Here is a 57,671-nt window from a genome sequence, read left to right as displayed (position 1 = left end):
ACGCTGCTCGGCCTGGTGCTGCAGATCGAGAATGCCCTGAGGTGGCCGAGCCTGTCCCTGCTGCTGTTCGGAGCGGCGCTCATCCTGCTGTTGCGGGCGGTCCAGTCACACGCCCGCGCTCGTGGCTATTCGGTGACACCGAGCGAAGCTCTCGCCTGGTATCCGGACGCCGCAGATCTGCAGCGGCGTCGTGTCGTCCAGTGGGAGTTGCGACGTCACCAGGCCGCGTGGCGGTTTTGGATCGGCCGGGCCCGCCGCCACTACAACCTGGGGGTGCTGTTTCTGCTGAGTGGCGCGGCAGTCCTCCTGGTGCCGGCCGATCCACAGCACCTGACCGGTACGCGGTGGGCCGCTATCGCCGTACTCGGGTGGGGTTGCGTGGTGGAGACCGTTGCGATCCTGATCGCCTGGCGTCGTCCTCGTTGGTGGGCACGGTGGTGGGCCGCGGATGCGGATCGCCGCCGCCCGGTGCGCTGGCTCAACCAGATGGTCCGCTGGATCGCCCCGCCGGATCCCCCGGTCCCTCCGCAGGAGCCGGACCTTACCGAGCATCCGCGTCCCGGGCCGGCGGATCCGCCTGGCGGCGGTCGGGCCGCTGACGGAGATCCGACACCACAGCTGGCTGGCTGACCCGACCCGGCGATATCCGGTGGATCACCGCCGATTGCGCCGAGGCGGCGCCACAGCAGGTCATCCGGGTGCCACCGCGTTACCTACCTCGCTCGGTTCCTCCCTGCCAGATGCCGGTGAACCGGCAGGTGTCAAGGTGTCTGGCCTCCGGCGGGACCTGACAGATGGGACACCGACTGGGCTGTTCCGGTGGCCAGTCACGGGTGGGTTCCTCTTCGGTCACCGTGCCAGTGTGGAGGTACACCGTTCACCCGACAACCTCCCTTTCAGCGATGGGATGAGGCCATGGTTGGCACCGCCCGGCAGACGTCGGTACGACGGTTGGACCTGTGCGCTGTCGATGTGCTTGATCCGCTGCACTGGCGATGGGTGCTGGTCGACCCGGGCACCGGCCGGCAGCTCGCCGAACACGCCGTCACGCTCGACCGGCGGCGCTGGGAGGTTGCTGCCCTAACCGACCTGCACGCCTACCTGAGCTGGCGCGCGGAACCGGACCGGCGGGTGGCAAGTGCAGCCGAGGTTGTGACGCGACTCGGCGGGTTCATCGCGCTGGAGGTCCTTGGGCCGGCGATCATGGCGGAGCTCGGCGGACACGCCCCGGTGCGCCTGCGGATCAGGGTGGCTGAGGCGACGTTTCTGACCGCGCTCCCCTTGGAACTGGCTCACCTGGACGGCATCCCACTGGCGAGGAGCGAAAGGGTGCAGGTGTCCTTCACGGTCACCGCCGACAGCACCCCCGCGAAGACGCCAACGGCTACCGGTCTCCGGCTTCTGGCGGTGTTCAGCCTGCCGACCGGGACGACCGCGTTGCGGTTGCGCTCGGAGCGGCAGCAGCTGACCAGCCTGATCCGCCGGCTGAACCGCACGGTCGATGTGGAGATCGTTCAGTGGGGCGTGACCCGCGAGGTGCTCGCCGACCGGATGGAACGCGACGGTGGCCCCGACGTGCTGCACCTGTCCGGTCACGGTCGGCAGAGCAGGTTGCTGCTGGAAGGTCCGGGCGGAACACCGGACGAGATCGACGCCACGTCCCTGGTGGACTTACTCCGCCCGGGCAGTGGCCGGCTGCGGCTGGTGTTCGTCTCGGCGTGCGAGTCAGCGGCCGCGCCACCGCGCTGGGTGGATCTCGACGAGCCCGCAACTCAGGTGACGGAAATCGCCGCCGCGCCGGCCAGTCTGGGGGTGCGGCTGGCACGTGAGCTGGGTTGCACAGTCATGGCCATGCGCTACCCGGTGACCGACGATGTCGCCGGCGACTTGGCCATCACCTTCTACACCGGCCTTATCAACGACGGATTGGATGTCGGAACGGCAGCGGCACAGGCGATCCGAGAGGTCGCCGCGGCGGGCGTGTCTGCGGCCCGGCCGGCGCTGTCGCTGGCAGCGCCGGTGCTGATCGGTTCGGACGAGGTCACCGTGGTCAGAGCGGACCTGCCGACCGCGCGGGCGAGTGCAGAGCCGTTCGCCGCCGACCCGCTGACGGGGTCCACCTCACCGTCGAGGCCATCGTCGGCTGGTTCCACGCCCGCGGCGCCGGACCGGTTCGTCGGGCGGGAGCAGGTGATGACGGTCGCGGGGGCCGGGCTGCGACCGGACGGCGGCATTCCGGTCATCGTCCTGACCGGGATGGCGGCGGTGGGCAAGACGGCCTGCGTGGTGGAACTCGCGCACCGGCATCGGGCCGATCTCGACCGGGTGGTGTTCTGGTCCGCTCCCGAGCGGGACGTCGACCAGCAGGACACGGTGGCTGCCTTCGTCGAAGCCGTCGATTGTGGTGTCGGCAACGCCATCGCCGCCCCGCTCGTTGCGGCCGACGATCGAAACGGGTGGGTAACGGTTGCCGCCGAACTGCTCGACCGGTGCGACCGGCACCGGACCCTGCTCGTGCTGGACAATGCCGAGTCTCTCCTGGATGCGGACGGGCGCTGGCGTGATCGACGTTGGTCGGACCTACTCACCATGCTCGCCGCCCGCCCGGGACCGACCCGGCTGCTGGTTACCAGCCGGATCCCGCCGGCCGCACCCGCCGGTGCCGGGGTACGCCAGATAACCGTCGAACCGCTGTCCGACACCGAGGCGGGGGCCCTGGTCCGGCAACTGCCCAACCTTCGGCGGCTGCTACACATCGACGACCCTGCCAGCTCAGCCGCTCCAGACGCCGCGGCGGCGACAGACGATCTGACGTACCGGCTGGACCGGTCGCTGGTGACTGCCGCGCTGGCCGCCGCGCAGGGTCATCCAAGGCTGCTGGAGCTGGCCGACGCCGCGGCGGTCGAGCCGGGGGAGCTGGCCCGCCTGCTCCAGGTGACCAGCCAGCCGGCCGGCGGCGCGCAGTGGCTCGGCGAGACGTTGACGGGCTGGACCCGTGAAACGACGTGGCGGCTCGATCCGGCGGCGTTGCTGATGGTGCAGATGCTCGCGGCCATCGAGCCGGCACACCGTCTCCCCGGCACCCTCCGCGTGGCCTGGGGCGATCTGTGGGGGGCAGCCGGTCGGCCGGGCGAGGCCCCACCGAGCGACGCGATGTTGTCGGTGCTCGTCGCTGCCGCGTTGACGCAGCGGCGGACCCTCGCCGGCACGTCGGTGCCGCCCGGTGCCGACCTGGCGGGCGGCACCGACGTGATCCGGTACGAGCTGCACCCGACCGTCGCCGCAACGGTGCGGGCCGACACGTCGGCGCAGGTCGCCAGCGCGGTGGACCTCGTTCTCGCCAACGCCTGGCAGCAGGTCGCCCGGGCGCAGGAAGAGCGCGGCGACCGGGAAAGCACCTCGGTGGTGGTCGGCGCGTTTCTCGCGGCGGTGCCGTACCTGCTCCGGCAGTCAAGCTTCGCGCGCGCGGCCGGATGCCTCGGCGCGGCGCTGGTCCGCGACACCAGTCCGCGGACCGCGCGGATCGCCCTCTCCTACGCCGCTGCCCTGGATCCCGCCATACCCGGAGCCGACCTGGTCGTCGCTATGGCGCTGCAACCCCTGGACCCGGTCGAGGCGGAACGGCTGTTGCGGCAGGCATTGTCCGCACCTGATGAGGAGGTGGCAGCGGTCGCCGCCGGCGCCTTGACCAACCAGTTGCACCAGCAGGGACGCCTCACCGAAGCGTTGGAGCTGGCCGAGCGACATGAGCAGTTGGTTGAGCGCGCGGGCCCATGGAGACGGGCCGGAGCCCGGGTGACGCGGCTGCACGTGATGCACGAGAGCGGCCAGGCCGGGCACGCACTGACCGAGGTGACCAAACTCCTCGACGAGCTGCGGACCATGTCGACCGAGCCGACCGCCCCCGACGGGCCGCCGGAAGGCGAGGTGGCGTGGCTCGTTCGGCAAGCGGCCCGCAGCCTCGCGGTGAGCGCCGCTCTCACCCTGGAGCTGTGGCAGGTCGCGCTCGACCACAACCAGCTTCTGCTCGACAGCGTTCAACGACGCGGTGCGGCCGAGGCGGAGGTCGCGTTCTTCTGGTTCAACGACGCTCACGCACTGATCCAACTTGGTCGCTTCGACGAGGCACAGAAGGTGCTGACGTACTGCCAGCGGGTCTTCGACGAGCATGGCGCCGAGCTGAACCTGTCCCGGGCGATCGGCGCCCGGGCCCTGCTCGCCGCGAAGCAGGGCAACCTGACCGAGGCGGTGGCCCTGGAACAGACCGCGCTGCGGCTGGGCTACCGGCATCCGCTCGCCGCCGACCTGGCCGCTGGACACCAGATGCTCGGCAACCATCTCGGGAAACTCGGCACCGATCCGGCCGGACAGCTCGGCCACCACCTGGCCGCCGCGCTGTTGACCCGGATCACCGGGTCGGCCCTGGTGACCGCGTTCCTGCACCCGGTCGCCGCCGATCTGCACACGTACGGGCAGAGCCGGCTACCGGCGGACCTCGGGGCGCTGGCGGCCCGGGTCGAACGCGTCGACGGCGTGCGCTTCCTACAGGTGGTACACGCGCTGCTCGCCGCCGATCCGGCGGAACGGGACCGCGTCTTTCGCTGGGCCGAGGCGTCGGAGCAGTGTCGTAGCCGGGCCGAGGAACATTTTGACGGGCTTCTCGGTGACGTCCGGCGCGCCGCCGAGGAGCAGGGCTTCGACCTGACCGGCAACCTGCTGCGCTGGGAGGGCCTGATGCCGATGATCGCCATGGCGGCGACGGGAGATGCGCGGGCGAACCGGCAGCTCACCGCGATCCTGCAGCCGATAAAGCAGGGAACCGACGCTGGCGGGCTAGCCACGGCGATCCGTCAGGTGGTCGGCGGCGAGCGCGACGATGCTGCCCTGTTCGCCGAGCTTCATCCGGCCGATGCCGCCGTCGTCCGCCGAGTGCTGGAGACGATTCGGTGGCGGGACAATGTGCGGGCCCGCCCGGATGAGGATCGGTTGGCCCTTACCGAGGCGGACTACCGCGCCGCGGTGGACGCTGACGATCACGTACGGGCGGGTCTGCGGGCGGCGGAGCTCAGCGGCCTGCTGCGCGTCCGGAAGCAATTCACCGAGGCGCTGCCGTACGCCGATCAGGCCATCGCGCATCGCCGGCGGGCCGGATTCGGGTTGTGGAGCCAGCGATTCGATCTCGGGCGGCGGTTGCAGCTCCTCAACGACCTGTGTCGTTGGGAGGAGGTCCTCGCGGAGCTGGCACCGCTACGCAGCGAGTTGCGGGGCGAGCCGAACCTGCCCAGCCGCACCGACCCGGTGAACCCGTCGACGGTGCGAGACCAGCTGCTGACTCTTGGCTTGCTTGCCGCAGTCTCACTGCGGGACTGGGAGTTGGCAGTCGAATTCCACGACGATCTCGCGGCGAACATGCAGTTGCGCGGCGCGAGCCGGGTCGAGCTCGCCCTGCACAAGCTTGACCGGGTCACGCTGCTGAGCCCTCTTCGACGCATCGCCGAGATCGGAGAGATGTACGACGAGGTACGAGCGGTGCTCTCGGACAACCTGGACGCGGAGACTCGGGCGCGGTTCGACGTGGCATTGGATCGGGCCGCGACAACGCTGGCACCGGAGGCGCCGTGGCGTCGGCAGGCGCTGGCCGACGCGTACGAAGGGATGGACAGCCTTCCACTGATCGCTGTCGAGCACTACTACTTCGCGAGTGGTGACGGACCAGCCAGGACGCCGACCGCCAAGGCGTCGCATCTGCTCGCTTCGGCGGTCGTCTGCAGCCTGGACGGTCAGGAAGCCTCCGCCGCCTTGACAGTCCGGCACGTGGCACCGCACCTGTACCAGCCGGACGGCACCCGGGCCATTCCCACCCTGGACAGCATCGTCGCCGTCGTGGAGGAGGTGCCCGGCGTACGGTTCAGGGAACTCGTCACCCAGGTAATCGGCACTCCGAGCCGGGCCGCGGCGGCGGTCGCCGATGCGGTGCGAGCCGCGTACCGGATCCCGGTAGCCGAGCTGTTCAGCCTGGACCAGGTCGTCGCGGACCACGAGACGGCGATCGCCGCGGTGGCGGCCGCCTACACCGGCAAGCTGCGGGAACGAACGGCATGCGAACCGATCCTGGGCGAATTGGCGACGAAGCCGAACGGGGCGCCACTCGCCACGGCATTACGTCGGGCGGCAGCCGGGAACCTGCTGTCGGTGGACGAGCAGGAGGCGATGCACCCGGTTCACGCGGCGATCATCGGTGCGCTGCGCAGCAGGATCGACAGCATCGGCCGTCAGCGATGACCGGTCGCCCGTCCGCGCACGCTGGCCTTGCCGATCCGTGACGGCGGCCGGCCCGGGCTACCGCCGTGCGGCGTATAGCGCCGTTGAGATAGACGTTCGCGAAAGAGATATACCGATGTCCGCACGATCGACATCGACTGAGGAGCGGCGTCCACCCCACTGATCGCCGCCGCGCCCGATCACCGCGCGCCGGTGGTCCCTCAGCCTGGTCACCACCCCGGGCGGTAGGAAACGCTGCCAGATGATGGCCTCACAGGTCCGAACCTCTCAGGGCTAGGGCCCGTTTGCGTCGCCTTTAACGTGAGTTGACGAATCGGTCCCAGGGTTGAGGCCCTGGCGCTTGTAGTGAAGCCCGATCTTCCCGGCTTGATCGTCGATATCGTGGTCGAATGCCGACCTCACCTCCCGAGAAGGGGGTTATCTGGGAAGAACTCTTCTTCGACCTGGCCTTCGTGTTCGCGCTCACCCAGTTCTCCCACATGCTGCACGAGGACCACAGTTGGGCGGGGATCGGCCGGGTCCTGCTCCTGTTCGTGACCATCTATTGGGCGTGGGCTGGCACCACGATCTATACCGACCAACGCGATGTCGGCAACGCGCTGGATCGGGCTGGCGTTTTCGCCCTCGGGCTCGGCAGTCTGCTGCTGGCTCTGACGGTTCCCGGTGCCTTTGGGGATCGGGGCCTGCTGTTCGTCGGTGTTTACCTGGCGATGCGGGTACTGCTGGCGGCGCTGGCCTTGCGCACCCCAGGTGGCTGGCGGTCCCCGGTCTTTCGCCCCTACGGGTCGGGGCTGGTGGCCGGTCCGCTGCAACTGGCGGGTGGCCTGCTGCACGGTACGACGCGAATAGTGCTCTGGTCGATCGCGGTCCTCGTCGATTTGATCGGTACCACGATCAGTCGACGGACGCTGGATAAGGTCAGGGTCCGGCCACTGCATTACACCCACCGTTACGGACTTCTGATCATCCTCGTGCTCGGCGAGTCGGTGATCCAGGTCGGAATGGTGGCCGTGGACGAGTCGCTGACCCTCGCCCGGGTGGCCGCCATCTGCCTCTCCTACTCGCTGGTCTGCGCACTCTGGTGGGCGTACTTCATCTACGGTGTCCGGGCCTTCCGGCTCGCGGTGGACCGGAGCGAGCAGCAGGCAGATATCCGCCGCTCCGTGATGGTCTACGGGCACCTGCTATTCAGTTTCGCGATCATCACGGTTGCCGTTGGCCTGTCCGAGGTAGTGACGGAACCCCTCGAGCCGCTTCGTGCCGGCGAGGGGACTGTGCTCTTCGGTGGCGCCGCGCTCTTCCTCGGCACCTTCGCCTACACCCACTGGCGAATCCACCGACAAATCGCGCGACGACGGATCGGCGCGAGTGTGCTCTGCCTGGTTCTGATGCCGCTAGCACCCCTGGTGCCGGCCCTGGCCGCCCTGACGACCCTGTTCGCGGTGGTTGCCGGAGTGAGCGTGCTCGAAGGGATGATCATGCACCGTCACCCGCTGATCGGGGAACGCGTGACGGTGGGCGAAATACGTGACGACCCGGGTCACGTGGACGAGGGCCCCGTGGTGCGCGAATGACGCCGTCCGACTGAAGCAGCGCCGCAACCCGCTACGACAAGACCGGGACCTCAGACCACACAACCGTCACCATCGCCGCGCCACTCCGTCGGTGGTGAACCTGCGAAGACAGAGCCCAGGGGCAGCATCAGCAGCTCGGCGAGCAGAGGCAGCAGGATGACGGCGCCGGCCGAGAGTAGCCAACTGCCGAAGTGGACTGATGAGAAGTGTTCGCGAATCCAGGCGCAGTAGAGATGAAGGTCAACGGGGGGTGATCAGTGGTGCGAAATCGGCGCGAGTGAGGGGCTGGTCGGACAGAGAACCGTCTGCGCGCGGCACCCTCAGAGGTCGGCCCTCGCGGGCAAACGTGACGGTGGTGACGTCGTCACGGCTGGTGAGGGTACAAACGATTTGCCCGAAGGCGAGGACCTCGTCGCTGCGGCCGGCGTCGTCGCCGGGTTCGTCGACCCCAACGCGGGCCTGGGTACCGGTCACTGTGACACCGGCGGCGTTGACCGCTCCCGGCAGCGCGCTGGTCAAGTCGGTAGCGCGTTCGGCGGCGGTGGGCCCGGCCAGCAGATGCCGCAGTTGGTCCTCGATCGTTGGTGGCCGCTCGACGCGCCGGACGAAAGAGATGATGCGGTTGTCGCGGACAAAGCAGAGTGTTTCGGCGGCAGGGCCAACTGGTGCGCTGGTGTCGGCGGGCGCGGAACTCTGAAATGGCCCTTGTGGTGCCTGCACTACGCGAGGGGCATCGTCGGTGGGGATGCTGCAGCTTGTCAGCAGTGCGGCAAGCGCCATCACAGCGAGATGACGATGGTTCATGGCAAGCTCTCCGGCAGGGTGACACGGAAGCAGGCGCCTCCGCCGGGCCGGTCACCGACGGTGACGTGTCCGGCGTGTGCTGCGGCGTGCTGCGCGACCAGCGCGAGTCCGAGCCCTGTGCCGTCGCCGATGCCGCGGGTGTGAGCTGCTCGCCCCCGGACGAAACGGTCGAAGATCGCCTCGCGGTCCTCGACGGGCACGCCGGGTCCGTCGTCCTCGACCTCGATGATGCCGGCGCTACCGTCGCGGCCCAGCCGGACGCCTGCGGGAGCGCCTCCGTAGGTCACCGCGTTGTCGAGCAGGTTCGCCAGGACCTGCGCGACCCGGCGCCGCTCGACCAGCCACGTCGCCGGTACGTCGGGTGCGAGATGGACGAGCGTCGTGGGCAGGTCGAGGGCGCGGCAGGCATCGCGGGCCAGCCCTACGACGTCCACGGGGCCCCGGTGGGCGGGCTGGTCACTGCGGGCCAGGTCGATCAGGTCATTGACGAGCCGCTGGAAACGGTCGATCTCGTCGGCGACGAGCCCGGCCGCGATGGCGGTTCGTTCGTCCTGGTGTTCCCGACGGCGGGCCAGGACGCTGGCCGCCGCGGCGAGAGTCTGCAACGGGGAACGCAGTTCGTGGCTGACGTCGGCGGCGAAGCGCCGGTCCCGTTCGATGCGGCGGACCAACTGGTCGACCATCTGGTTGAACGAGGAGGAGAGGCGGGTGAGGTCGGGGTCGGTGGCGGGGTCGAGGCGGGCGGTGAAGTCACCGGCGGCGATCTTCTCGGCTGCGTCGGCCACAGCCGTCAGCGGCCGCAGCCCGTGTCGGGTGGCGTACCAGCCGAGGGCCGCGCCGGAGCCGGCGACCATGATCGCGACGGTGGTCAGCGCGAGCGCCAGGACCTGGAACGTCTGTTCCAGTTCCCGGAGCGAGTTGACCTCGAAGTACGTCGCGGACGAGGACAGGGGCACCCCGACGACCAGGACGGATTGGCCGTCGACGCGTACCCGCTGCACCGCGGGCTCGCCGGCCGCGACGACCCGACGCAGCTCAACCGGGATGGCAGCGGTGGTGCTGGGGTCGGCGGTACGGGCATACCACTCGCCGTCCAGATGCAGCACCGGCCGCCGACTCCCGCCCGTGTCCAGCGAACGAAGCACCTCCACCACATCGGGGGTGTCGGTGTCGAGGCCGGCGCGGACGACCGTAGCGTCGAAGTAGGCCGCGCGCAGGGCGGTGCGTTCCCGCTCGTCGAGCAGGGACCGGCGGGTCAACTCGTAGGAGATCAGGGCCATCGACGCCGAGAGCAGGAGCGCGCCGACGGCAAACGCGGCTGTCACCCGGGTACGCAGTCCGAGGCGTCTCATCGTTGCAGCTTGTAGCCCAGGCCCCGCAGGGTGACCAGGTACCGGGGGTTCGCCGGGTCTGATTCGATCTTCTGCCGCAGACGGCCGACGTGCACGTCGACGAGCCGTTCGTCGCCGCTGTCGTACCCCCATACTCGTTCGAGCAGTTGCTGGCGGGACAGCACCCGACCGGTGTGCTCGGCCAGCTCACAGAGCAGCCGGAACTCGGTACGGGTGACCGGTACGGGTTGGCCGGCTCTGCGCACCTCTCCCCCGTCAGGGCTTATCTCCAGCTCGCCGACCACGAGCACTGGCACCGGCTCCGGCGTGTGCCCCGCGACGCCGCTACGGGCCCGGCGACGCAGGGCGCGCAGCCGAGCGGTCAGTTCCTTGATCGCCACCGGCTTGACGACGTAGTCGTCGGCGCCGGCCTCCAGGGCGGCGACAATGTCGTGGGTGTCGTCGCGGGCGCTGACCACCACGATCGGGACATCGTCGTCACGGCGCAGCTGCCGAATGCATTCGAAGCCGTCGAGACCGGGCAGCATCAGGTCGACCAGCACGTAGTCGGCGGGGTCGCGGCGCTGAGCGCGCAGCCCCTCCTCGGCCGTGGCCGCGCCCACCGCGTCGTAACCCTCGTCCTCCAGTGCGAGCAACAACGCCAATCGGATGCGGTCGTCGTCCTCGATCACCAGTACGGCCGTCATACCCGGCATCATCCCCAGCCGACCGGCTCGGAGGCCAACCGTGGCGGCCGGTTGGCTGATTTGTCACGGAACTGTCACAGATCCGCGTGGTGGCCGCCAAACCCGCCCGGCAGGGTGACAGGCGACCGGATCCGCGAGGGAGAGGGGTGTGCCTGTGACAGGGCCACTGGCAACTACGCCATGCACGCTGCCGCTGGTCGAGGTGCGCGTCACCGAGTTCAACCTCGCCTGCCTGCCGGCGACCGGAGCCGTGTTCGACCGCCTGCTCGCCCTGCATCCCGCACAGGTGGTGGTCGACCTGTCTGGGTGCCGGCACATCGACGCCGCTGCCATCGGCCTCCTGCTCGATGTGCACCGGCGGTTGGCCCGTGCCGACGCGGTCCTCACCGTCCGCGATCCGAACCCGCGCATCCGGCGCATCCTGCACGCCGCCCGCCTGGACCAGATCCTGCCGGTCGTCGACACCGCCCCATCGTCGCTGCCCGGCACCCCGCCGGGCATGCAGGCACCCACCCGCACCCAGCCGACGCTGGTCGCTCATGGTCGCGCCTCGGTAAAAGTCGCTCACTGACGACCGCCCAGCGGGCTTCCCTGCCCACCATCGGGCGCAACGGCTGTCAGCGCAGGAAACGTCGCGCTCGAGAGCCGGGCCTCCGCATCAGCTCTGCACGATCGCCGTGTCCCACCCCATCGGTGGACATGGCCCCAGGAAGGACCAGCAGAATGACCGTTGTCCCGGACGACCACCTGATGACCCTGATCTGCGACACCTGCGGCGACACCGTCACGGCCACCGCGTGTGTGCTCCCCGATGCCGAGGTCGTCTGGACCCTGGTGTCCGAACAGGGATGGAGCGGTTCCCCCTTCGCTACCGGCCCGCACCGCTGCCCACACTGCAGCCTCCTGCCGCTCCCTGGTGGCGGCAACGCGTCGTGCGGCGACCACGGTCCTGGCGGGATCCTCGGCATCGACCACCTCGACGACGTGACCGTTGTCGCCGCCGGCGGTGACGTCGATCTCGACACCGGGGACACCCTGCGCACCGCCCTGCGGCACGCAGCCGACATGGGCGGGCACGTCGTGGTCGACCTGAGCCGAGTACACCTCATCGACTCCACCGGCCTCGGTCACCTCGTCCGCGCCCACCGCGAAGCCCGAGATCGTGGGGCCACACTCTGTCTGGCCGCGCCGTCGCGGTTCATCCGCACCGTCCTGCACACGATGCGCCTGGACGGAGCCTTCCCCATTTTCGACAGCCGCGAAGACGCCCTCGCCCAACTGTCCAACGGGTCGGTGTCGGAACGGCCAACCGCCACCGCCGCCACGCGTTATTGATCGAATCTCGAGAACCGGCCCTCAGTTGTCGTAGCACTCGTACTTGAAGGAGATCCGAGGGAGCCCATGAGCATCGTTGGTCTCGTCACCACGCTCCTCGTCGGCGTCGCTGTCGGCCTGCTCGGCAGGCTCGTCGTCCCAGGACGCCAGGAGACCCCGATCTGGCTGACCGTGTCCGTCGGGGTAGTCGCCGCGCTGGCGGGCAGCATCGTCGCCCGTCTCGCGGGTGTCGATACCAGCACCCTCAACCTCATGACACTGGTCGTCCAGGCCGGCCTCGCCGGCATCGGCGTCGTACTCGTCGTGGCCACCGCCAGGCCCGACCCATCCGATTCCGCCTGAACCGGAGACGACGCAGCACCAGCACCAGAAGGCCGGCCCCAAGCGCGGTCAGGCCGGTTTCCGCTCACGTTCATGAGTCCCATCCGATCGGGTTCCTGACCGGCCTGAGGACGTCACTGGCTCGCCGTCCGCTATCCCGCCCGGCCTCGTCACACTGAAGGAGCTGACCATGTACATGCCATGGCCGTTGCCCGATGAGAACTGGTTCGCCGACACCTCGCGCCAGCCCGAGCCGGACCACGAGGACCGGAGACTGGAGGCGCTGGTCGCACAGCGGTTGAGCATCGACTGGACCACGCGGCGCCAGCAGATCACCGTCGCCGTGCAGAACCGAGTCGTCATCCTCGCCGGCGTGGTGAGTGACGCGAACGCGCGGCAGGTCGCGGCGGACCTCGCCTACGACGTGCCGGGCATCTTCGACATCTGCAACACACTGCGGCTCAGCGGCCCGCGGCGTAGCCACCGGTGACTCCGGCAGGATGACACGCTCCCGTTCTCAGGGGCGGTGACAGGCTGACGGTCGTCGTTTGGCTACCGTAGTAGCCGGTGTGCCGGGAAGACTGGTCGGCGACTTCGTCACCGACCCCACCGGAGGACCACGATGAGCCGCCCACCGGCGAACCACACGCCACTCCTGCTCAGCCGCAGGAGTTGGCCTGAGGTACGCCGGATCGGAGACATTCTCCGGACCGAAACGGTCGGTGGGGTGCTGCTGCTGGTCGCCGCCGTGCTTGCTCTCGCCTGGGCGAACTCTCCCTGGTCCGACGGGTACCGCTCGCTCGCCGACGTCACCGTTGGCCCCGAGACGCTGCATCTGGACCTCTCATTGGCGCAGTGGGCCGCCGATGGCCTGCTAGCGATCTTCTTCTTCGTCGCCGGGCTGGAACTCAAGCGCGAGTTCGTCGCCGGTGATCTACGCGAGCCCCGCCGGGCGATGCTGCCCGTCGCCGCCGCACTCGGCGGAATGACGCTGCCGGCGCTGATCTACGTGGCGTTCAACGTCGGGGCCGGCAACGGGGCGTTGACCGGATGGGCCATCCCGACCGCCACGGACATCGCGTTCGCCCTCGCCGTGCTCGGCGTGATCAACACCAGCCTGCCCTCGGCGATGCGCACGTTCCTGCTCACCCTCGCGGTGGTCGACGACCTGCTGGCCATTGTGATCATCGCGGTCTTCTACACCAGCTCCCTGCACTTCGGGCCGCTGCTGCTCGCGCTGGCCCCGATGGCGCTGTTCGCTCTACTTGTTCAGCGCCGGGTGAGGTCCTGGTGGCTGCTGCTGCCGCTGGCCGCCACGACGTGGGCGCTGGTGCACGCCTCCGGGGTGCACGCCACCGTCGCCGGGGTCGCGCTGGCCTTCACCGTGCCGGTGCTACGCCGCAAGCCGGGACCTGGCCCTGGCCTGGCGGAGCACTTCGAACACCGCATCCGGCCCCTGTCCGCCGGGGTCGCGGTACCGGTGTTCGCGTTCTTCGCCGCCGGAGTCTCGGTAGCCGGGGCGGGCGGCCTCGGCGCAACCCTGACCGACTCGGTCGCCCTGGGCGTGATGGTGGGGTTGGTGGTGGGTAAGGCGGCCGGCGTTCTCGGTGCCACCTGGCTCGTGCAGCGGTTCACCCGGGCCCGGCTCGCGGAAGGGCTCGCCTGGTGGGACATGGTGGGGTTGGCGCTGCTGGCCGGGGTCGGTTTCACCGTGTCGCTGCTGATCGGCGAGCTGGCGTTCGGCGCCGGCACCGAACGCGACGACCACTCCAAGATCGGTGTTCTGCTCGGGTCCCTGCTGTCAGCGCTGCTGGCAACCGTCGTTCTACGCGCTCGTAACCGGCATTACCAGGGAGTCTGCGCCTTGGAGGAGCGTGACAGCGACGCCGACGGGGTGCCAGACGTCTACGAGGAGCAGCCGACCAGGACGACGCCGTCCTGATCTGGCGCTCCTGGGCTATGGCGGCCAGCCGAGCAGTCGAGCGCCGAGTACGGCTGTTTGCAGGGTGAAGCGTTGGGTCGGCTCGCCGGGGTGGTAGCCGGTCAGATCCCGGATGCGGTCGAGTCGATAGGTGATCGCCCGGACGGACAGGTGCATCTGCCGAGCGGTCGCGGTGTGGTTGCCCTGGTTGTCGAAGAGCACGGTCAGGGTCTCCAGGTACGGCTCGGCACCGCCGCGCGCCGTCGTCAGTGGCCCGAGGACCGTGGTCACCAGGTCGATGATGGCGTCGCGGTCACGCAGCAGCACGGGGAACACCAGCAGGTCGGCGGCATTGAGGACGGGCGTGGTGAAGCCGAGCCTGACGGCGTAGTCGAGGGTGTGGCGGGCCTCGTCGAGGGACGTGGCCAGGCCCTGGATCCCGGGTTGGGTGCGACCGACGGCAATCTGCCAGTTGCCCGCACCGAGTTCGGTGAGGAGCAGGTGGGCGAGTTCGGCCGCGATGCCGCGTAGTCCGCCGGCGCTGATGCAGACCACGTCGCCGTCGCGAAGGGTGGTGAGGGTGTTGCCTTCGCCGAACCTGGAGGCCAGCGCGGCGTCGACGCGGTGGGTAATGCGGGGAGTCAGGCCGGCCGCACGGGCGATGAGGACGGTGTGGGTGGCCGACAGGCGGATGCCGTATCGGTGTGCGCGCTCGGCCAGACCGCCCGGGTCGGCGCGGCCGGTGAGCAGGTCGTTGACGAACGCGGCACGTTCGTCGTCGTGGCGATCCAGCTCGGCGCGGTTCTGCCGGTTATACCCGTCCACGGCGTCGGTGAGCAGGACACGGGCGGCGTCCAGGAGCGTCTCGGCGCGGGAATGCACTGCGACGGCGGTGTCCGTCGGCGCGACCGGGGTGGCGCTCCAGTGGGCAGTGGTGGCATCCAGCAGGCCGGTAACAAGCTCGCGCAGCGTCAGCCCCTCATCCGCTGCGCGGGCACCCAGGTTGACCGCTGCCTGACGTCGGGCACTGGCCGGGAGGCACAGCAGATCCTGGCAGTCGCCTGCCAGCCAGTTGTCGTCGCTCATGGGCTGTTCCTTGTCGGCGTGCTGGTGGCCGCCGGTGAACGCCGGCCACCAGCCTCAGGTTTACACACCGATGTCGCGGCGGTCGAACACGAGGACTCCGGCGGTCGTGGTTGCCGCACCGAGGAGCACGAGGGTGAGCAGCTCGGCCGGGTGCCAGCCGGTGTGCAGCGGGTCCGTGCCGATGAAGTAGTGAAACGGTGAGAGCCAGCGCACCCAGTGCCACCCGTCGAGCATGCCGCCGATGGCGTTGGCCATGTAGGTGGCCACGGCAAGGCCGCCGGTGGTCGCGAGGACGGCAGCGCGTTTTCCGGTGGTGGCGCCGACGAGGAAGGCGATGCCGGCGAACGTCCACACCAGGGCGACCAGGCCGGCGGACGCGGCGGCGACGTTGGACAGGGGGATGTCCATGCCGATCCAGGGAACAATGATCATCAGCAGTATCCCCGGGATGGCGGCGATCCCGGTGAGCGCGCTGCCCGCGGCGGCCACCCGTTGCCAGGCGAAAGTGGCTCGCGAGACCGGGTTGGCCAGCATCAGCTCCATGCCACCGTCCTCCTCCGGCCGAGCGATCGTGCGGGCGGTCAGCGTGATGGCGCACATCAGGACCAGCAGTGGGCCGACCAGGCTGAAGATGGTCGCCTGCAGATAGCCGGCGGGCGACAGCATGTCGGCGATGCCGAGGAAGTCCAGCATGCCCTGGGGCAGCGCGTCCTGCTTCAGCTCCGCGGCTCCCTGGAACTGGCTGTAGAACGAGGTGTAGATGGCGGTGAAAGCGGCGACGCCACCGGCCCACCCGATCAATGCCAGGCGGTCGTCACGCCAGGTCTTACGCACCAGCGCGGGAAGCATCGCCGGCTCCTTCCCCGTGGTAGTAGAACGACAGGAACGTCTCTTCGAGGTCGGGTTCGGCAGACAACATGTCCACCACCTCATGTCGTGCCGCCGCCTTGATCAGCGGGTCGATGCGGCCGTCGACGGTGCATTTCAGCACCGGGCCGGACACCACCACGTCACTGACTCCGGGCAGGACACTGAACTCCGCCGGGTCCACCGGGTCATCGAAGTGAATCTCGACGGCGCGGACCGCCCGCTTCCCCAGTGACTCAACCCGCTCGACCGCGGCCAACTGCCCATCGCGGACGATGGCCACCCGGTCGGCCACCTGCTGCACCTCGGCCAGGACATGAGAGGACATGAAGACGGTCTGCCCAGCACCACTGGCGTCGCGGACCATGGCCAGGAACTCCTGCTGCATGAGTGGATCCAGCCCACTTGTCGGCTCATCCAGGACCAGCACCGCCGGCCGGTGCATGAACGCCTGCACCAACCCGACCTTCTGCTTGTTGCCCTTACTCATCGTCCGTACCGAGCGCGAGAGGTCCAGGTCGAGCCGCTCCGCGAACTCGGTCACCTGCGACCAGGCCACGTCGCCGCGTGCTACGGCGAAGAAGCGCAGGAGATCTTCCGCCTTGTCCCGCCCGGGAAACACGAGCTCGCCGGGCAGATAGCCGATCTGACGGTGCAGTGCGGCCTTGTCCTTGCGTGGGTCGAGCCCGAGCACAGTCGCGTGTCCACGAGTGGGGCGCAGAAAGTCCAACAGCAGGCGGATCGTGGTTGTCTTCCCGGCTCCGTTCGGTCCCAGGAATCCCACCACCTCCCCGGCGCGAACCTCCAGGTTGAGCCCTTCGATGCCGCGGCGCTGACCATAGAACTTGGTCAGGTCCTCGGTGAGTAGGGCGACGTCGCTTGTCATGCCGACATCGTCGCGGGCTTTCCTTGCCGGCATCCAGGTCAGCATCCGGCCGACATAACGCTGAGGCGGTTGCCGAACATCGGAAGGTCTTGGCCCGAACGCCAGCCCGGGCGGCGTACGCGCCGCGACCGCCGGGAGTACTCTCACGTCAGGTGCGCCGGGAAGTCTGGTCGGCAGTCATGTCGTGCTGCGGCTCTGGAGGCTCCGATGAGCGTTTCTGCCCTGCGTACCGAAAATCTTTCCAAGCGTTATGGGCGGCTACTTGCCCTCGATGGCCTCAGCCTCGACGTCGCGGCGGGCGAGGTGTTCGGTTTTCTCGGCCCCAACGGCGCCGGGAAGTCAACGACGATCCGGCTGCTGCTCGGCCTTGCCCGACCCACCTCCGGACGGGCGTGGATCTTCGACACCGACGCCGCCGACGTTGCCGCCGCCCACCGCAGGCTCGCCTACGTGCCCGCGGATGTGGCGCTGTGGCCACGGATGACCGGCGCCGAGGTGCTGGACCTGCTCGCCCGCATCGGCCCCGGCACGGACACCGCCTACCGCGACGAGCTCATCCAACGATTCGCGCTGGACGTGTCCAAACCGGCCGGCACCTACTCGACGGGCAACCGGCAGAAGGTTGCTCTGATCGCGGCGTTCGCCACCCGGGCACCGCTGCTGGTGCTGGACGAGCCGACCAGCGGCCTGGACCCGCTCATGGAACTGCAGTTCCGGCAGGCAGTAGGGGTTGCCCGCGACAACGGGCAGACGGTGTTCCTCAGCTCCCACCAACTCGCCGAGGTCGAGGCCGTCTGCGACCGCGTCGGCATCCTGCGGGCAGGTGAACTGGTGGAAGTGGCATCTGTCGCGCAGCTGCGCCAATTGCACCACACCGAAGTGACCGCAACGTTCACCGGCACACCACCGAACCTCGCCGGCATCCCCGGCGTCGACGACGTACACGAAGACGCTGCGACGTCTGTGCGGTTCACCCTGAGCGGCTCCCCCGCCGCGGCGCTGCGCGCCCTGGCCGACGCTGACGTGGCGACGATAGTCGTCCGCGAGCAGAGCCTGGAGGAGATCTTCCTCGCCTACTACGGGCAGAACGCCCGATGATCGCGACCACGACGGCGCCAGCCCGCCCGCAGCGTGTGCTCAGAGGGCTCGCGGTGCGCCAGGTGCGCCGTGGTGCCCTGGTCGTGACCGCTGTCTGCGCGGGGATGTCCGCGCTGGTGGCCGTCGGCTACCACAGCGAGGCGCTGGATCCGGCCGCCTTGGCGGCGCTGGCCCGCAACCCCGCGATCCGCACACTGTTCGGTGAGCCCGTCGCGCTCGACCAGGCGGGCGGATTCACGGTGTGGCGCACGGGCACCGTCCTGGCCGTCCTGCTCGGTGTGTGGGCGATGCTGAGCGCTACTCGGATCACCCGTGGTGAGGAGGACGCTGGCCGGTGGGGTCTGTTGCTGTCCGGCCGCATCACCCTCGCCGAGGCGGTCCGCCAGCATCTCGGTGTGCTGGCCGTCGTTCCGATCCTCGTTGGGGTGGCGACGGCGGTGGCGATGATCGCTGCAGGCGTGGGCGAAACCGGTTCGTTGTTGCACGGCAGCGCCCTCGCTGCCGTCGGGCTCTTCTTCGTCGCCGTCGGGGGCGTCACCGCGCAGCTGTTCGTCAGCCGGTCGGCTGCCAACGGTGTCGCGGCCACCGTCCTGGTCGTCGGGCTCCTCATGCGGATGGTCGGTGACGGTGTACCAGCGCTGGCCTGGCTCCGGTGGCTGTCGCCGTTCGGGCTGTTGGCGCTGACCCGCCCGTTCGACACTAATCGCGGGTTGCCGGTGTCGGTGCTGGCGTTCGCCGCGGTGCTGCTGCTGGCCCTCGCCGGTCGGCTCGCGGCGCGGCGTGACGTCGGCGCGGGAATCCTTGCGACGCCCGGCAGCCGGCCGGCGCGTACCGCCCTGCTCGGTTCGGTGGTCGCCTTCGCAGTACGGCGCACCATGCGACCGCTGGCCGCCTGGTCGGCCGGGATCGGCGCGTACTTCCTGCTCCTTGGCCTGATCGCCCGGTCCATGACCGAATTCCTGACCGGCAACCCCGAGTTCGCGACCATGGCGGCCCAGGCTGGTTTTCCGGCGCTCGGCACGGTCGAGGGCTACGCGGCGACCCTGTACGCGCTGCTGGCCGTTCCGGTCGGGGTGTTCGTCGCCGTGCGGCTCGCCGCCACCGCCGCGGACGAGAACGCCCGGCGTCTCACCCTGCTGCTGGCCGCACCGGTGACCCGGGCACGGCTGTTGGCCGCCGAAGCGGCCGTCGCTGGCTGCGCCGCGCTGGCCCTGATCACGGTCGCGGGCATCGCCATGTGGGCCGGCACGGCCACTGTCCATGCCGGCCTCGCGCCCGGCGACGCGCTCGCCGGCGCCTGGAACGTCGTACCGGTCGTGCTGCTGTGTCTGGGAGCTGCCGTCCTGGCGCTCGGATGGGCGCCGCGCACCGTCGCAGCGATCGGCGCTCTTCCGGCCGCCGGCGGGTTCCTGTGGCAGGTCCTTGCCGACAGCGTCGACGCGCCCTCCTGGATCCGTGCGCTGTCCCCGTTCGCACACCTGGCCGCGGTGCCGGCCACCGCACCGGCATGGCCACCAGCGTTGGTGATGGCCGGCATCGCCGCAGCAGGAGTGGTCGCCGGCGCGATCGGCTACCGCCGGCGCGACCTGAGTGCCTGACCAGCCCCATCACAAACACGGTCGGGGGTGTGGCGCACTCAGACGTCGGGTCATCCACCTGCAGACCGCCGGCTCGGTGGCGTCTCAGAGCACGCGAGTCGTCGTGCGAGCCGTGACCGTGCCGTCCTCCCCCGCCATGGTGGCGCTCGCGCTTGACGTCGGCCTCGGTGGCAATGTCATCGCCGTCAGCGCCACCCGCTCCGCTACTTCGCGTTTGCCTGACCGTCCTCGGCCTCACCGTCGATATCCGGCGCGGCAACCGCCGCAGGGTCGCCGGCAGGCCGACGCGGGACCGCTATCCGCCGACGCACCCGGCGCAGCGCGTCGTGCCAGTTGGGCGTGTCGCGGGTGTCGTCAAAGGCCTGAGCGATCACGACGTCGGTCGAGGAGTGCGCCAGGATCGAGATGACGATCGTGAGCGCGACCAGGTGGAAGATCTCGTCCGCTGCGGCGATGCCGGACTCGACTACCAGCAGGCCGTAGACCACCGAGGCGAAGCCCTTGGGCCCGAACCACATGGCGGCCGCCTGCTCCCGCAGGCTCAGCCCGGAGCGCAGGAACGAGATCCACAGTGCGATCGGGCGGGCGACCACGATGGCCAGAACGGCGAAGACCCAACCGGTCCAGGAGATGTCACCGAGGAACTCCACCGAGATCAAGGCACCGAACACCAGCAGCGCCCCCAGCTTGAGCAATTCGGCGATGTTCTCCCCGAAGTGCTCGAACGCCGCACGTTCCCTGGGTCCGAAGGACGCCACCGTGATACCGGCAGCGAAGGCGGCAAGGAACAAATTGCCGTGGGTAGCCTTGCCGAGCGCCAGCACCAGCAGCCCGATCGCGACCCCGTTCAGCGGCGCGTACGCCGCCGAGGCAGCGAAGAAGCGGGTTCGCTCCAGCGCGAGCGCCGCCAGCGGCACCAGCACCCCGATCGCCAGGCCGACCGCCAGTTCAGTGGTCAACTCACCCAGGTGCAGGTTGTCGGAGCCGGCCGCGACCGCGAGCAGCACCACCACGAACGGCAGCGCGAGTCCGTCGTTCACCCCGGACTCGACGTTGAGGAGGTGCCGCAGCCGCGCGGGCACCTTGTCGTTGCCGACCAACGCGGCCGCGAACACCGGATCCGTGGGCGCCAGGATCGCCCCGATGAGGAGGGCCTCCGCCCAGCCCAACCCGGCCACATAGTGCGCCAGCACTGCGGTCACCAGCAGCGTCAGCGGCAGACCCCAGCCCAACGCCCGGCCGGGCAGCCGCCACGCGCTGCGCAGGTCCGCCCAGCCCACGCGCATCCCGTCGCTGAACAGCACCGCGAACAGGGCCAATTCGGCCAGTTGAGCCACGATCGGCGAGTCGGCCTGCAGGTGCAACACCCCGGTGGTGTCCTCACCGAGGGCGAAGCCGGCGACCAGGAACAGCGCCGCCGTGGACAGGATCGTCCGGTGCGCGAGCGCCGACACGAGCACGGCGACGAGCAGGACAGCGGCGAAGCAGAGGAGCAGCACAGGAAACCTCCGGGACGCAGGGTTCAACACGGTGCCGACCAGACTTCCCGGCGCTCCACAGACCTCGCAGATCATAACGGCCCGCCGACGGTGCCGTTCTCGGCGTGCGGGAACGCAACGGCGGTGGCCGGGACGCTCGGCGGCCTCACCGACGGCGGCGATCAGGCCCAGCACGACAACGGCATCCATCGAGACCCGAGGCGGTGGCCGTCCCGCCGGGTCAACCGTCCGGACCGCACCACCCTTCCGGCTGGGCTTGCCCCGCACCAGGGCGTTTCCCCAGATTCCGCCGCAGGCGGCTGCCTATGGTTGAACCGACGCAAGGGATATCAAGCGGCTGTTGCCGCCGAGGATGGGCATGCGGTATGGAGCGGTTGCTGGAGGCTGTCTGGGACACGAGCAGCGTGAGTGGTCGCCTCGTGACCAGCGTCGTGTTGATCGTGCTGGCCGTTGTCCTCGCCGGGGTCGCTGGTCGCCTGGCCACCCTGCGGGTCGCAGGCACCAGCAACCGCTACTACCTGCGAAAGGCCGTGCACTACCTGACCGTCGTGGTATTGCTGTTCGCACTGGCGCTGCTGTGGCAGCCGTTCGCCGGCCGGATCGGCGTGGTCGTCGGCCTGCTCGCCGCCGGTCTCGCGCTGGCCATGCAGGAGGTCATCGGCGCGTTCGCCGGATGGATCAGCATCCTCACCGGGCGGCAGTACCGCGTCGGTGACCGCATCCAGATGTGTGGGGTACGTGGTGACGTCCTGGACATCACCCCACTACGCACCCGCATCCTGGAAAGCGGCTCCTCCTCCGACCCGGAATCCTGGATCCGCGGACGCCAGTACACCGGACGGGTGGTATCCCTGTCGAACCACCTCGTCTTCACCACCCCGGTGTACAACAGCAGCACCGTGCTGGACCACCTGTGGGAAGATCTGACGCTACCCATCCCCTACGAAGCGGACTGGCACCTCGCCGAACGCATCCTCTGCGAGGAGGCGCAGACCATCTCCTCAACCGTCGAGGCGCGACACGCCATCGAACAGATGCGCCGCCGCTACCCAGTCGCCGAGGCAGAGGTCGACCCGCGCGTGTTCGTCCGCGCCACCTCAAACTGGGTCGAACTGTCGGCACGATTCGTCGTGCCCGTACGCGCCGCCCGACAGGTCAAGGACCAAGTCACCCGACGAGTACTGGACCGCTTCGCGGAAAACGCCATCAAGGTGGCATCGGTGACACAAAGCATCACCATCCACCCACCGCAACCGCTGGAAACCGTCAGCGTTCCGACCAACGGCCGTTGACGGTCTCCTTGTGCCTTGCCGGGCATGGAATATGAGCTCGACAAACGACCCGCAGCTGTGGCGATCACCGACCACGGCAACATGCACGGCGCGAACGACGGTGGCGGATCTGGGCCATCTGGCCGATGGCGCCGGGAGGTTGAGGGCAGCCGGTCCGATGGTCGTCATCAGACCGGCCCGCCCTCACCAGCGGCCACCGGCATGTGCTGTGGCCGGGGAGCCCACCGTCAACGGTGTCCGTTGGAGCCGACTGTCACCGCTCCAAGGGTCGTAGCCGGTTGTTGACGTCGTGCACACCCGCAGTGTTCCAGGCGCGCGCGTGGGCCTCCCTACTCACGTCGGCACACGTGACCACGCCGTCCAGGATGACCACGCGGTTCTGCACTTCGATGCAGATGCGTTCGTGACGTAAGCGGGGATGGCGCTGCATGCTCTCCAGCAGCCGGCAGGCCAGCCGGGCATCCTCAGAGGCCGGCTGGACCTGGATCAACGATGGAAGATCCTCGGGCAGAAACCAGGGGACGTAGGTCATGACGTTCCCTCACAGATGATTCGGCGTTTCGGCGGGTCGTGTCCGGCCGCCGAAACACCGGCCGGTCGGGGGACAGCCGAAACTCAGCGTCGGGTCGGGGGCACCGGGTACGGCGCCGCAACCCCACGCGGGCTAAAGAACGGCGCGTAGCCGTAATACCAGTACACGTCCTGGTAGTAGCCGGTTTCCTCGACGACCTCCGGGTCGTACGTTGGGGCCTGCTCGATCTTCTCCCGAGTCAGGTCGACCCGCACGGTGTCGTCGGTGACGTCACTGACCGCCTCGACGGGGAGGAACGTCGCGGTCGCGCCGATGCCGAGGATCCCCCCGTGCTCGACGCGCAGGAACCGCACCTTGTGCTCCTCGCGATCGATCAGCAGGTCATCGACCTTGCCCAGGTCGTCACCGTCGACGTCGAGGACGCGTCGACCGCGCACGTCGTGCTCGGCATCCGCGATCGTCTGCCCGGAGTCACTGAGCTTGACCAGAATCGCCGTCGTGTCGTGTGGCATGAGCTGCTCCTTCCGTAGCGTCTGATTCTTATTCGCTACCCAAGGAGCGGCCGGGACTAGACGACGAAACGATGACGCTTCCGGCCCGTTTTCGTGACGGCTCACCGTGCCCGTTCGTGACGGGACGTCGAGCGACTGGCGGAGACGACGAGGGGCCCCGCCGAACCGGCGGGGCCCCTCGAGTCATGCGGTTCAGGAAAGCGTGTTGGGATACTCCGGGTTGGCCTTCAGCCACTCCTCGACGGCCTTCTCCTCGTCGCCCTTATGGGTGTTGAACATCAGGTCCTCCAGGGACGCGAGCTGCTCACCGTCCATCTTGAACTTCTTCAGCATCGCGGTGACCTCGGGGAAGTCCTTGCCGAAGCCGGTGCGGGCGAGTGTGTTGATCTGCTCGGCCTGGCCGAGGGTGCCCTTGGGGTCGGTGAGGTCCTTCAGGTCGTACTTGGCGTAGGCCCAGTGCGGGTGCCAGAGGGTGACAACGATCGGCTTCTTGTCGGCGATCGCGCCGTCCAAGGCGGCCAGCATCGCCGGCGTGGAGGAGGTCTTCAGCTTCAGCTTGCCGTCCAGGCCGTACTCGGGGATGACCTTCTCCTGGGTGGCCTTGGTCAGGCCTGCACCCGGCTCGATCCCGATGATTTCCCCGTCGAAGCTGCCGGCCTTGCCGGCCAGGTCAGCCAGCGAGTTGACGCCCTCGACGTATTTCGGCACGGCGATGCTCAGGCTGGCGTCGTCGTACCAGACGCCGAGCTTCTCCAGCTTGTCGCCGTACTTCTCCAGGTAGGAGGCGTGCGTCTGGGGTAGCCAGCTGTCCAGGAACAGGTCGATGTCGCCGTTGGCGAGACCGCCGTAGACGAGACCGGCCTCCAGGTTCTTGAGTTCGACCTCGTAGCCCTTGTCCTGCAGGATGTCCTGCCACAGGTGGGAGGCCGCGATCGCCTCGTCCCAGGCCATGTAACCAATGGTGATCTTCTTGCCGTTGTCGGACGCGTCGTCCTGCTCGCCGCAGGCGGCAGCACCACCGAGAGCCAGGGTGGCGGTCACCGTGAGCGCGAGGGCGCGCTTCAGTGTCGTGAACAAAAGGGTTGTCCTCCTCTTTCGGGTATGCCGGCGGACCCCGCGTACGCGGGAAAGGGGATTGCCGGCGGAGAGCGACGGTCAGGCGGCCTGCCGCGCGAGGCGTTGCGCCCGGGCGGACGGGAAACGGTCGCCCGCCGAGTCGGTGAGGCGGTCGAGGACCACGGCGAGGATCACGACCGCGATCCCGCCTTCGAAGCCGCTGCCCACCTCGACCTGAGACAACGCGAACATGATCACGTCGCCGAGGCCGCCGGCGCCCACCATGCCGGCGATCACCACCATGGACAGGGCCAGCATGATGACCTGATTGACGCCGGTCATGATCGTGGGCAGTGCCAGCGGCAGCTTGGTCCGCAGCAGCACCATCCACGGCGGCGCACCGAAGGACTCGGCGGCCTGGACGATTTCCTTGTCGACCTGGCGCAGACCCAACTCGGTCAGGCGTACGCCGGGCGGCATGCTGAAGACCAGGGTGGCCAGCACGCCCGGCACGGTGCCGATGCCGAAGAAGAAGATCGCCGGAATGAGGTAGACGAACGCGGGCATGGTCTGCATCAGGTCCAGCACCGGCCGGGCCACCGCGGAGGCCCGCTTGTTCTCGGCGACGAGCACACCCAGCGGGATAGCCATCAGCAACGCCAGAGTGCTGGCGACGAGCACCTGCGCGAGCGTGCTCATGGTCTCCTCCCAGTACGGCATTCCGGCCACCAGGCCGAGGCCCAGCGCGGTACCGAGGGCGAACTTCCACCCGCGCAGCCACCAGCCGAGCCCGGCGAGCACCAGCACGACCACCACCGCCGGTACGCCGGTGAGCAGGTCGTTGAGCGGTCGCACCAACGCCTCGACCACGGCGGCGACACCGTCGAAGAACGGGCCGAGGGTGGCGGTGGCCCAGTCGACGGCGGACTCGGTCCAGGCGCCCAGCGGCACCCGGGGCAGCCAACTGTCCAGCGGCGACTGCGTCCGGCTCATGCCGGCTCTCCCTTCGTTCCGACCAGTTCCACCTGGTCCTGGCCCTGCGTCGGCTCGTCCGGGGTCGCGGCGGCCAGCGCACTGAGCAGCGTGATCCGGGGAATCACCCCGATCAGCCGGTCACGCTCGTCGAGAACAGCCACCGGGTGCTGACTCTCCGCGCAGTCGGCGAAGAGGTCGGCCACCGAGGTGTCCGCGGTGACAGTGCGGACCCGCTCGGTCGACACGTAACCGTCGAGGTGGGGACGACCCTCGCGGAGCGCCCGCAACACCTCGTCCTCGGTGACCGTGCCGAGGAACCGCTTCATCGGACCGGTCACGTAGACCACCGAGGTTTGGCTTTCCCGCAACGCCTTGGCGGCGACCCGCGGACCGGCGTTGACGTCGAGCACCTGCTGGGGCTTCTCCATCACCGACGCGGCGGTGAGGATCCGGGTCCGGTCGACGTCGGCGACGAACTGCGCCACGTAGTCGTTGGCCGGGTCGGTCAGGATCTCCTCGGCGGTGCCGATCTGCACGATCCGACCGTCCCGCATCACCGCGATCCGGTCGCCGAGCCGCATGGCCTCGTTCAGGTCGTGCGTGATGAAGATGATCGTCTTGCCCAGTTCGGCCTGAAGCTCCAGGAGCTGGTCCTGAATCTCCCGGCGGATCAGCGGGTCCAGCGCCGAAAACGCCTCGTCCATCAGCAGAATCTCGGTGCCGGCCGCGAGCGCGCGGGCCAACCCGACCCGCTGCCGCATGCCGCCGGAAAGGTCGTGCGGCAGATTGTCCGCCCACTCCGTCAGGCCCACCATGCGCAGCGCGTCCATGGCCCGCTCACGCCGCTCGGCCTTGGGTAGCCCGGCGACCTCCAGCGCGTACCCGGCGTTCTCCAGCACCGTCCGATGCGGCATGAGCGCGAAGTGCTGGAACACCATGCTGATCTTCTCGCGGCGCAGCTTGCGCAGCGCCGCCGGCCTGAGCGTGGTCAACTCGACCCCATCGACCCGCACGCTTCCCCTGGTGGGCTGCAGCAGGCCGTTGAGCATCCGGATCAGGGTCGACTTTCCGGAACCGGAGAGGCCCATGACGACGAAGATCTCGCCGGGGCGCACCTCGAAGTTCGCATCGATCACCGCGGCCGTGGCCGGCAGCCCGGCGAGCGCCTCGGTGCGGGGCTTGCCGTCCGCCAGGCGTCGTACCGCTTCGTCAGCCCGGCTGCCGAAAATCTTGTAGAGCGACTGCACTATGAGCGCGGACACGATCCCCCTCTCGACGGAAACCGGCTGGCGTATCGCATCACCGGCGCCATCTTCGCGTCTCTTCATCGATATCAACATCGATCACATTCCGCGGGTCACATAGGCCCGGCGGCGAAACCTACCGATGCTCTCGCCACAAATCCAGTTGGCACCGCAGGGTTGTGGATATGCACACAAAAATTCGCGAGTACCGGTGCCAGACTGGCCGTCCGGCGGATGTTGCGCAACCCATCGCCCACATCGGTCAGACCAGGCAGGATTGATGCAGCCTGCGCCGATCGTCCCGCTGGATCGCCTCCCACCAGCGAGTCGACGCCGACCGGGGAGCAGTTCCAGAATGTGTTGGGGTTGATAGAGAACTGTCATACAACTGTCATATTCCATCGTGGCTCGATCGCGTAATCTCATCTGCGGTGCAGTGCCGCAGCTTCCGATTGCGGCCCGGTTCGGGGACACCGTCCCCATTCAGCCGACACCCAAAATCGTCGAGACAAGCGATCAGGCAGGCGTGGGGTCACGTGATCGGTGCGCCCTCTCACCACGGTCTCCCTCAGCGACTCACCGAGGCGTCGGTATTCTTGGTTGGGCACTGCCGACACCATTGCCGGTCAGCTGAGGGGGGAACCATGCTCGATCAGATCGACCTCGCTCGCCTGCGGGACGTGCTCGACGGACCGTGGGCCAAGGTGCGCAATGCGCACCGGGAGCACCTCGACGAGCGCTTCCTCCCGGTGTACGGCGAGACCGGTGACCAGGCACGGGAGCGGATCACCCGGTTGCTCACCGAACTCCCCGCCGAGCTGGGTATGGCGTCGGCCTTCCCCACCGAGTACGGCGGCAGCTCCGACGTCGGCGGCTCGATCATCGCCAGCGAGATGCTGGCGCAGGTCGACCTGTCACTGATGGTCAAGGCCGGAGTGCAGTGGGGCCTGTTCGGCGGCGCGGTCGCGGCCCTCGGCACCCGCCGCCACCACGACGCGTACCTCCGGGACATCGTCTCCGGCACCATCTTCGGCTGCTTCGCCATGACCGAGACCGGGCACGGCTCCGACGTCCAGCAGCTGCGCACCACCTGCACGTACGACCCGCAGACGCAGACCTTCGACCTGCACACCCCGCACGAGGCGGCCCGCAAGGACTACATCGGCAACGCCGCCCGGGACGGGCGGATGGCGGTGGTCTTCGCGCAGCTGGTCACGAACGGCCGGCGGCACGGCGTACACGCGTGGTTGGTGCCGATCCGCGACGCGCAGGGCAACCCCCTGCCTGGCGTGCGCATCGGCGACGCCGGGCCCAAGGCCGGCCTGCTCGGCGTGGACAACGGGCGGCTCACCTTCGACCACGTACAGGTGCCGAGGGACATGCTGCTGGACCGCTACGGTCAGGTCGCACCGGACGGGACGTACTCCAGCCCGATCGAGAACGACTCCCGACGCTTCTTCACCATGCTCGGCACCCTGGTCCGCGGCCGGGTGAGCGTCGGCGGCGCCGCGTCGGCGGCCACCAAGTCGGCGCTGACGATCGCGGTGCGCTACGGCGACATCCGCCGCCAGTTCGGCACCCCCGACGTCGGCCGGGAGGTGCTGCTCAACGACTACCTGGCCCACCAGCGCAAGCTGCTGCCCGCCCTGGCCACCGCGTACGCGCTGCACTTCGCCCAGACCGAGCTGGTCGCCACGCTCAGTGAGGTGCAGGGCGGCGACGGGCCGGTCGACGAACACCAGCAGCGGGAGTTGGAGTCCCGGGCCGCCGGTCTCAAGGCCGCGCAGACCTGGCATGCGACCCGCACCATCCAGATGTGCCGTGAGGCGTGCGGCGGTGCCGGCTACCTGGCCGAGAACCGGCTACCCAGCCTCAAGGCCGACACCGACGTCTTCACCACGTTCGAGGGCGACAACACGGTGCTGTTGCAGCTGGTGGCCAAGGGACTGCTCACCGGCTACCGGGACGAGTTCGGCTCGCTGGACGGCTGGGGGCGTGCCTCGTTCGTCGCCGAGCAGGTCCGCGAGATGGTGCTCGAACGCACCGCCGCGCGGTCGCTCATCGAGCGGCTGATCAGCGCCGTACCCGGTCGCGACGACGAAGTCGCCGTCACCGACCGAGGCTGGCAGCTGAAGGTTTTTGAGGACCGCGAGAGGCACCTCCTCGACGGCGCGGTCCGCCGCCTGCGCAACGGCGCGGCCACCAAGAAGGACCGCCCCTTCGACATCTTCAACGACGTCCAGGACCATGTCCTGACCGTCGCCGCCGCGCACATCGACCGGATCACCCTGGAGGCGTTCGTCGCCGGCATCGAAGACACCGCCGATCCGGCGGTCCGGGCGCTGCTCTCCCGGGTCTGTGACCTGTACGCGCTCAGCGTCATCGAGGCGAACAAGGGCTGGTTCCTGGAGCACGGCCGGCTGACGCCGGCGCGGGCCAAGTCCATCACGGGCGTGGTCAATGCACTGCTCAAGGAGCTACGCCCGCACCTACGAACGCTCGTGGACGGTTTCGCCATCCCGGACGCCTGGCTGCACTGCGCGATTCTGACCGAGGAACCCGGCCGGCAGGACACGATGGCCGCTCATGACGCCGGTGATCGACGGGTAGTACCAGCGTAGGCAGAAGGCTCGGGAGTCTTCAGGGCCAGATGACTTCCCTGCGGTGAGGTGACGTCCGCTGCGATCGACGTGCTGGGTGATCCGCCGGGTGGAGGGCTGGTGGTGGGCCGCTGCCGGGTGGTGGTGACGCCGGACCTGCGCTACGCCCCGACGAATTCCTGTGGCGTTGTGGGAACGAGGTAGCCCACCGCCGCCACCCCCAGCAGGGCCAGCACCACGGAGACCGCCAACAGCCAAACCTCACCCGACGACGTCCCAGCCGGGCGTGCCTCCGGGTCGGCCAGCAGGTCCTCATGCGTCGCCCGGTCGAGCTCCAGCCCTCGCCGGAACCCCCACCGGCCGATCATTCTAGTGCCGCGCCACGGAGCCAGCGCGGGGTCGTACACGTCCAGGCCTCCCGGCGCGCAACCGACGGAGCCGGATGAGCGCGATTGCCGGAGGGTCTCTCGACGGCCCGACATGCCGCGCTGTACGGCATCGGTGAGCCCTTCGGGCGCGGTGACCTCTTCGCCTGTTGCTCCCCATCTGCTTCCCCGACCCCCGGCTCGTGACCGGGCTGCTGCCGCCGGGTTGGGATGGACGGTGCTGCACATCGTTGGGAAACGGATCGTGGCTGCTGGTCCCAGCGGCCTCGGTTCACGCCGACGCCCGGCGTGCCCGACCTGCTGCCACGGCCCCGGCCATCATTGACTGCCCTCACGGACGCCACGCCTTATCAGCGGCAGATCCAGACGCTTCAGATCGTTACGGGGCAGTGCAGGCCGCCCGGTAGATTTGCCCGCATGTCACCGATCCCGACGCAACTGCTACCCGAAACCCGACGTGCGCTGGTCCACCGGCTGGCCACTGGTCAGGTAGCGGGTAGGGCGCCTTCGGTCGTCGCTGCCGTGGTGCGTGACGGTGGTCCTGTGTGGATGGGCGGGTGGGGAACGGTGGACGGCAGGGTGCCGGATGGCAACCTCCAATACCGGATCGGCTCGATCACCAAGACTTTCCTGGCGGTGCTGGTGCTGCGCCTGCGCGACGAGGGGCGACTCGCGCTTACCGACCCGCTGGCCGAGCACCTGCCCGGCACGGCGGTGGGCCATGCCACGGTCGGTGCGCTGCTGGCGCACACCGCCGGGCTGATCGCCGAGGCGCCCGGCCCATGGTGGGAACGAACCCCGGGCACGCTGCGGCCCGACCTGGCCGACGTGCTGGGCGACGATCCGCAGGTGCATCCGGCCGGACAGCGCCACCACTACTCCAACCCCGGCTATGCGCTGCTCGGCGCACTGGTGCAACGGGTTCGGGGTCAGGCGTGGGGCGAGGTGCTACGGCGCGAGGTGCTGGACCCGCTCGCGATGACCCGCACCACCCTGCTGCCGGTCGCGCCGCATGCCACCGGCTGGGCAGTGCATCCCTGGGCCGATGTGCTCCTCGCGGAGCCCGCCGTGGACACCGGTCTGATGGCGCCTGCCGGGCAGCTGTGGTCGACCGCAACGGACCTGGCCAGGTTCGCCGCGTTCCTCATCGACGGCGACGACCGGGTGCTCCATCCCGACACCGTCGCCCAGATGCGCAACCCGGCGAGCCCGCCGGAGGCGACGGACTTTGACAGCGGCTACGGGCTCGGCATGCAGTTGCTGCGCCGCGACGGCCGACTGTTGTCCGGGCACACCGGCTCGATGCCGGGCTTCGTCGCGACCGTGTGGGTCAGCCCCGATGACGCTCTGGGCGCGGTCGTGATGGGTAACGTGACCGCTGGCCTGTCCGCCGGTACTCTCGCCGCTGATCTACTGCAGACGGTCGCCGAGCGGGAGCCGCGGATCCCTGCGCCGTGGCGACCGCTGCCCTCGGTTGACCCACAGCTGCTGGATCTCGCCGGCCCGTGGTATTGGGGGCCGGCCCCTTATGCGCTGCGCCCGCAGGCTGATGGCTTCCTGGAGCTGACACCGCTGTCCGGCGGGCGCGGCACGCGGCTGCGCCCCACCGGCGACGGTGGCTGGGAGGGGATCAACGGCTACTTCGCCGGCGAACGGCTGCGGGTGCACCGCGACGCGGCTGGCGCCGTCAGTCACCTCGATCTTGGCACCTTCATCTTCACCCGGCAGCCCTACGACAGTGCGGCGCCAGTGCCCGGCGGCATCAACCCTGCCGGCTGGCAGGCCGGCTGACCTCACGAACGCGGCAAGGCCTGACCACTCGCACGCAACCGACCGGGGGCCCGGTCCTGCCACGCCCACGCGTACATCCACCCGTCGCCTGGTCCCGGACACGGGAGCGCGTCAATTCACGTACATCCGGAAGAACCGCGCTGTGCTGGCGTCGTCAAGCCTCCCACGGAGTAAGCGATCAGCTGTCCTCTCGCGGTTACTCGGGGTGCTGCTTCGGGGCGCGCAGCGCCTGCCACAGCGTGCGGTAGAAGGCGGGGTGGTGCAGTACCTGGTGTTGAAGCTCGACCGCGTGGGTGTACATGGCGGCTAGCAGCAGCACGCCTGCGACGACCGCTACCGGCTCCGGACGCAGGGCGAGGGTGGCCCGGCTCCGGTGATCAGGGCCAGGACACCGAGCTTGCAGAGGAAGACGCGCTCGTCGGCGCCGGTGGTGCGGGCGCGGGCGAACAGCAGGGTGGGCGCGGGGGTAGGGAGGGACGCGGGCGCGGCGGTGAGCGTCATGGTTCTTCCTCGGTGGCGGGTGTAGGTGGGATCAGCGGCCGCTGAGCAGGACGACGTGGGTTCCGGTCAACGCGGTGCTACGGGCGTGAGCGAGCAGCCCGGCCAGGGCGACCGAGCCGGCGGCGGTGGGCTGGGCTGCGTACTCGGCGAGCAGGTGCCGCGCGGTCAGCAGTTCGTCGTCGGTGGCCGCGTGCACGGCACCGCCGCTGGCTCTGATCGCGTCGAGGGCCTCGGGGCCCTGTAGCGCGTGCCAGTTGACCAGCGGCTGGTTGTGGTCGGTCGTGGTAACGCCGTGCAGCGGCACGTCCCACCCGAGCTGACTCAGCGCCTTGTGTACGGCGATGACGGTGGTGCCGTTGCCCACCGGGATCCACAGCGCCGCCGGCGGTTCGTCCAGCTCGGCGTGCAGGGCGTGGGCGACGGTGCCGTGGCCGGTGAACACCGCGTCGACGTAGGGTCCGTCGACGTTGCCGTCGATGGCGCCGTCGAGGGTTGCCAGTCGCCTGGACTCGTCGACGGCGTCCTCGTAGCTGCCGTCGATCAAATGCACGTTCGCGCCGGCTGCGCGCATGAAGGTGCCGCCGTCGCTCCAGCCGGTGGGCAGCACGACGGTGCAGGGCATGCCGATGGCGCCGCAGGCCATCGCCATCGCGCGTCCGTAGTTGCCGCAGGTGGCGATGACGAACTCGACGACGCAGGAGCGGGGTCGTGGTTGCACCGGGCAGGAGGAGTCGCATGATCGACCCAACCAGGACCTGAGCCACATCGCCGACCCGGGCGGGCGGAGTGGCGAGGGTGATCGAGCGCGACGGGAGGGCGAGGTCTGCGTCCCTACGACTCTCGCGCGCGGTTGCGGCGGTGGTGGACGGTCAGCGCGACCGCGCAGAGCACCGCCACCAGGCCGAACGCCGAGCTGATCCACTGGTTGTCCGCCGCGGTCGACAGCACCACGTTGGCCGCCGCGCTGACGAAGAGCACCAGCCACAGCAGCGGGCGCAGCAGGCCGCCCGGCTTCTTCGGTCCGGCGACCGGGGCCTCGGCGATGCGGTACGGATCGGTCATGACTACCCCCTTAGGCGAACGTTCCTCGACGCCGTCGACGCTAGGCAGGCGGCGCGGCGGGGACGATCCCGTCAGCTCGACGACAGTGGTACAGCAGGCTGTACCTTCCGCGCAGGGCGTTGCCGTGCGGGTTCCGCGGTGGCCTATGTTGGCGAGGGAGGTGGGTCGATGACGTACGTGCGGGGCCGGGTTCGCGCCTCGATCGACGCCCTGGAGCACCTCGCCGGAGGGCTGGGCACCGCCGCGCTGGCGCTGGGCGCGCTGCTCTGGGCGGCGATCGTGGCGGTGACCTGCGTGGGCGGGGTGGGGCTGCTGGCGGCGCCCGGTGCTCTGCGGGCGGTGCGCTCGGTGGCCGACCGCGAGCGGGCCCGGCTGTCCCGCTGGGGTGAGTCGATCCCCACGCCGGGGCCGGTGCCGGCCGGGTTGCGGACGGCGACGCGTGATCCCTTCGTGCGCCGGGAGCTCGGCTGGGTCGCGCTGTACTCGCTCATCGGCCTGGTGACCGGGCTGGTCGGCCTCGGGCTGCCACTGTCTGCCGTGCAGTACGTCACGTTCCCGCTGTGGTACGAGCTGCTCCCTGCCGACGCGGGCGCGCCGGGGATCGTCTGGTGGCGCATCGACGGGTTGTCCGAGGCACTCGCGGTCGGGTTGTTCGGGGTGGGCTGGCTGGCCGCCGCGATCTGGTTCAGCCCGGTCCTGGCCCGTCTCCAGGCGTGGCCGGGCCGGTTGCTGCTGCCTCCGCCGCCGGGTGTCGACCTGTCGCTGCGGGTGGCCGAGCTGACCGCCACCCGCGCTGCGGCGCTGGACGCCCACGCGGTCGAGCTGCGCCGGATCGAGCGTTCGTTGCACGACGGCACCCAGAACCGGTTGGTCGCGGTCAACGTGTTGCTGGGTGCCGCGCGGCGGGCAGCGCGCCGCAACCCGGACCGCGCCGATGAGATCCTCGGGCAGGCGCAGGACGCTGCGGAACAGGCACTCGGCGAGCTTCGTACGGTGGTGCGCGGGATCCTGCCACCCGTGCTGGACAACCGGGGTCTCGCCGGCGCTCTGGCGGGTCTGGCCGGCAGTTGCGTGGTGCCCTGCCGACTTGAGGTGGACGTGGCCGTGCGGTGCGCGGCCTCGGTCGAGGCCACCGCGTACTTCGTGGTGGCCGAGGCGCTGACCAACGTCGTCCGGCACAGCGGTGCGAGCCAGGTGGACGTGGCCGTGCGCCGCGAACGCGGCCGGCTGCTGGTGTGCATTGAGGACGACGGACACGGCGACGCGGACGAGACACGTGGCTCAGGGCTGACCGGTATCCGCCGGCGGGTCGAGGCGTACGACGGCCTGATGACACTGACGAGCCCGCCGGGCGGGCCGACGAGAATGGACGTGGAGCTGCCATGCGGATCGTGATCGCCGAGGACGACCCGCTGCTGCGTGAAGGGCTGGCTCTGCTGCTGCGGGCGGAGGATCTGGACGTGGTCGCCACGGCCGGTACTCCGGGCGAGTTCCTGGTCGCCGTCGACGAACACGCGCCGGACGTCGCGATCGTGGACGTACGGATGCCACCGACCCACACCGACGAGGGCATCGTGGCTGCGGTGGAGGCCCGGCGGCGCCGCCCCGGCCTCGCGGTGCTGGTCCTGTCGGCGTATGTGGAGCAGGCTTTCGCCACCGACCTGTTCTCGGTCGGCGCCGTCGGGCTCGGTTATCTGTTGAAGGAGCGGGTGGGCCGGGTCGAGGAGTTCCTCGCCGCGCTGCACCGCGTCGCGGACGGCGGCAGCGTGATCGACCCGGAGGTGGTGGCGCAGTTGCTCGCCCGCAACCGCCGGACGGACACGGCGCTGGGCGAGCTGTCGCCGCGTGAGCGTGAGGTGCTGGGGTTGATGGCCGAAGGGCTTGGCAACAGCGCGATCGCCGGGCGACTGTTCGTCACCGACGGCGCGGTGCACAAGCACATCCGCAGCATCTTCTCGAAGCTTCAGCTTCCACCGGACGACCATGCCGACCGCCGGGTCACCGCGGTGCTGCGCTACCTGAACGGTGATCGGAGGTAGCGCCTGCTGTACCTGGCCCTGGCAGCCCGCGGGATGGTCGCCGTTCTCGCACGTCAATAGCGTTTCTGGTGCGCGCAGTTCTTGCCGATGACACGGAGAGAGGCCACCAGAATGCCGGATTATCCGGGACAGACCATCGAACCGGCGGTACGGGTCGAACAACTCACCCGCGTGTACGACGCCGGCCGTAACCAGGTGACTGCGCTTGCGGGCATCGATGTCGGCTTCGACCGGGGCACCTTCACCGCGGTGATGGGGCCCTCGGGCTCCGGCAAGAGCACGCTGCTGCAGACCGCCGCCGGGCTCGACCGGCCCACCTCCGGTCGGGTGGTCATCGGAGGCACCGACCTGTCCGGGCTGTCCGAGACCCGCCTGACCGAGCTGCGTCGTACCCGGATCGGGTTCGTCTTCCAGGCATTCAACCTGATCGGCGCGCTCACCGTCGAGGAGAACATCGTGCTGCCCCTACGCCTGGCCGGCGTCCGTCCGGACCGGGCCTGGCTGACCCAGGTGGTCGAGCGGGTCGGCCTCACCGAGCGACTGCACCACCGGCCGGCCGCGCTCTCCGGCGGCCAGCAGCAGCGGGTGGCGATCGCCCGGGCGCTGGCCACCCGCCCCGAGGTGATCTTCTCAGACGAGCCCACCGGCGCCCTCGACTCGCGGACCGCGGCGGAGGTGCTGACGCTGCTTCGCGCGGTCGTGGACGAACACGGGCTGACAGTGGTGATGGTGACCCACGATCCGATCGCCGCGTCGTACGCGGACCGCGTGCTCGTGTTGGCCGACGGTGCGATCGTCGCCGACCTTCCGCAGCTCGGAGCCGCCGGTATCGCCGAGCACCTGGCATCGCTGGATCGGCGGGTCCTCCGATGATCGGCCTCGCCGCCCGCCTGCTGCGACACCGCGCCGGCCCCGCCGCCGCGACCCTGCTGGCCCTGATCGCCGGCGTGCTGATCCTGGTATCGATGGGCACGCTCGTCGAGTCCGGGCTGCGTTTCCGTACGGAGCCACGACTCTGGGCAACGGCCGACGCGGTCGTCGCCAACCGCACGGTGAGCCACACGTTCAAAGAGTTCGGCGGCGACACCACCACGAGCACCGTCACGCTGCCCGAGGGCGGCACTGTGGACGCGGCCCTGGTGGACCAGATCCGCCAGGTGCCGGGCGTCGAGGCCGTCACCGGCGACGAACGGGTGCTGATCGGCTCACCCGCTGCCGTGGGACACGGCTGGGACACGTACGCCTTCACCGGTCGTCCCATCGGCGCGGGTGCCGCGCCACGAGCCGACGACGAGGTGCTTGTCGACACCCTTCTCGGCGTGGCACCCGGCAACCGCATCGACCTGGTCGTCGGCGGGGTCAGCCGGTCGTACCGGGTGAGCGGAACCGCCGAGACCGGTTCGGCGGCGGTGTTCTTCACCGACGCGCAGGCCGCCCGGTTGTCCGCCCACCCGGGCCGGGTTGATGCGATCGGCGTGCGGATGGTGCCCGGCGCCGACCTCGGCGCGGTACGCGAGATCGCGTCGGCGGCCGGCGCCACGACGTACGCCGGGAAGGACCGTGGGAACGTCGAGCAGTCGGAGGACCAGGCCGCCCAGACGTTGCTGATCGAGGTCGGATCGGTTTTCGGGGGGTACGTCGTCCTGCTGATCGTCTTCGTGGTGGCCGGCACCATCGGGCTGTCCGTCCGGCACCGTCGACGTGACCTGGCGTTACTACGCGCGGTCGCGGCCACGCCGGGGCAGGTGCGTCGCATGCTGGTCGCCGAGGCCGCGCTTCTGGCCCTGCTCGGCTCTGCGATCGGCGGCCCGGCCGGACTGCTGGCGGCCCGTTGGGTGCACGGCGAGCTGGTCGGACGGGGGTTCGTGCCGGCCAGCTTCCCGATGGCCGGCGGCCTGTTCGCGGTGCCGGCCGCGGCCCTCGTGGCGGTCCTCGTGGCGGTGCTCGCCGCGTTGGTCGCGGCACGCCGGGTCACCGGGATCAAGCCGATCGAGGCGCTCGGCGAGATCGCTGTCGAGCCTCGGCGCAGCGGCCGGGTGCGGCTGATCGCCGGCGTGCTGACGCTGGCGGCGGCCGGCACCTCCGGGGCGTTCACGCTCGGTGCCGCCGGGTCGACCGGGGCACTGGCCGGCGCGGTCGGCATGCTGTACCTGTTCGTCATCGCGGTGGCGCTGCTCGCACCGAGGATCAACGCGTACGCGGCACGCCTGCTCACACCGTTGTTGCCGCGGATGTGGCGGGTCAGCGGCTACCTGGCCGCGGCCAATCTGCGGGCCAACGCGCAGGGCATGGCGACCGTCCTGACCGCCCTCGTACTGTCAGTGGGGTTCGGCGGCTCGGTCTGGTTCCTGCAGACCAACCTGGAACGGCAGACCACCACGCAGAGCAGCGCGGGAACCCTCGCCGAGCGGGTGCTTGTCGCTCCGGGTGGGCTGCCGAAGGACGCGGTCCGGGAGATCCGCGAGTTGGCCGGGGTGCGGGCGGCCACCGGTGTGCACCGTACGCAGGTGGTGGTGCGGGCGCTCGGCGGAATCGAGCCGGTCAGCGCGCAGTCGGTCGACCCGGCGGGCATCACGTCGACGATGGACCTCGCCGTGCGCGAGGGCAACCTGGCCGACCTGCGCGCGGGCACTGTCGCCCTGTCTGCGATGCAGGCGTCCACTTCCGGCTGGGACGTCGGCGACCAGGTGGAACTCTGGCTGGGCGACGGCACCCCGGTCACGTTGGACGTCATCGCGATCTACGGCCGGGGCCTCGGCTTCGGCGACGTCACGCTGGCCGCCGAGACGGTCGCCGGGCACACGGCCGGGGGTACCGACGACGAGGTCCTGGTCAGCGCCGGCCCGGAGGCCGACACCGCGTTGGCCCGGTGGTCGGCGGGGCACCCGGGCACCCAGGTTCTCGACGCCGCTACCCGTACGCGTCTGATCAGCGCCGATCTGGCGTTCGGCGCCTGGTTGAACCGGCTGCTGATCGGCGTGATGGTGGGGTACGCGGCGCTGGCGGCGGCGACCACGATGGTGCTGGCCGCGCTGGCCCGCCGCCGCGAGTTGGCGTTGCTGCAACTGGTCGGGGTCACCCGCCGTCAGATTCGGCGGATGGTCCAGGCCGAACAGGCCGGGCTGCTCGGCACCGCGGTGCTGATCGGCGCGACGATCGCGGCGCTGACTCTGAGCGCGATCGTCAACGGACTGACCGGCAGCCCGGTCCCGTACGTCCCGCCGCTCGGTTGGGTGGCGGTGCTCGGCGGCACGACACTGCTGGCGTTGGCAACCACCGTGTGGCCCGTCCGACGCCTGCTCAGCGCTCCGCCGATCGACAACATCGGTGTGAAGGAGTAGGCGTCGCGGCTCGAATATCGGCAACCGCTGACGGCATCGCCGACAAGCGCGGTGGCACCACCGCAGACGCGACACGGAACCCGGCCGCCGGCCATGGGGGCCACGAAGATCATCGCGGAACCCGACAGCAGGGCATGCAGCCGGACGTTCGAGATCGCCGCGAACGCCGCACTGGGGGCGCTCGGCAGCCGCAGGCACTGCGGGTTCGCCAGTTCGTGCTGCTGGGCTCGGTCAGCCAGCACCTGCTGCACCGGTCGCCGTGCACGGTGGCGGTGGTCCGGGAAATCCCGCAGGCCTGAGCTCTGGTTCTGAACGCTGGACCGCCCCGGCCGGCCGGGGCGGTCCAGCCGTCTCCGAACTCAGGTCCGATCCAACAGCCGCCGCAGAGAGTTGCGGCCGATACGGCAGAGGCCGTTGACAACGGATGCGATCGCCCACGGTGCGAACCAGACGGACGGCCGCCCGGTACGGGCGGGCCGGTGGTCCCGTCCTAGCGGGCCCATCGGCCGTGCCGATATCGATCGACGGAGACCTACGTTCGAGAGGAAGGACCAACGGAGGGCAGAAGCATGATCGAGACCTTGGTTGAGAACGGTCTCAAGGCGTTGGCCGACTACGACTCCTACGACCAGAAACAGGTCGACGAGATCGTGAAGAAGGCGTCGGTGGCCGCGCTCAGCCGGCACGCCGCACTCGCGATGCTGGCGGTCGAGGAGACCGGCCGCGGCGTGTTCGAGGACAAGGCGGCGAAAAACATCTTCGCCTGCGAGCACGTCACCAACCACATGGCCGACATCCGCACCGTCGGGGTGATCGCCCGGGACGACATCGCGGGGGTCACTCAGATCGCCGAGCCGGTCGGGGTGGTGGCCGCGGTGACGCCGGTGACCAACCCGACCTCGACCACCATCTTCAAGGCTCTGCTGGCCCTCAAGACCCGCAACCCGGTGATCTTCGCCTTCCATCCGGCGGCGCAACGCTGCAGCCAGGAGGCCGCCCGAACGGTCCGTGACGCCGCCGTCGCCGCCGGCGCGCCGGAGCACTGCGTCCAGTGGATCGAGGCGCCGTCGGTGGCCGCGACGAACGAGTTGATGCAGCATCCCGGTGTCTCGGTGGTCCTGGCGACCGGCGGCAACACCATGGTCCGAGCCGCCTATTCCACCGGCAAACCGGCGCTCGGCGTCGGCGCCGGCAATGTCCCGGCGTACCTGGAGGCTTCGGCCGACGTGGCCCGCGCTGTCAACGACGTGGTGCTGTCCAAGTCGTTCGACAACGGCATGATCTGCGCCTCCGAGCAGGCCGTCATCATCGACGACGCGATCCAGTCCGTCGCTCTCGCCGAGTTCCGGCGACTGCACGCCCACGTCGCGACGCCACAGGAGAAGACGCTGCTGGAGGCGCTGCTTTTCGGCTCCGGAAGACTCAACCCGGACGTGGTCGGGCAGTCAGCGACCTGGATCGCCGAACACGCCGGTTTCGCGGTCGCCCCGGACACCTCGATCATCCTGGCCCCGGTCGACCGGGTCGGCCCGGCCGAGCCGCTGACCCGGGAGAAGCTCTGCCCGGTGCTCGCCCTGCTGTCGGCGACCGGTCACGACCAGGCCTTCGCGTACGCCGAGCAGATGGTCGAGTTTGACGGTCTGGGCCACAGCGCCGTCATCCACACGCAGGACGCGGAACTGGCCGAGGCGTACGGCCGTCGGATCAAGGCCGTCCGGATCATCTGGAACGCACCGGCCTCGCAGGGCGGCATCGGCGACATGTACAACGCCTTCCTGCCGTCGCTGACGCTGGGCTGCGGCAGCTACGGCCACAATTCGGTGTCGCACAACGTCACCGCGGTCGACCTGATCAACATCAAGCGGGTTGCCCGGCGTACGAACAATCTGCAGTGGTTCAAGGTTCCGCCGAAGATCTACTTCGAGCCGAACGCGATCCGTTACCTCGCCGACATGCCCGACGTACACCGGGTCACGGTGGTCACCGACCACACGATGACCAAGCTGGGGTACGTGGACCGCGTGCTGTCCGTGCTGCACCGCCGCCGCGAGCAGGTGGCTCTGCAGATCATCGACGACGTGGAGCCGGAGCCCAGCGTGCGCACTGTCGACCGCGGCGCCGAGTTGATGCGCTCGTTTCGGCCGGACACCATCATCGCGCTCGGCGGGGGCTCGGCGATGGATGCCGCCAAGGTGATGTGGCTGCGCTACGAGCACCCCGAGGTGGTCTTCGCCGATCTGCGGGAGAAGTTCTTCGACATCCGCAAACGCGCCTTCAAGTTCCCCACCCTCGGCACGCTGGCCCAACTCGTCTGCGTCCCGACCACCTCCGGCACCGGGGCTGAGGTCACCCCGTTCGCCGTCATCACCGACACCGCGTCGGGCAAGAAGTACCCGCTCGCCGACTACGCTCTCACGCCGAGTGTGGCGATCGTCGACCCGGTGCTGGCCGCCGACCTGCCGGCGGTGGTCACCGCGGACAGCGGCTTCGACGCGCTCACCCACGCGATCGAGTCGTATGTGTCGGTCTACGCCAGCGACTTCACCGACGGGCTGGCCCTGCACGCCATCCGGCTCATCTTCGGCAACCTGGCCCGGGCCGTGCACCACGGCGCGGCAGACCCGCGGGCCCGCGAGAAGATGCACAACGCCGGAACGATCGCCGGCATGGCGTTCGGCAGCGCCTTCCTCGGCATCGTGCATGCCATGTCGCACACCCTGGGCGCCACCTTCCACGTCGCACACGGACGCACCAACGCGATCCTGCTCCCACACGTCATCCGCTACAACGGGGCCGTGCCGAGCAAGCTCACCGGCTGGCCCAAGTACGAGAGCTACCGGGCGCCGCAACGCTTCGCCGACATCGCCCGCACCCTCGGGCTGCCCGCGGCGACCGACGCCGAGGCGGTCGAAGCTCTGGCCACGGCGATCGAGAGGCTGCGCGACGCGGTCGGCATCGAACCCTCGTTCGCGGCCGTCGGGGTGGACGAGGGTGCCTTCCTCGCGGCGTTGCCGCAGCAGGCGCTCAACGCGTACGAGGACCAGTGCGCGCCGGCCAATCCCCGGATGCCGATGCTCGCCGACATGCAGGAACTGATGCGCGCCGCGTACCACGGATCGGCGACCGCCGGCTGAGTAGACCGGGAGGTGCCGCTTTCGCTCAGAAGGGAGAGGCTATGAAGGGAACAGTGCTCCAACGACCCGGGCGGTGGCTCACGTGGGGAGCCACGACGGGCGAGGTGGCGGGCACGCTGCCCGGCGACGAGTTCCTCGCCGCCCCGGACATCGTCTCCACCCGGGCAGTCACCATCGAGGCACCGCCCATGGCGGTCTGGCCCTGGCTCGTGCAGATGGGCAGCGGTCGCGGTGGCGCCTACACCTACGACTGGGTCGAGAACCTGTTCGGGCTCGACATGCACAGCGCCGACGAGATCCTGCCACGGTTCCAGCACCTCGCCACCGGCGACGAACTACCGCTTGGCAGGAACGGGCCCGCCATGCGGGTCGAGATCCTCGACCCGGGGCGGACGCTGGTGTTCCGGTCCGCCGATGGCGCCTGGGTGTGGTCCTTCCACCTGCGGCCCGACGGGGCGGGCACCCGGCTGATCAGCCGCAACCGGATCGCGCTGGTGGGCGGTCCGGGACCGGTTCGGATCGCGTACCGCCTGGTGATGGAACCGGGCAGTCTGATCATGGAACGCCGGATGCTGCTGGGTATCAAGCAGCGCGCGGAAGGCACGTCATGAACGTGCTCGCCCGGTGCGTGGCGGCCGCGACGCTAGCTCCCTCGCTGCACAACAGCCAGCCATGGCTCTTCCGGGTCACCGGCCGGGAGGTGCGGGTGTACGCGGACCGCAGCCGCCAACTCGACGCGCTGGACGCGTCCGGGCGCGAACTCCTGATCAGTGTCGGTGCGGCAGTGTTCACCCTGCGGCTGGCTCTGCGGGCAGAGGGTTGGCGCACGACGTACGTCCTCTTCCCGGAACCGGACTCGCCCGATCTGGTGGCCCGGGTGCTAATCGATGGCGAAGCCCCACCGCCGGAAACCGTGACGACGTTGGCCGAAGCGATCGCCCGGCGGCACACCAATCGGTGGCCGTTCGCCGACTCAGCGGTTTCTGCCGACGCGATCGAGGAGCTGACCGTGGCCGCCGCGGACCAGGGGGTGGCACTCACGGTCGCCGGTCCGGTCACCCGCAACGCCATCCTGGGGCTCGGGCACCAGGCTGAGCGCCGGCTGCGCATGAGCGGCCGCTACCGGGCCGAGCTGAGCCGCTGGACGAGGCCCTCGTCGGGCCGCCACGACGGCATCCCAGCCGCCGCCATCGGACCGTGGGACGCCCTCGAACGAATGCCGATCCGAGACTTCGGCCTCGTCCACCCACAACCCTGGCGGACAAGTGAGTTCTTCGAGGCGCACCCGACCATCGCCGTGCTCGCGACGCTCGGTGACGGCCCGCACGACTGGGTAAGCGCCGGTCAGGCCCTTCAGCACGTCCTGCTGGCGGCCACCCGGCTGAGGCTGGCCACCACTCCCATCAGCCAACCGATCGAGGTTCCGGCGATCCGCGAACTGCTCACCGACACCGCGGCCGGCCGTTGGGCGCAGATGATCATTCGGATCGGATACGGCCCACAGGCCGCGGTGACACCGCGCCGGCCGCTGTCCGAGGTTCTGCGAAGGAGCGACCAGTGACCATTCGACGATCATGGCGCGCCCGGATGTACCGGGGAGGACACCCCGGTCGCCTGGCGCGGGTGCTCAACCGGATCGCCGCTGCCCAGCACAGCAGCGGATTCCTGGCACCGTCGGGCTGGGTGACCCTGGCAGTGGTCGGCCACAGAAGCGGGCGGACGGTGGCCGTGCCGTTGGTGATGACCATTCATGGCGGGGAGCGCTACCTGGTCTCGATGCTCGGGCGCCGGGCCAACTGGGTGGCCAACGTCCGGGCTGCCGACGGCGCGGCCACCCTTCGGCGTGGCCGACGGGAGCCGGTCCGGCTGGTCGAGGTCGACGTGGCGGAACGAGCGCCGATCCTGCGCGAGTATCTCGCCAAGGCACCGGGCGCCCGCCCGCACTTCCCGGTCGATCGGCATTCCTCACACGCTGAGTTCATGACGATCGCGCCGGAGTACCCGGTATTCCTGATCGGACCGGCGGTGCCCTGAGGTTCCGGAGCTGGGGGCCGAACGTCCCTCGGCGGACGGCTTCTGGCCCTTGGGGGCGACGTCGGCCGGGCCTAGCGTGACTCCTGACAAGCCGAGATCTGTGAAAGGAGCCGCCGTGACCGCGGTCGTATCCGAGCCCCGTACGCTCGCCGAGCTCGACGACACCGAACTCGCCCGTCTGGACGCGTGGTGGCGGGCGACCAACTACCTCACCATCGGGCAGATTTACCTGCAGGGCAACCCGTTGCTGCGCGAGCCCCTGTCGGCTGAGCACATCAAGCCGCGCCTGCTCGGTCACTGGGGAACCAGCCCCGGTCTGTCGCTGATCTACGCACACGTCTCCCGGCTGATCCGGCACACCGGTCAGCAGGCGATCTACCTGGCCGGTCCGGGTCACGGCGGCCCGGCACTGGTGGCCGCCGGCTACCTGGAAGGCACCTACAGCGAGATCTACCCGGACGTCAGTCAGGACGAGGCCGGGATGCTGCGCCTGTTCCGGCAGTTCTCCAGCCCGGGCGGTATCCCGTCGCACGTGTCGGTGACCACCCCCGGCTCCATCCACGAGGGCGGCGAGCTGGGCTACGTCCTGGTCCACGCGTTCGGCGCGGTCATGGACAACCCGGACCTGCTGGCCATCGCGGTGGTGGGCGACGGTGAGGCCGAGACCGGGCCCCTCGAGGGCTCCTGGAAGGGCGTGTCCTTTCTCAACCCCGAGCGCGACGGCGCGGTCCTGCCGATCCTGCACCTCAACGACGCCAAGATCTCCGGCCCCACCGTGCTGGGGCGCAAGGATCCCGAGGAGGTACGCAACCTGCTGCGTGGCCACGGCTACGACGTCATCGAGGTCGAGGGCTCCGACCTGCCCGGCATGCACCACCGCTTCGCCGCCGCCCTCGTCACTGCCTGGACGAGGATCCGCGACATCCAGACCGCCGCCCGCGACGGTTCCTGGGACGGTATCCGCCCGGCCTGGCCGCTGATCATCCTGCGGTCACCGAAGGGCTGGACCGGGCCGGACTCCGTCGACGGGATCACCGTCACCGGGACCTGGCGGTCGCACCAGGTGCCGCTGTCCGGCGTCAAGGACAATCCGGAGCACCTCGCACTGCTCGAACGCTGGCTCAAGTCGTACCGTCCGGAGGAGCTGTTCGATTCCGCCGGCGCGCCCGTGGCGTTGATCCGGGACCAGGCTCCCGACGGTGACCTACGGATGAGCGCCAGCTCGCATGCCAACGGCGGGGTGCTGACCCGGGATCTGGACCTGCCGGACTTCCGTGCCTACGCGGTCGACGTGCCCCGGCCCGCGCAGCGGCGGGCCGAGTCGACACGCAAGCTGGGCGAGATGATGCGAGACATCTACGCCCGCAACGCCGACCGGTTCCGGTTGTTCTGCCCCGACGAGACCAACAGCAACCGGCTCGGTTCCGTCTTCGAGGTCTCCGACCGCGCCTTCATGGAGCGCGTGACGGCAGAGGATGTGGCGATCAGCCGCCACGGCCGGGTCATGGAGGTGCTCAGCGAGCACAACTGCCACGGCTGGCTGGAGGGCTACAACCTGACCGGCCGGCACGGCATGTTCGCCACGTACGAGGCGTTCGCCATGGTCAGCGCGTCGCAGACCGTGCAGCACGGCAAGTGGTTGCAGGAGGCCAAGAACCTGCCGTGGCGCGAGAAGGTGCCCAGCCTCAACGTGCTGCTCACCTCGACGGCGTGGCGCAACGACCACAACGGCTTCTCCCACCAGGGGCCCGGCCTGATCCAGGTGGTGCTCACCCAACGCGGCGACGTCGCCCGGGTCTACCTGCCGCCGGACGCCAACACCCTGCTGTCGGTGGCCGACCACTGCTTCCGGTCGCGGTCCTACATCAACCTGATCGTGATCGACAAGCAGCCGCAGTTGCAGTACCTCTCCATGGACGAGGCGATCGAGCACTGCGCCCGCGGCGCGGGCGTCTGGGACTGGGCCGGCACCGACGACGGCACCAGCGACCCCGACATCGTCCTCGCCTGCGCCGGCGACGTCGTCACCATGGAGACGGTCGCGGCCGCACAGATCCTGCGCGACCGGTTGCCCGGCTTCAAGGTCCGCGTGGTCAACGTGGTCGACCTGATGACCCTGGTCCGCCCCAAGGACCACCCACACGGCATGAACGAGACCTTGTTCACCGAGCTGTTCACCGACACCGTCGACGTGGTGTTCTCCTTCCACGGCTACCCCGGCGCGATCCACCAGCTCGTGCACGGCCGCCCCGACGCGGACCGGTTCCGCGTCCGCGGCTTCATCGAGCAGGGCACGACCACCACCCCGTTCGACATGACGGTCCGCAACAGGGCGTCGCGGTACCACCTCGTGATGGACGCCATCAACAACGCCAAGCGCCTCCCCCGCGGCGCCGCCGACCTCAAGGCGTGGTGCCAGAGTCAGCTCGATCGCCACGAGACGTACGTGGTGGAGCACCTGGAGGACATGCCCGAGGTCCGCGACTGGGCGCTCGGCGACTGGGTGGCACGCGGCTGAGCTTCACCGAGACGGTGGCGCCGGCCGGCGCCACCGTCTCTCGGCGATGCCCGGCGGCAGCGGCGGGACCGCGAGGCGGGTGGCGGTCAGCCACCCGCCTCCCAGCTTCCCAGCTCTGACGGTAGAGGCCCGCAAAGACGCAGGTCAGGGCCGGAAGAGCGCGTCACCACGCGCGTCGCGCCACGGCCCGTCGACGGGGGTCGTCCGGCCCTACGGCGAAGAACCCCGACCGGTCTACAAAGGAAGAAGAGGGAAGGGGTGAGAAGTGCCATGACCCGATACGTCTACGACTTCACCGACGGCAACAAGGACCTCAAGGACCTGCTCGGCGGCAAGGGCGCCAACCTGGCCGAGATGACCCTGATGGGCCTGCCGGTGCCGCCAGGGTTCACCGTCACCACCGAGGCGTGCCGCACCTACCTGCGCACCGGCACGATGCCCGCAGGCCTGCTCACCGAGGTCCAACATCACCTGCGGCTGATGCAGAACCGGATGGGCAAGACCTTCGGCGACGCCGCAGATCCGCTGTTGCTGTCGGTGCGGTCCGGTGCCAAGTTCTCGATGCCGGGAATGATGGAGACAATCCTGGACATCGGCCTGAACGACGCGAGCGTGGTCGGCCTCGGCCGACAGAGCGCGGATCAGCGGTTCGCCTGGGACTCGTACCGGCGCCTGATCCAGATGTTCGGCAAGACGGTTTTCGACGTTCCCGGCGAAGCTTTCGAAGAGGAACTGACGGCCGCCCGGTCGATCGCGGGCGTCGCAACGGACCCGGAACTCGGCACGACTCAACTGCAGGACCTGGTACACGCGTACAAGAAGGTGTTCCACCAGCACACCGGCCGAGACTTTCCACAGGCACCGCACGAACAGCTGTTCCTGGCGATCGCAGCGGTGTTCCGCTCGTGGAACGCCGAACGCGCCATCCTGTACCGCCGGCAGGAGCGCATCCCGCAGGACCTGGGCACCGCGGTCAACGTCATGGCGATGGTCTTCGGCAACCGAGGGGAGAACTCCGGAACCGGGGTCGCCTTCACCCGGGACCCGGCCACCGGACGGCGTGGCGTCTACGGCGACTACCTGCGCAACGCTCAAGGGGAGGACGTGGTCGCCGGGATCCGCAACGCCGTGCCGCTGGCCGAGCTCGCCGCCATCGATCCAGCGAGCCATCGGCAGCTGCTGTCGATCATGCAGCGGCTCGAGCAGCGTTACCGCGACCTGTGCGACATCGAGTTCACCATCGAGAACGGCAGGTTGTGGATGCTGCAGACCCGGGTCGGCAAGCGCACCCCGGCCGCCGCGTTCGTCATCGCCGCCCAGTTGGTCGACGAGGGCCGCATCACCCTGCATGAGGCACTGCAGCGGGTCACCGGTGAGCAACTGGCCCAGCTGATGTTCCCCAGTTTCGACACCACCGCCGCTCCCCCACCGCTGACCACCGGCGTGCCGGCCTCTCCGGGCGCGTCGGTCGGCGCGATCGTCTTCGACTCGGCCGCCGCGGTGGCGGCGACCGAGCCGGTCATCCTGGTGCGCCGGGAGACCAATCCCGACGACCTGCCCGGCATGATCGCTGCTCAAGGCATCCTGACCTCGCGCGGCGGCAAGACGTCACACGCCGCGGTGGTCGCCCGCGGCATGGGCAAGACATGTGTCTGCGGCACCGAGGAACTACGCATCGACGGCGACGGCCTCACCGTGGCGGGTCGCACCCTGCACGCCGGTGACATCATCTCGATCGACGGCACCACCGGAAACGTCTACCCGGGATCGGTCGCCGTGCGGCCCTCCGCGGTGGTGCGGTACTTCGAGGGCGAGCTGGCGGCGCACGGCGACCCGCTGCTCTCCGCGGTGGAGCGGCTGATGGCCCACGCCGATCACCAGGCCCGGCTCGACGTGCACGCCAACGCCGACACCGCCGTCGACGCCACCCGAGCCCGCCGCTTCGGCGCCACCGGAGTCGGCTTGTGCCGCACCGAGCACATGTTCCTCGGCGACCGCCGCCGGCTGGTCGAGAGGCTGATCCTGGCCGAGGACGACGCCGCCCGCTCCGAAGCCCTCCAGGCGCTGCTGCCCTTGCAGCGGGCCGACTTCGAGGAGCTGTTCGCCGCGATGGACGGGCTGCCGGTGACCGTGCGGCTCATCGACCCACCGCTGCACGAGTTCCTGCCCCCGCTGGAGGAGCTGACCGCCCGGGTGGCCCACGCAGAGGCGCTCGGCGTGGACCCGGGCCACGACGGCACACTGCTGACCGCGGTGCGGCGCATGCACGAGCAAAACCCGATGCTCGGGCTGCGCGGCGTACGTCTGGGCCTGGTGATCCCGGGTCTGTTCGCCATGCAGGTCCGCGCGATCGCGCAGGCCGCGGCCGCTCGGGTCGCCGCAGGCGGCGACCCTCAGCCGGAGATCATGGTTCCGCTGGTCGGAGCGGTTCAGGAACTCGAGACGGTACGCGCGGAAGCGGAGTCGGTGCTGGCGAGCGTGCCCGGTGCGCCGCCGATCCGGCTCGGCACCATGATCGAGGTTCCCCGGGCCGCCCTGACCGCCGGGCAGATCGCCGGCGTCGCCGAATTCTTCTCGTTCGGCACCAACGACCTGACCCAGATGACGTGGGGCTTCTCCCGCGACGACGTGGAAGGCGCGTTCTTCGGCCGGTATCTCGAGCTGGGCATCTTCTCGGTATCACCGTTCGAGAGCATCGACCGCGACGGCGTGGGCGAGCTCGTCAGCACCGCCGTCCAACGCGGCCGCGCCATCCGGCCCGACCTGACCATCGGGGTGTGCGGCGAGCACGGCGGCGATCCGGCCTCGGTGCGGTTCTTCCACGACGCCGGCCTGGACTACGTGTCCTGCTCGCCGTTCCGGGTGCCGATCGCCCGGCTCGAGGCCGGTCGCGCCGCGAGCGCAGCGGCCGGCTCGGACAGCCGGTAGGAGGTCACGATGACAACGACGGTGACACCGGTTCGCCGTGGCGATCGGGAGATCGGCGCCTACATCGACGGACGCTTCGTGCCGGCAGTGGATGCCACCACCGTCGCGCTGGCCGCGCTGGCCACCGCGGCGGTGGCCACCGCGGCGGTGTCGGCGGGCCTGGCCATGCGTCGGCGCCCGGCGATCGGCACGGTGACGATGGGTCCCGGCGGCTGGATCAGCCTCAAGCACACCGGCAGGCCACCGCTGCGCGCCGCTTCGACGAGCCGGCCCTGGTGGGCGCACCTGTTGCGGGCACACCGGCTCGTCGAGCAGCGCTGAGCGTTCCGCCCACCCCCGGAGGTCCCGGACGGTCCCGACCCGCCCGGGACCTCTGACCCTTAAGCCGCGAGTGGTCGCTCGGCAATGCTGGGAGGAGATGAAGGAGGGGTAATGGCCACCACATCGCACGAAGCCTGGCACGGGTTCCGCGGCACCGGCTGGCGCGAGACGATCGACGTCGGCGGATTCATCCACGACAACATCGAGCCGTACACCGGCGGGCCGGAGTTCCTGACCGGGCCGACGCACCGGACCGAACGGATCTGGCGGCGGCTGCAGCGCATGTTCGTCGAGGAGACCCGTCGCGGAGTCTACGACGTGGACGCGCACACCCCGTCCACGATCACCTCACACGAGCCGGGCTACCTCGACCAGGACCATGAGCTCATCGTGGGCCTGCAGACCAGCGCGCCGCTGCGCCGCGCGATCATGCCGAACGGCGGGCTGCGGATGGTGGAGGCCGGCCTCAAGGCGTACGGCTTCACCCTCGACCCGGCCGTGCAGGCGATCTTCAGCCGGTACCGCAAGACCCACAACGACGGCGTCTTCGACGCCTACCCGGCCGACGTGAAGGCCGCCCGCCGCTCGCACATCATCACCGGCTTGCCGGACGCGTACGGCCGGGGCCGGATCATCGGCGACTACCGGCGCGTCGCGCTGTACGGGGTGGACCGCCTGGTCGCCGAGCGCCGGGCGGTGAAGGCGTCGCTCGACGCTCAGCTGTCATCGGACAACGTGATCCGCGACCGTGAGGAGTTGGCCGAGCAGATTCGGTCGCTGAAGGAGCTGCGTTTCATGGCCAGCCGGTACGGATGTGACATCTCCGGCCCGGCGAGCACCGGCCGCGAGGCGATCCAGTGGCTGTACTTCGCCTACCTGGCGGCTGCCAAGGAGCAGAACGGCGCGGCAATGTCCCTGGGCCGGACCGCCACGTTCGTCGACGTCTACCTCCAGCGTGACATCGAAGAGGGCCGGCTCACCGAGCGGGAGGCGCAGGAGCTGGTCGACGACTTCGTCATCAAACTGCGGATCATCCGGTTCCTGCGCACGCCCGAGTACGACCAGTTGTTCTCCGGCGATCCGACCTGGGTGACCGAGGCACTCGGGGGAATCGGCTGTGACGGCCGCCCGCTGGTCACCCGCACGAGCTTCCGCTACCTGCAAACCCTGTACAACCTGGGTCCGGCTCCGGAGCCGAATCTGACAGTGTTGTGGTCGCCGGCGCTGCCCGAGGGGTTCAAGCGGTTCTGCGCCCAGGTCTCCATCGACACGAGCGCCATCCAGTACGAGAACGACGACCTGATCCGGCCCGCGTACAGCGACGACACCGCCATCGCCTGCTGCGTGTCGGCCATGCGGGTGGGAAAGGACATGCAGTTCTTCGGCGCCCGCACCAACCTCGCCAAGGCCCTGTTGTACGCGATCAACGGCGGCCGCGACGAGATGACCGGCGAGCAGGTCTTCGTCGCCGAACCGATCGCCGACGACGTGCTCGACTACGACGAGGTCCTGGCCGCGTACGACCGGACGCTGGACTGGCTGGCCGAGACCTACGTCGACGCGCTCAACGTCATCCACTACATGCACGACAAGTACGCCTACGAGCGCATCGAGATGGCCCTGCACGACTACCCCGTGCACCGCTTCCTCGCCACCGGCATCGCCGGCCTGTCGGTCGCCGTGGACAGCCTGAGCGCCATCAAGCACGCCCATGTCAAGGTGCTGCGCGATGAGAGCGGTCTGGCCGTCGACTACGCCGTGGACGGAGACTTCCCGGCCTTCGGCAACAACGACGACCGCGCCGACGCGATCGCCGTCGACCTGGTCGAGCGATTCATGGCCAAGATCCGGCGGCAGCCCAGCTACCGGGGTGCCGAGCCTTCGCTTTCTGTTCTCACGATCACCTCGAACGTCGTCTACGGCAGGCACACCGGCAACACGCCCGACGGGCGACGCGCCGGTGAGCCGTTCGCGCCGGGCGCGAACCCGATGAACGGCCGCGACACGCACGGCATGGTCGCCGCCGCGCTGTCGGTCGCCAAGCTGCCGTACCGCTGCGCGCGCGACGGGATATCGCTGACGATCACCGTCGCTCCGAACGGCCTCGGCCACACCCGTGACGAACGGATCACCAACCTCGCCGGCGTGCTCGACGGCTACACCGACAGCGGCGGTTTCCACATGAACGTCAACGTGCTGAACCGGGCGACACTCGAGGACGCCATGGCCCACCCGGAGAAGTACCCGCAGCTGACCATCCGGGTCTCCGGGTACGCGGTGAACTTCGTCAGGCTCACTCCCGAGCAGCAGCGCGACGTCATCTCCCGGACCTTCCACGGATCGCTGTGATGACCGACGTCACGGTACCGGTGACCGGCTCGCTCCACTCCTTCGACATCTCCACCGGAGTGGACGGGCCGGGCACCCGGTTCGTCGCGTTCCTGGCCGGCTGCCCGCTGCGCTGCCTCTACTGCCACAGCCCCGACACCCAGTACCGCCGTTTCGGCCGACCCACCTCCGTCCACGAGCTGCTCACCGAGATCCGCCGCTACGAACGCTTCCTGAAGGTCGCCCACGGCGGCGTCACCCTCAGCGGCGGGGAACCGCTGCAACAGCCCGCCTTCACCCGCGAGGTGCTGCGCCAGTGCAAGGAGATGCGGCTGCACACCGCCCTGGACACCAGCGGCCTGCTCGGCGACCGCGCCGACGACGCCCTGCTCGACGCCACCGACCTGGTGCTGCTCGACATCAAGTCCGGCGACCCGGCCACGTACCGGACGGTGACCGGAACCGGGCGGCTGGCGCCGACCGTGCGGTTCGCGCACCGCCTGGCCGACCGCGGCGTGCCGATCTGGGTCCGTTTCGTCCTCGTGCCCGGCCTCACCGACGATCCGTGCAACGTCGACGCGGTCGCCTCCATCGCAGCAGACGTGCCCACGGTCGAACGCGTCGAGGTGCTGCCCTTCCACCGACTCGGCGCTCAGAAGTACGCCGCCCTCGGCCTGCCGTTCCCGCTGGCGGACACGCCACCGCCGGACGAGGCGCTGCTGCACCGGGTCTGTCGCCAGTTCCAGGATCACGGGCTGACGGTGTACTGACGGCCCACCGGCGGCTTGGCTCGGCACGAGCGGCTCCCGGACCAGTTCGCGCTGGTCGGCGTCGCGCACGTCGCATGTCGCCGCGAGTCCTCCGCCGCAGCCGCGAAACCGACATTCCGTAAAAATAACCGCACTAGGTGCGTAACGTGCCGGACATGTTCGCTCACACACGACGCAACCTGTTGCTCACAGCGCTCGGGATGGGCATGCTCGCCGGTGCCGGTCAACTCGGCATCGCGTTCAGCCTCGGCATCGTCCAGCTCGCCGGTGCCTCCACCGGCGCCGCCGTCAACCAGTGGCCTGCACAGCTCGTCTGGGTGGGCTGGTTCGCGGCACACGCCGCCGTAGCCGGCACCATCGTCGCCGCACGCCTGGCCCGCCGGTACGGAGCGCTGGGGAGCACGGGCAGATTGGTGGCCGTCGCCGCCGCCGCCGCACTGGGCGCCACCGTCGTGGCGCCGCTCTGCATCCGGCCGGCCCAGGCCGCCGAACGCTTCTCTGTGGACCCGATCTGGGCCCTCGGCATCTGCGCGGCCCTCGGCGCGCTGGTTGGCGCGGGTGCCGCGATCGCCGTACTGGTGAAGCCGCCGCTGGGTTGGAACATGGCAGCAGTGGGCGGCGTCGTTTGGCTACTGGCGCTCGCCTCGGTCGTCCCGTCGCTCGCCACCGCCGGGCCGTTGCCCGCCGTACGGCTCGGTGTGCTGGAGCCAGCCTGGCTCGACGCCGACGCGGCACACCGGCTGGCGATCCTGACTCTGCCGTCGGTGGCCCTGCTCATCGGCGCGGCGACCGGCGGGCTGGCCCGCTGGCGTGGGCATCCGCCGCTGGTCAACGGCGTGACCGGCGCGGCCGGCACGATGCTGGTCGCGTTCACCTATCTGACCGCCGGTCCCGGCGACGCCGTCGACCGGTACCAGATCACGCCGTACTACGCGGCGCTGCTCGCCGTCGCCGCCGGTGTGCTCGGCTCAGCCGCCGCCGCGTCGTTCCGATGGCCGCTCCTGCCGCGCACCGCCGAAGCGCGGGTCGACGAGTCAACCGACATCCTCCGTCCGCTGGCCGCCGGTTCCGCCGTGCGGCAGGCCACGAGGCCGGCCGTTGGTGGTACGACCGACGAGCCGGAGCCCGCCGACCTGGCCGGCACGGGGCCGGTCGCCGGCGCGACCGCAGCGAAGCTCCCGACCGCAGCCGAACCGCTGGGCTTCGGTGCACCGGTTGTTACCGCCGCATTGGCCGCACCCGCCGACCTCGACGACACCCCGGAGACATCGGAACCGACCCCCGCGACGGCGGCCCACCTTCCCGCGGGACCTGGCGGGGACGGCTCCGGGACGGCGGAGGCGGAGGTCGACGACACCGAACCCGACGGGATGCCGCCCGACGGGGCCCTCGCCGCCCCGGGGACCCTCCGGATGTACCAGCCGCCGAAGACCGACCGGACGCGGGTTCAGGCGACCTGGCCGGTCGTTCCGGCGCGGCGGGTGCCGCCCTCGGCCGAGCCCGCTCCGGGCGCCGAGGCGACCCAGTCAGCCGGTACGCAAGAGAGGCCCGAACCGGCGCTCCCACCTCGGCACCGACCGCCACTGCCCAACCTGAGCCGGGCCGCGAACTGGGACGCCCTCGCGACCGCCCAGCGCGCCGGGCCCACGCGCACGACCGATGCCGTGCCGGCCCGCCCCGCCGGGGCCGACCCGGTCCCCGCGCCGGCCCACCCGGCATCCGTCGTCGAGGCGGGACGGGCCAGCGGGCGGCTGGGCCTGTTCCGGCGCAACAAGTCCCGGGCCGACGGGGGCACCCCGGCGGACGGCGAGCCGCTGCCGAGGCAGGACGCGGAGTTCGTCGACTGGGTGACCCAGCTGGGCAATCCGGTAGCGGACAACGAGCCGGATCAGGAAGCCGGTCGCTGGTCACTCCGCTCCACCGGCAGCCACCGTTAGGAGTTCCTAATCCTGGCTTCAGGTTGATCGGGGAGGATGAGCGGCAAAGCATCGACTGGAAGGGGGCGGGTCGGCGTGCGGATCATGATCGCCGATGACGAGGCGGCCATCCGTGAGTCGCTGGAGCGGGTGCTCCAGGTCGAGGGTTACGGCACCAGCACCGCCGCCAACGGTCTCGCCGTGCTCGACGGGATCGGTGGCGCGGCGCCGGATCTGCTGATCCTCGACGTGATGATGCCCCGCCTCGGCGGGTTGGAGACCTGCCGGCGGTTGCGGGCGGCGGGTCGGGATCTGCCGGTGCTGATGCTGACCGCCCGGGATCAGGTCTCCGACCGGGTCGCGGGGCTGGACGCGGGCGCCGACGACTACCTGCCCAAGCCGTTCGCCACCGAGGAGTTGCTGGCCCGGGTCCGGGCTCTGCTGCGCCGCCGCGCGCCGGGCGACGACGAGTCGCAGATCCTGTCGTTCGCCGACGTCCGGCTCGATCCCGACAGGTTCGAGGCGTGGCGGGGTGGGCGGCCGCTGTATCTGACCCGGACCGAGTTCTCCCTGCTACAGGTTCTCGTGCGCAATGCGACCCGGGTGTTGACCCGCGACGTGCTGTTCGAGGCGATCTGGGGCTTCGACATGAGCACCACCGCGAACAACCTTCAGGTGTACGTGAGCTATCTGCGCCGCAAGATGGAGGCCGAGGGTGAGCCGCGACTGATTTACACGCTGCGCGGCCTGGGGTACACGCTGCGGGAGACTCCTCCGTGAGCAGGCCCGCCGGCCGGGAACCGCGTCGGCTGACCCGATGGTGGCGCCGGCGGTCCCTGCGGAGCAGGCTGACGGTGATCGCGGCGACGGCCATCGCGGTCAGCGTGTTCGTGGCCTTCCAGGTGGCCAGCGAGCTGCTGGACTCGGAGCTGCAGGACAACGCCGAGAATCAGCTACGCGCGGACTCCCGCGTCCTGGCGACGACAGTGGAGCACACCGGTCTGGCGCAGGTCCAGCTACCGCCGTATCCCGGATCCGGTCGGCTGGTGCGGGTCATCCTGCCCGACGGTTCGACCCGGACGCCGGCCGGCCAACCCGCGCTGCCCCCCGTCAGCGGGCCCGCCGGGCGCGTGGCGCAGGGCGCCTCGGCCGACCTGATGGAGTCGAACGACAGCGACGACGACGGCTACCTCATCTACACGCTGCGGGTGGGCGACGGCGCGGTCCAGGTGGCCCGCAACAGCGACGACAGCCCGATCAACCGATTCGGGTTCGGCATGCTGCTGATCGGACTGCTCTGCGTGGCCGGAGGCGCCCTTGTCGGGCGGACCGTGGCGCGGACCGGACTGGCACCGATCGACCGGCTGACTGCCGCCGCGGTTCGTGTCGCGCAGACCCGGAACCTCGACGCCGACATCCCGGACGAGGGCGGCGGGGAGATCCGGCGGCTGATCCAGTCAATCAACGACATGCTCGCCGCGCTCCGGGACTCCCGGCGGGCCCAGCGGCTGCTCGCCGAGGACGCCGCCCACGAACTCAAGACCCCGCTCACCAGTCTGCGCCTCAACGTCGAGCTGCTGATCCGGCTCGATCGGCGCGGCACCCTGGACAGCGCACTGCCGGCCGAGAGCCGGACCCGGCTGCTCAACGATCTCGGCGCCCAGGTGGCCGAGTTGAGCACCCTTGCCGCCGAGCTGACCGACCTGGCGCGCGGCGACGTCAGCGACGAGAGCACCGAGCTGCTCAATTTCGCCGACGTGGTGGTGGCCGCCGCGACCCGGGCGCGTTCCCGCGTGCCCGACATCGGGATCGCGCTCGACGTGACCTCCGTGTGGGTGAGCGGGCGTTCCGCTGCGCTCCAGCGGGCGGTGCTCAACCTCATCGACAACGCCGGCAAGTGGTCCCCCGCTGACCAGCCGGTCCAGGTCCGGCTCCGTGCCGAGGGCGCGTCGGCGGTCCTCGAGGTCGACGACGCCGGGCCGGGCATCGACGCCGCCGACGTACCGCGGGTGTTCGACCGGTTCTACCGTGCCGGCAGTGCCCGGGCGCTGCCGGGCTCAGGTCTGGGCCTGTCGATCGTGCAGCGGGTCGTCGACGCCCACGCCGGCCGGGTCACCGTCGCCCGGTCCGCACGCGGTGGCGCGCTGCTGCGGATCATCCTTCCGGCCACCGCCCCGCCCGCTCCGATCACGCGGCTCACCGCGGGGGTGGACACGGTGGCGCGCTGACCCGCTGCGGCACGGCGCCGGGACCGCCACGGCACGCGGTGCCAGGACCCGCCGCAGCGGGCGACGCAGGACAAGGGCGGCGGACACGGTGACGGCCGCCGGGCCATGACAAAGATCCGGGACGAGCAAGAGCCCGTCCCGGATCTCGACTGTGCCGCCGCGCTCACCGTTGCGGCGCGGGCCCCTCCACGAGCGGCCGTTGATCGTCCGGCAGCTCCACCGGTCGGGACAACCGGCTCGGCCACCACATCCGCCGGCCGATCAGCAGGGTGAGGGCGGGCACCAGGACCGACCGCACCAGCAAGGCGTCGAGCAGCACGCCGAAGGCGACCAGGAACCCGACCTCGATCAGCATCACCAGCGGAAGTGAGGCGAGGACCGCGAACGTGGCCGCTAGGACCAGGCCGGCCGAGGTGATGACGCCACCGGTGGCGGAGAGGGCTTTGAGCATGCCCTCTCTGGTGCCGAGGCGCACGGTCTCCTCCCGGGCCCGGCTGGCCAGGAAAATGTTGTAGTCGATGCCGAGCGCCACCAGGAACAGGAATGCCAGCAGCGGCACCGAATAGTCGACGCCCTTGAACCCGAGGATCGTGTCGAAGACGAACACGCTGCCGCCGAAGGCTGCGGCGAATGAGACGATCACGGTCGCCATCAGGACCAGCGGGGCCACGATCGCTCGCAGCAGCAGCCCGAGGACGATCAGGACGACGGTGAGCACCAGCGGGATCACCAGCTTCTCGTCGCGGGTGGTGGTGACCTCGGTGTCGAGGTTCTCCGCGCTCGGTCCGCCGACGATCGCCTCCGCCCCGTTCACCGCGTGCACGGCGGTGCGCACCCGCTTGATCGTGTCGTAC

At 69.9% G+C, this 57,671-nt stretch carries 47 protein-coding genes and 1 pseudogene (2 of these 48 only partly in view); 30 read left to right on the top strand and 18 right to left on the bottom strand.

Features of this window, described 5'->3' with window-relative positions; all coding sequences use genetic code 11:
- The 3 genes from ABZ794_RS01840 to ABZ794_RS01830 all read left to right on the top strand — a co-directional run.
- Positions 1-630, top strand: the 3' portion of a protein-coding gene (locus ABZ794_RS01840; RefSeq protein WP_210780622.1) for a hypothetical protein. 135 nt of this gene lie to the left of the window's left edge; only the last 630 of its 765 coding nucleotides appear in the window; its start codon lies beyond the left edge, outside the window; it ends in the stop codon at positions 628-630.
- Positions 631-915: 285 nt separating this feature from the next.
- Positions 916-6,282, top strand: a complete 5,367-nt coding sequence (locus ABZ794_RS01835; protein WP_357513766.1) for a hypothetical protein — start codon at positions 916-918, stop codon at positions 6,280-6,282.
- A 389-nt stretch (positions 6,283-6,671) separates the two neighbouring features.
- Positions 6,672-7,856, top strand: a complete 1,185-nt coding sequence (locus ABZ794_RS01830) for a low temperature requirement protein A (RefSeq protein ID WP_210780624.1) — start codon at positions 6,672-6,674, stop codon at positions 7,854-7,856.
- 240 nt (positions 7,857-8,096) lie between these two features.
- Here ABZ794_RS01830 and ABZ794_RS01825 read toward each other — a convergent pair whose 3' ends face one another.
- The 3 genes from ABZ794_RS01825 to ABZ794_RS01815 are packed head-to-tail and all read right to left on the bottom strand — an operon-like array spanning position 8,097 to position 10,698.
- Positions 8,097-8,660, bottom strand: coding sequence for a GerMN domain-containing protein (locus tag ABZ794_RS01825; protein ID WP_210780625.1), 564 nt, complete (start codon positions 8,658-8,660; stop codon positions 8,097-8,099).
- A complete protein-coding gene (locus tag ABZ794_RS01820) occupies positions 8,657-10,012 on the bottom strand; it encodes a HAMP domain-containing sensor histidine kinase (protein WP_210780626.1) in 1,356 nt (451 codons plus the stop codon). Before ABZ794_RS01820 ends, ABZ794_RS01825 begins: the two co-directional genes overlap by 4 nt.
- A complete protein-coding gene (locus ABZ794_RS01815; RefSeq protein WP_210780627.1) occupies positions 10,009-10,698 on the bottom strand; it encodes a response regulator transcription factor in 690 nt (229 codons plus the stop codon). The genes ABZ794_RS01820 and ABZ794_RS01815 overlap by 4 nt, the downstream gene beginning before the upstream one ends.
- A 154-nt stretch (positions 10,699-10,852) precedes the next feature.
- Between ABZ794_RS01815 and ABZ794_RS01810 the strand changes: the two genes are divergently transcribed.
- The 5 genes from ABZ794_RS01810 (at position 10,853) to nhaA (ending at position 14,296) form a co-directional block, all read left to right on the top strand.
- Positions 10,853-11,269 carry an STAS domain-containing protein gene (locus ABZ794_RS01810; RefSeq protein WP_210780628.1) on the top strand — a complete coding sequence of 139 codons (417 nt, stop codon included), beginning with the start codon at positions 10,853-10,855 and terminating at the stop codon, positions 11,267-11,269.
- A 152-nt stretch (positions 11,270-11,421) separates the two neighbouring features.
- Positions 11,422-12,033 (top strand): STAS domain-containing protein, encoded by a 612-nt coding sequence (locus ABZ794_RS01805; RefSeq protein ID WP_210780629.1) that lies wholly within the window; start codon positions 11,422-11,424, stop codon positions 12,031-12,033.
- 66 nt (positions 12,034-12,099) lie between these two features.
- Entirely contained in the window at positions 12,100-12,375 is a 276-nt protein-coding gene (locus tag ABZ794_RS01800; protein WP_210780630.1) for a GlsB/YeaQ/YmgE family stress response membrane protein, read from the top strand.
- Positions 12,376-12,544: 169 nt separating this feature from the next.
- Positions 12,545-12,844, top strand: coding sequence for a BON domain-containing protein (locus tag ABZ794_RS01795; RefSeq protein WP_210780631.1), 300 nt, complete (start codon positions 12,545-12,547; stop codon positions 12,842-12,844).
- A 132-nt stretch (positions 12,845-12,976) separates the two neighbouring features.
- Positions 12,977-14,296, top strand: a complete 1,320-nt coding sequence (nhaA, locus tag ABZ794_RS01790; protein ID WP_210780632.1) for a Na+/H+ antiporter NhaA — start codon at positions 12,977-12,979, stop codon at positions 14,294-14,296.
- A gap of 15 nt (positions 14,297-14,311) precedes the next feature.
- Here nhaA and ABZ794_RS01785 read toward each other — a convergent pair whose 3' ends face one another.
- From ABZ794_RS01785 to ABZ794_RS01775, 3 genes are read right to left on the bottom strand one after another with little or no spacing between them, the layout of a single operon-like run.
- Positions 14,312-15,361, bottom strand: a complete 1,050-nt coding sequence (locus tag ABZ794_RS01785) for a helix-turn-helix domain-containing protein (protein ID WP_210780633.1) — start codon at positions 15,359-15,361, stop codon at positions 14,312-14,314.
- 60 nt (positions 15,362-15,421) lie between these two features.
- Positions 15,422-16,210 carry an ABC transporter permease subunit gene (locus ABZ794_RS01780; RefSeq protein ID WP_210780634.1) on the bottom strand — a complete coding sequence of 263 codons (789 nt, stop codon included), beginning with the start codon at positions 16,208-16,210 and terminating at the stop codon, positions 15,422-15,424.
- Positions 16,188-17,114: an ABC transporter ATP-binding protein gene (locus ABZ794_RS01775; RefSeq protein WP_210780714.1), complete on the bottom strand. Its 927-nt coding sequence runs from the start codon at positions 17,112-17,114 to the stop codon at positions 16,188-16,190. Before ABZ794_RS01775 ends, ABZ794_RS01780 begins: the two co-directional genes overlap by 23 nt.
- Before the next feature lie 207 nt (positions 17,115-17,321).
- Here ABZ794_RS01775 and ABZ794_RS01770 point away from each other — a divergent pair, with 207 nt between their 5' ends.
- Both ABZ794_RS01770 and ABZ794_RS01765 read left to right on the top strand, forming a co-directional pair.
- Complete coding sequence (locus ABZ794_RS01770) at positions 17,322-18,212, top strand: ABC transporter ATP-binding protein (RefSeq protein WP_210780635.1); 891 nt, start codon at positions 17,322-17,324, stop codon at positions 18,210-18,212.
- A complete protein-coding gene (locus tag ABZ794_RS01765) occupies positions 18,209-19,810 on the top strand; it encodes a hypothetical protein (protein WP_357513761.1) in 1,602 nt (533 codons plus the stop codon). Before ABZ794_RS01770 ends, ABZ794_RS01765 begins: the two co-directional genes overlap by 4 nt.
- Before the next feature lie 203 nt (positions 19,811-20,013).
- Here the strand turns inward: ABZ794_RS01765 and ABZ794_RS01760 are convergent, their stop codons facing one another.
- Entirely contained in the window at positions 20,014-21,309 is a 1,296-nt protein-coding gene (locus ABZ794_RS01760; RefSeq protein ID WP_238688370.1) for a cation:proton antiporter, read from the bottom strand.
- Positions 21,310-21,674: 365 nt separating this feature from the next.
- Here ABZ794_RS01760 and ABZ794_RS01755 point away from each other — a divergent pair, with 365 nt between their 5' ends.
- Entirely contained in the window at positions 21,675-22,601 is a 927-nt protein-coding gene (locus tag ABZ794_RS01755; RefSeq protein ID WP_357513759.1) for a mechanosensitive ion channel family protein, read from the top strand.
- 253 nt (positions 22,602-22,854) lie between these two features.
- On the opposite strand, the gene ABZ794_RS01750 is transcribed toward ABZ794_RS01755, so the two are convergent.
- The 5 genes from ABZ794_RS01750 to ABZ794_RS01730 all read right to left on the bottom strand — a co-directional run bounded on the left by ABZ794_RS01750 (position 22,855) and on the right by ABZ794_RS01730 (position 26,938).
- Positions 22,855-23,133 (bottom strand): BON domain-containing protein, encoded by a 279-nt coding sequence (locus ABZ794_RS01750; RefSeq protein WP_210780638.1) that lies wholly within the window; start codon positions 23,131-23,133, stop codon positions 22,855-22,857.
- Between the two features lie 83 nt (positions 23,134-23,216).
- On the bottom strand, positions 23,217-23,645 hold the full coding sequence (locus ABZ794_RS01745; protein ID WP_210780639.1) for a PRC-barrel domain-containing protein: 429 nt from the start codon (positions 23,643-23,645) through the stop codon (positions 23,217-23,219).
- 192 nt (positions 23,646-23,837) lie between these two features.
- Positions 23,838-24,722: a glycine betaine ABC transporter substrate-binding protein gene (locus tag ABZ794_RS01740; RefSeq protein ID WP_210780640.1), complete on the bottom strand. Its 885-nt coding sequence runs from the start codon at positions 24,720-24,722 to the stop codon at positions 23,838-23,840.
- A gap of 78 nt (positions 24,723-24,800) precedes the next feature.
- Complete coding sequence (locus tag ABZ794_RS01735) at positions 24,801-25,694, bottom strand: ABC transporter permease subunit (protein ID WP_210780641.1); 894 nt, start codon at positions 25,692-25,694, stop codon at positions 24,801-24,803.
- Positions 25,691-26,938 carry a glycine betaine/L-proline ABC transporter ATP-binding protein gene (locus tag ABZ794_RS01730; protein WP_307850420.1) on the bottom strand — a complete coding sequence of 416 codons (1,248 nt, stop codon included), beginning with the start codon at positions 26,936-26,938 and terminating at the stop codon, positions 25,691-25,693. Before ABZ794_RS01730 ends, ABZ794_RS01735 begins: the two co-directional genes overlap by 4 nt.
- A 626-nt stretch (positions 26,939-27,564) precedes the next feature.
- Here ABZ794_RS01730 and ABZ794_RS01725 point away from each other — a divergent pair.
- Entirely contained in the window at positions 27,565-29,541 is a 1,977-nt protein-coding gene (locus ABZ794_RS01725; RefSeq protein ID WP_210780643.1) for an acyl-CoA dehydrogenase, read from the top strand.
- Positions 29,542-29,681: 140 nt separating this feature from the next.
- On the opposite strand, the gene ABZ794_RS01720 is transcribed toward ABZ794_RS01725, so the two are convergent.
- Positions 29,682-29,888, bottom strand: a complete 207-nt coding sequence (locus tag ABZ794_RS01720) for a hypothetical protein (RefSeq protein WP_210780644.1) — start codon at positions 29,886-29,888, stop codon at positions 29,682-29,684.
- Between the two features lie 306 nt (positions 29,889-30,194).
- Between ABZ794_RS01720 and ABZ794_RS01715 the strand changes: the two genes are divergently transcribed.
- Positions 30,195-31,697: a serine hydrolase domain-containing protein gene (locus ABZ794_RS01715; protein ID WP_238688365.1), complete on the top strand. Its 1,503-nt coding sequence runs from the start codon at positions 30,195-30,197 to the stop codon at positions 31,695-31,697.
- 196 nt (positions 31,698-31,893) lie between these two features.
- On the opposite strand, the gene ABZ794_RS01710 is transcribed toward ABZ794_RS01715, so the two are convergent.
- The 4 genes from ABZ794_RS01710 to ABZ794_RS01695 form a co-directional block, all read right to left on the bottom strand.
- Positions 31,894-32,016, bottom strand: a complete 123-nt coding sequence (locus ABZ794_RS01710) for a hypothetical protein (RefSeq protein ID WP_255750022.1) — start codon at positions 32,014-32,016, stop codon at positions 31,894-31,896.
- Positions 32,017-32,030: 14 nt separating this feature from the next.
- The gene (locus ABZ794_RS01705; RefSeq protein WP_210780645.1) at positions 32,031-32,198 is read right to left on the bottom strand and encodes a hypothetical protein; all 168 of its coding nucleotides are present in this window, start codon (positions 32,196-32,198) and stop codon (positions 32,031-32,033) included.
- Between the two features lie 31 nt (positions 32,199-32,229).
- On the bottom strand, positions 32,230-32,916 hold the full coding sequence (locus tag ABZ794_RS01700) for a pyridoxal-phosphate dependent enzyme (RefSeq protein ID WP_210780646.1): 687 nt from the start codon (positions 32,914-32,916) through the stop codon (positions 32,230-32,232).
- Between the two features lie 113 nt (positions 32,917-33,029).
- The gene (locus ABZ794_RS01695; RefSeq protein WP_210780647.1) at positions 33,030-33,260 is read right to left on the bottom strand and encodes a hypothetical protein; all 231 of its coding nucleotides are present in this window, start codon (positions 33,258-33,260) and stop codon (positions 33,030-33,032) included.
- A gap of 168 nt (positions 33,261-33,428) precedes the next feature.
- Between ABZ794_RS01695 and ABZ794_RS01690 the strand changes: the two genes are divergently transcribed.
- The 17 genes and pseudogenes from ABZ794_RS01690 (at position 33,429) to ABZ794_RS01610 (ending at position 56,817) form a co-directional block, all read left to right on the top strand.
- Positions 33,429-34,655, top strand: coding sequence for a sensor domain-containing protein (locus tag ABZ794_RS01690; protein WP_357513754.1), 1,227 nt, complete (start codon positions 33,429-33,431; stop codon positions 34,653-34,655).
- The gene (locus ABZ794_RS01685) at positions 34,643-35,299 is read left to right on the top strand and encodes a response regulator transcription factor (RefSeq protein ID WP_210780649.1); all 657 of its coding nucleotides are present in this window, start codon (positions 34,643-34,645) and stop codon (positions 35,297-35,299) included. Before ABZ794_RS01690 ends, ABZ794_RS01685 begins: the two co-directional genes overlap by 13 nt.
- Before the next feature lie 111 nt (positions 35,300-35,410).
- Entirely contained in the window at positions 35,411-36,172 is a 762-nt protein-coding gene (locus tag ABZ794_RS01680; protein WP_210780650.1) for an ABC transporter ATP-binding protein, read from the top strand.
- A complete protein-coding gene (locus tag ABZ794_RS01675; protein WP_238688361.1) occupies positions 36,169-38,640 on the top strand; it encodes an FtsX-like permease family protein in 2,472 nt (823 codons plus the stop codon). The genes ABZ794_RS01680 and ABZ794_RS01675 overlap by 4 nt, the downstream gene beginning before the upstream one ends.
- Positions 38,641-38,774: 134 nt before the next feature.
- A complete protein-coding gene (locus ABZ794_RS01670; RefSeq protein WP_238688360.1) occupies positions 38,775-38,939 on the top strand; it encodes a universal stress protein in 165 nt (54 codons plus the stop codon).
- Positions 38,940-39,206: 267 nt separating this feature from the next.
- Positions 39,207-41,774, top strand: a pseudogene (gene adhE, locus ABZ794_RS01665) (bifunctional acetaldehyde-CoA/alcohol dehydrogenase); the annotation flags it as partial.
- 41 nt (positions 41,775-41,815) lie between these two features.
- The gene (locus ABZ794_RS01660) at positions 41,816-42,385 is read left to right on the top strand and encodes an SRPBCC family protein (protein WP_210780653.1); all 570 of its coding nucleotides are present in this window, start codon (positions 41,816-41,818) and stop codon (positions 42,383-42,385) included.
- Positions 42,382-43,335, top strand: a complete 954-nt coding sequence (locus tag ABZ794_RS01655; protein WP_210780654.1) for a nitroreductase family protein — start codon at positions 42,382-42,384, stop codon at positions 43,333-43,335. The genes ABZ794_RS01660 and ABZ794_RS01655 overlap by 4 nt, the downstream gene beginning before the upstream one ends.
- A complete protein-coding gene (locus tag ABZ794_RS01650) occupies positions 43,332-43,808 on the top strand; it encodes a nitroreductase/quinone reductase family protein (protein WP_357513750.1) in 477 nt (158 codons plus the stop codon). The genes ABZ794_RS01655 and ABZ794_RS01650 overlap by 4 nt, the downstream gene beginning before the upstream one ends.
- Positions 43,809-43,923: 115 nt before the next feature.
- Complete coding sequence (locus ABZ794_RS01645; protein ID WP_357513748.1) at positions 43,924-46,326, top strand: phosphoketolase family protein; 2,403 nt, start codon at positions 43,924-43,926, stop codon at positions 46,324-46,326.
- Between the two features lie 270 nt (positions 46,327-46,596).
- Positions 46,597-49,254, top strand: coding sequence for a pyruvate, phosphate dikinase (gene ppdK, locus ABZ794_RS01640; RefSeq protein WP_357513746.1), 2,658 nt, complete (start codon positions 46,597-46,599; stop codon positions 49,252-49,254).
- A gap of 9 nt (positions 49,255-49,263) precedes the next feature.
- Positions 49,264-49,575: a hypothetical protein gene (locus ABZ794_RS01635; protein ID WP_210780657.1), complete on the top strand. Its 312-nt coding sequence runs from the start codon at positions 49,264-49,266 to the stop codon at positions 49,573-49,575.
- A gap of 111 nt (positions 49,576-49,686) precedes the next feature.
- Complete coding sequence (gene pflB, locus ABZ794_RS01630; RefSeq protein WP_357513745.1) at positions 49,687-51,924, top strand: formate C-acetyltransferase; 2,238 nt, start codon at positions 49,687-49,689, stop codon at positions 51,922-51,924.
- Complete coding sequence (gene pflA / locus ABZ794_RS01625) at positions 51,924-52,673, top strand: pyruvate formate-lyase-activating protein (RefSeq protein WP_357513743.1); 750 nt, start codon at positions 51,924-51,926, stop codon at positions 52,671-52,673. Before pflB ends, pflA begins: the two co-directional genes overlap by 1 nt.
- Before the next feature lie 155 nt (positions 52,674-52,828).
- Positions 52,829-54,610, top strand: a complete 1,782-nt coding sequence (locus ABZ794_RS01620; RefSeq protein WP_357513741.1) for a hypothetical protein — start codon at positions 52,829-52,831, stop codon at positions 54,608-54,610.
- Positions 54,611-54,685: 75 nt separating this feature from the next.
- Positions 54,686-55,369, top strand: coding sequence for a response regulator transcription factor (locus ABZ794_RS01615; protein WP_307850422.1), 684 nt, complete (start codon positions 54,686-54,688; stop codon positions 55,367-55,369).
- A 74-nt stretch (positions 55,370-55,443) separates the two neighbouring features.
- A complete protein-coding gene (locus ABZ794_RS01610; protein WP_357513739.1) occupies positions 55,444-56,817 on the top strand; it encodes a HAMP domain-containing sensor histidine kinase in 1,374 nt (457 codons plus the stop codon).
- 163 nt (positions 56,818-56,980) lie between these two features.
- On the opposite strand, the gene ABZ794_RS01605 is transcribed toward ABZ794_RS01610, so the two are convergent.
- Positions 56,981-57,671: the final stretch of an MMPL family transporter gene (locus tag ABZ794_RS01605; RefSeq protein WP_357513737.1), read on the bottom strand. It continues 1,391 nt past the right edge of the window; 691 of the gene's 2,082 nt are visible here — the last part of the coding sequence; its start codon lies beyond the right edge, outside the window; the stop codon is at positions 56,981-56,983.

Origin of the sequence: Micromonospora sp. NPDC047187 (genome assembly GCF_040643355.1) — a bacterium.
In the GTDB taxonomy this organism is placed as follows: domain Bacteria; phylum Actinomycetota; class Actinomycetes; order Mycobacteriales; family Micromonosporaceae; genus Micromonospora; species Micromonospora salmantinae.
This window is presented reverse-complemented; position numbering and strand designations above follow the sequence as displayed.

What these genes read in the sequence shown, in the direction of transcription:
- ABZ794_RS01830 (WP_210780624.1), top strand. Translation starts at nt 6,672, where the DNA reads ATGCCGACCTCACCTCCCGAGAAGGGGGTTATCTGGGAAGAACTCTTC.
- ABZ794_RS01815 (WP_210780627.1), bottom strand. Translation starts at nt 10,698, where the DNA reads ATGACGGCCGTACTGGTGATCGAGGACGACGACCGCATCCGATTGGCG.
- nhaA (WP_210780632.1), top strand. Translation starts at nt 12,977, where the DNA reads ATGAGCCGCCCACCGGCGAACCACACGCCACTCCTGCTCAGCCGCAGG.
- pflA (WP_357513743.1), top strand. Translation starts at nt 51,924, where the DNA reads ATGACCGACGTCACGGTACCGGTGACCGGCTCGCTCCACTCCTTCGAC.
- ABZ794_RS01745 (WP_210780639.1), bottom strand. Translation starts at nt 23,645, where the DNA reads ATGCCACACGACACGACGGCGATTCTGGTCAAGCTCAGTGACTCCGGG.
- ABZ794_RS01805 (WP_210780629.1), top strand. Translation starts at nt 11,422, where the DNA reads ATGACCGTTGTCCCGGACGACCACCTGATGACCCTGATCTGCGACACC.
- ABZ794_RS01835 (WP_357513766.1), top strand. Translation starts at nt 916, where the DNA reads ATGGTTGGCACCGCCCGGCAGACGTCGGTACGACGGTTGGACCTGTGC.
- ABZ794_RS01735 (WP_210780641.1), bottom strand. Translation starts at nt 25,694, where the DNA reads ATGAGCCGGACGCAGTCGCCGCTGGACAGTTGGCTGCCCCGGGTGCCG.
- ABZ794_RS01725 (WP_210780643.1), top strand. Translation starts at nt 27,565, where the DNA reads ATGCTCGATCAGATCGACCTCGCTCGCCTGCGGGACGTGCTCGACGGA.
- ABZ794_RS01785 (WP_210780633.1), bottom strand. Translation starts at nt 15,361, where the DNA reads ATGAGCGACGACAACTGGCTGGCAGGCGACTGCCAGGATCTGCTGTGC.
- ABZ794_RS01635 (WP_210780657.1), top strand. Translation starts at nt 49,264, where the DNA reads ATGACAACGACGGTGACACCGGTTCGCCGTGGCGATCGGGAGATCGGC.
- ABZ794_RS01705 (WP_210780645.1), bottom strand. Translation starts at nt 32,198, where the DNA reads ATGACGCTCACCGCCGCGCCCGCGTCCCTCCCTACCCCCGCGCCCACC.
- ABZ794_RS01680 (WP_210780650.1), top strand. Translation starts at nt 35,411, where the DNA reads ATGCCGGATTATCCGGGACAGACCATCGAACCGGCGGTACGGGTCGAA.
- ABZ794_RS01655 (WP_210780654.1), top strand. Translation starts at nt 42,382, where the DNA reads ATGAACGTGCTCGCCCGGTGCGTGGCGGCCGCGACGCTAGCTCCCTCG.
- ABZ794_RS01675 (WP_238688361.1), top strand. Translation starts at nt 36,169, where the DNA reads ATGATCGGCCTCGCCGCCCGCCTGCTGCGACACCGCGCCGGCCCCGCC.
- ABZ794_RS01765 (WP_357513761.1), top strand. Translation starts at nt 18,209, where the DNA reads ATGATCGCGACCACGACGGCGCCAGCCCGCCCGCAGCGTGTGCTCAGA.
- pflB (WP_357513745.1), top strand. Translation starts at nt 49,687, where the DNA reads ATGGCCACCACATCGCACGAAGCCTGGCACGGGTTCCGCGGCACCGGC.
- ABZ794_RS01720 (WP_210780644.1), bottom strand. Translation starts at nt 29,888, where the DNA reads ATGATCGGCCGGTGGGGGTTCCGGCGAGGGCTGGAGCTCGACCGGGCG.
- ABZ794_RS01825 (WP_210780625.1), bottom strand. Translation starts at nt 8,660, where the DNA reads ATGAACCATCGTCATCTCGCTGTGATGGCGCTTGCCGCACTGCTGACA.
- ABZ794_RS01690 (WP_357513754.1), top strand. Translation starts at nt 33,429, where the DNA reads ATGACGTACGTGCGGGGCCGGGTTCGCGCCTCGATCGACGCCCTGGAG.
- ABZ794_RS01660 (WP_210780653.1), top strand. Translation starts at nt 41,816, where the DNA reads ATGAAGGGAACAGTGCTCCAACGACCCGGGCGGTGGCTCACGTGGGGA.
- ABZ794_RS01670 (WP_238688360.1), top strand. Translation starts at nt 38,775, where the DNA reads ATGCAGCCGGACGTTCGAGATCGCCGCGAACGCCGCACTGGGGGCGCT.
- ppdK (WP_357513746.1), top strand. Translation starts at nt 46,597, where the DNA reads ATGACCCGATACGTCTACGACTTCACCGACGGCAACAAGGACCTCAAG.
- ABZ794_RS01820 (WP_210780626.1), bottom strand. Translation starts at nt 10,012, where the DNA reads ATGAGACGCCTCGGACTGCGTACCCGGGTGACAGCCGCGTTTGCCGTC.
- ABZ794_RS01780 (WP_210780634.1), bottom strand. Translation starts at nt 16,210, where the DNA reads ATGCTTCCCGCGCTGGTGCGTAAGACCTGGCGTGACGACCGCCTGGCA.
- ABZ794_RS01685 (WP_210780649.1), top strand. Translation starts at nt 34,643, where the DNA reads ATGCGGATCGTGATCGCCGAGGACGACCCGCTGCTGCGTGAAGGGCTG.
- ABZ794_RS01800 (WP_210780630.1), top strand. Translation starts at nt 12,100, where the DNA reads ATGAGCATCGTTGGTCTCGTCACCACGCTCCTCGTCGGCGTCGCTGTC.
- ABZ794_RS01620 (WP_357513741.1), top strand. Translation starts at nt 52,829, where the DNA reads ATGTTCGCTCACACACGACGCAACCTGTTGCTCACAGCGCTCGGGATG.
- ABZ794_RS01775 (WP_210780714.1), bottom strand. Translation starts at nt 17,114, where the DNA reads ATGACAAGCGACGTCGCCCTACTCACCGAGGACCTGACCAAGTTCTAT.
- ABZ794_RS01795 (WP_210780631.1), top strand. Translation starts at nt 12,545, where the DNA reads ATGTACATGCCATGGCCGTTGCCCGATGAGAACTGGTTCGCCGACACC.
- ABZ794_RS01755 (WP_357513759.1), top strand. Translation starts at nt 21,675, where the DNA reads ATGGAGCGGTTGCTGGAGGCTGTCTGGGACACGAGCAGCGTGAGTGGT.
- ABZ794_RS01750 (WP_210780638.1), bottom strand. Translation starts at nt 23,133, where the DNA reads ATGACCTACGTCCCCTGGTTTCTGCCCGAGGATCTTCCATCGTTGATC.
- ABZ794_RS01695 (WP_210780647.1), bottom strand. Translation starts at nt 33,260, where the DNA reads ATGACCGATCCGTACCGCATCGCCGAGGCCCCGGTCGCCGGACCGAAG.
- ABZ794_RS01770 (WP_210780635.1), top strand. Translation starts at nt 17,322, where the DNA reads ATGAGCGTTTCTGCCCTGCGTACCGAAAATCTTTCCAAGCGTTATGGG.